60 protein-coding genes and 2 tRNA genes (1 of these 62 cut by a window edge) are annotated in these 54,313 nt (G+C 74.9%); 28 read left to right on the forward strand and 34 right to left on the reverse strand.

Going from position 1 to position 54,313, the window contains the following annotated elements; translation table 11 throughout:
- Positions 1-894 (forward strand): phospholipase D-like domain-containing protein (locus DQ241_RS07005; RefSeq protein WP_233492283.1); only part of this gene is annotated, 894 nt, incomplete at its 5' end.
- A gap of 55 nt (positions 895-949) precedes the next feature.
- On the opposite strand, the gene DQ241_RS20545 is transcribed toward DQ241_RS07005, so the two are convergent.
- From DQ241_RS20545 to DQ241_RS07025, 4 genes are all read right to left on the reverse strand, one after another.
- Positions 950-1,507 carry a TetR/AcrR family transcriptional regulator gene (locus tag DQ241_RS20545; protein WP_158545891.1) on the reverse strand — a complete coding sequence of 186 codons (558 nt, stop codon included), beginning with the start codon at positions 1,505-1,507 and terminating at the stop codon, positions 950-952.
- 80 nt (positions 1,508-1,587) lie between these two features.
- On the reverse strand, positions 1,588-3,753 hold the full coding sequence (locus DQ241_RS07015; RefSeq protein WP_113829488.1) for a 3-hydroxyacyl-CoA dehydrogenase NAD-binding domain-containing protein: 2,166 nt from the start codon (positions 3,751-3,753) through the stop codon (positions 1,588-1,590).
- Positions 3,754-3,766: 13 nt separating this feature from the next.
- A complete protein-coding gene (locus tag DQ241_RS07020) occupies positions 3,767-4,981 on the reverse strand; it encodes an acetyl-CoA C-acetyltransferase (protein ID WP_113829489.1) in 1,215 nt (404 codons plus the stop codon).
- Positions 4,982-5,029: 48 nt separating this feature from the next.
- Positions 5,030-6,172: an acyl-CoA dehydrogenase family protein gene (locus DQ241_RS07025; RefSeq protein ID WP_113829490.1), complete on the reverse strand. Its 1,143-nt coding sequence runs from the start codon at positions 6,170-6,172 to the stop codon at positions 5,030-5,032.
- Positions 6,173-6,296: 124 nt separating this feature from the next.
- Here DQ241_RS07025 and DQ241_RS07030 point away from each other — a divergent pair, with 124 nt between their 5' ends.
- From DQ241_RS07030 to DQ241_RS07045, 4 genes are all read left to right on the forward strand, one after another.
- Positions 6,297-8,087 (forward strand): long-chain fatty acid--CoA ligase, encoded by a 1,791-nt coding sequence (locus DQ241_RS07030; RefSeq protein WP_113829491.1) that lies wholly within the window; start codon positions 6,297-6,299, stop codon positions 8,085-8,087.
- A gap of 47 nt (positions 8,088-8,134) precedes the next feature.
- Positions 8,135-8,593 carry a hypothetical protein gene (locus DQ241_RS07035; RefSeq protein WP_113829492.1) on the forward strand — a complete coding sequence of 153 codons (459 nt, stop codon included), beginning with the start codon at positions 8,135-8,137 and terminating at the stop codon, positions 8,591-8,593.
- Positions 8,583-8,882, forward strand: a complete 300-nt coding sequence (locus DQ241_RS07040) for a transcriptional regulator (RefSeq protein ID WP_113829493.1) — start codon at positions 8,583-8,585, stop codon at positions 8,880-8,882. Before DQ241_RS07035 ends, DQ241_RS07040 begins: the two co-directional genes overlap by 11 nt.
- 83 nt (positions 8,883-8,965) lie before the next feature.
- Positions 8,966-9,208: a hypothetical protein gene (locus DQ241_RS07045; RefSeq protein ID WP_113829494.1), complete on the forward strand. Its 243-nt coding sequence runs from the start codon at positions 8,966-8,968 to the stop codon at positions 9,206-9,208.
- A 4-nt stretch (positions 9,209-9,212) separates the two neighbouring features.
- On the opposite strand, the gene DQ241_RS07050 is transcribed toward DQ241_RS07045, so the two are convergent.
- The 4 genes from DQ241_RS07050 to DQ241_RS07065 form a co-directional block, all read right to left on the reverse strand.
- Positions 9,213-9,494: a ubiquitin-like small modifier protein 1 gene (locus DQ241_RS07050; RefSeq protein WP_113829495.1), complete on the reverse strand. Its 282-nt coding sequence runs from the start codon at positions 9,492-9,494 to the stop codon at positions 9,213-9,215.
- Positions 9,491-10,573 carry a sialidase family protein gene (locus DQ241_RS07055; RefSeq protein WP_113829496.1) on the reverse strand — a complete coding sequence of 361 codons (1,083 nt, stop codon included), beginning with the start codon at positions 10,571-10,573 and terminating at the stop codon, positions 9,491-9,493. Before DQ241_RS07055 ends, DQ241_RS07050 begins: the two co-directional genes overlap by 4 nt.
- Before the next feature lie 57 nt (positions 10,574-10,630).
- Complete coding sequence (locus DQ241_RS07060; protein WP_113829497.1) at positions 10,631-11,104, reverse strand: hypothetical protein; 474 nt, start codon at positions 11,102-11,104, stop codon at positions 10,631-10,633.
- Between the two features lie 78 nt (positions 11,105-11,182).
- Positions 11,183-12,352 carry an Ig-like domain-containing protein gene (locus tag DQ241_RS07065; RefSeq protein ID WP_233492284.1) on the reverse strand — a complete coding sequence of 390 codons (1,170 nt, stop codon included), beginning with the start codon at positions 12,350-12,352 and terminating at the stop codon, positions 11,183-11,185.
- A gap of 188 nt (positions 12,353-12,540) precedes the next feature.
- On the opposite strand from DQ241_RS07065, the gene DQ241_RS07070 reads away from it, so the two are divergent.
- Positions 12,541-12,613, forward strand: a tRNA-Lys gene (locus DQ241_RS07070).
- Between the two features lie 827 nt (positions 12,614-13,440).
- Positions 13,441-14,166 (forward strand): hypothetical protein, encoded by a 726-nt coding sequence (locus DQ241_RS20380; RefSeq protein ID WP_147252346.1) that lies wholly within the window; start codon positions 13,441-13,443, stop codon positions 14,164-14,166.
- A gap of 140 nt (positions 14,167-14,306) precedes the next feature.
- On the opposite strand, the gene DQ241_RS07080 is transcribed toward DQ241_RS20380, so the two are convergent.
- Positions 14,307-16,121, reverse strand: coding sequence for a TrkA family potassium uptake protein (locus DQ241_RS07080; protein ID WP_199584181.1), 1,815 nt, complete (start codon positions 16,119-16,121; stop codon positions 14,307-14,309).
- Positions 16,122-16,133: 12 nt separating this feature from the next.
- A complete protein-coding gene (locus DQ241_RS07085) occupies positions 16,134-16,520 on the reverse strand; it encodes a DUF6394 family protein (protein WP_113829499.1) in 387 nt (128 codons plus the stop codon).
- Positions 16,521-16,605: 85 nt separating this feature from the next.
- Between DQ241_RS07085 and DQ241_RS07090 the strand changes: the two genes are divergently transcribed.
- Positions 16,606-17,271, forward strand: a complete 666-nt coding sequence (locus DQ241_RS07090; protein ID WP_113829500.1) for an HAD-IA family hydrolase — start codon at positions 16,606-16,608, stop codon at positions 17,269-17,271.
- Between the two features lie 61 nt (positions 17,272-17,332).
- Positions 17,333-18,418, forward strand: a complete 1,086-nt coding sequence (locus tag DQ241_RS07095) for an NAD(P)-binding domain-containing protein (protein ID WP_113829501.1) — start codon at positions 17,333-17,335, stop codon at positions 18,416-18,418.
- Between the two features lies 1 nt (position 18,419).
- Here DQ241_RS07095 and DQ241_RS07100 read toward each other — a convergent pair whose 3' ends face one another.
- Positions 18,420-19,394: a LacI family DNA-binding transcriptional regulator gene (locus tag DQ241_RS07100; protein ID WP_233492285.1), complete on the reverse strand. Its 975-nt coding sequence runs from the start codon at positions 19,392-19,394 to the stop codon at positions 18,420-18,422.
- Positions 19,391-20,746 (reverse strand): GH1 family beta-glucosidase, encoded by a 1,356-nt coding sequence (locus DQ241_RS07105; RefSeq protein ID WP_113829502.1) that lies wholly within the window; start codon positions 20,744-20,746, stop codon positions 19,391-19,393. Before DQ241_RS07105 ends, DQ241_RS07100 begins: the two co-directional genes overlap by 4 nt.
- Before the next feature lie 210 nt (positions 20,747-20,956).
- On the opposite strand from DQ241_RS07105, the gene DQ241_RS07110 reads away from it, so the two are divergent.
- From DQ241_RS07110 to DQ241_RS07120, 3 genes are all read left to right on the forward strand, one after another.
- Positions 20,957-21,874, forward strand: coding sequence for an ABC transporter ATP-binding protein (locus DQ241_RS07110; RefSeq protein ID WP_113829503.1), 918 nt, complete (start codon positions 20,957-20,959; stop codon positions 21,872-21,874).
- The gene (locus DQ241_RS07115) at positions 21,871-22,701 is read left to right on the forward strand and encodes an ABC transporter permease subunit (protein WP_113829504.1); all 831 of its coding nucleotides are present in this window, start codon (positions 21,871-21,873) and stop codon (positions 22,699-22,701) included. The genes DQ241_RS07110 and DQ241_RS07115 overlap by 4 nt, the downstream gene beginning before the upstream one ends.
- 143 nt (positions 22,702-22,844) lie before the next feature.
- Positions 22,845-23,189, forward strand: coding sequence for a hypothetical protein (locus tag DQ241_RS07120; RefSeq protein WP_113829505.1), 345 nt, complete (start codon positions 22,845-22,847; stop codon positions 23,187-23,189).
- Here the strand turns inward: DQ241_RS07120 and DQ241_RS07125 are convergent.
- The gene (locus DQ241_RS07125) at positions 23,179-24,348 is read right to left on the reverse strand and encodes an MFS transporter (protein ID WP_113829506.1); all 1,170 of its coding nucleotides are present in this window, start codon (positions 24,346-24,348) and stop codon (positions 23,179-23,181) included. The two genes, DQ241_RS07120 and DQ241_RS07125, sit on opposite strands and share 11 nt — an antisense overlap.
- A gap of 101 nt (positions 24,349-24,449) precedes the next feature.
- Here DQ241_RS07125 and DQ241_RS07130 point away from each other — a divergent pair, with 101 nt between their 5' ends.
- Positions 24,450-25,007, forward strand: a complete 558-nt coding sequence (locus DQ241_RS07130; RefSeq protein ID WP_113829507.1) for a DUF488 family protein — start codon at positions 24,450-24,452, stop codon at positions 25,005-25,007.
- Positions 25,008-25,031: 24 nt separating this feature from the next.
- Here the strand turns inward: DQ241_RS07130 and pruA are convergent, their stop codons facing one another.
- Positions 25,032-26,657, reverse strand: coding sequence for an L-glutamate gamma-semialdehyde dehydrogenase (pruA, locus tag DQ241_RS07135; RefSeq protein ID WP_113829508.1), 1,626 nt, complete (start codon positions 26,655-26,657; stop codon positions 25,032-25,034).
- A gap of 13 nt (positions 26,658-26,670) precedes the next feature.
- On the reverse strand, positions 26,671-27,600 hold the full coding sequence (locus DQ241_RS07140; protein ID WP_113829509.1) for a proline dehydrogenase family protein: 930 nt from the start codon (positions 27,598-27,600) through the stop codon (positions 26,671-26,673).
- A 131-nt stretch (positions 27,601-27,731) separates the two neighbouring features.
- Here DQ241_RS07140 and DQ241_RS07145 point away from each other — a divergent pair, with 131 nt between their 5' ends.
- The 3 genes from DQ241_RS07145 to DQ241_RS07155 are packed head-to-tail and all read left to right on the forward strand — an operon-like array spanning position 27,732 to position 31,816.
- On the forward strand, positions 27,732-28,838 hold the full coding sequence (locus DQ241_RS07145) for a CdaR family transcriptional regulator (RefSeq protein WP_113829510.1): 1,107 nt from the start codon (positions 27,732-27,734) through the stop codon (positions 28,836-28,838).
- Between the two features lie 45 nt (positions 28,839-28,883).
- A complete protein-coding gene (locus tag DQ241_RS07150) occupies positions 28,884-29,516 on the forward strand; it encodes a biliverdin-producing heme oxygenase (RefSeq protein WP_113829511.1) in 633 nt (210 codons plus the stop codon).
- Positions 29,513-31,816, forward strand: a complete 2,304-nt coding sequence (locus DQ241_RS07155) for a SpoIIE family protein phosphatase (protein WP_113829512.1) — start codon at positions 29,513-29,515, stop codon at positions 31,814-31,816. Before DQ241_RS07150 ends, DQ241_RS07155 begins: the two co-directional genes overlap by 4 nt.
- Here the strand turns inward: DQ241_RS07155 and DQ241_RS07160 are convergent.
- From DQ241_RS07160 to paaA, 9 genes are all read right to left on the reverse strand, one after another.
- On the reverse strand, positions 31,813-32,088 hold the full coding sequence (locus tag DQ241_RS07160) for a hypothetical protein (RefSeq protein ID WP_113829513.1): 276 nt from the start codon (positions 32,086-32,088) through the stop codon (positions 31,813-31,815). The genes DQ241_RS07155 and DQ241_RS07160 overlap by 4 nt on opposite strands.
- Before the next feature lie 20 nt (positions 32,089-32,108).
- Positions 32,109-32,882, reverse strand: coding sequence for an SDR family NAD(P)-dependent oxidoreductase (locus DQ241_RS07165; RefSeq protein WP_113829514.1), 774 nt, complete (start codon positions 32,880-32,882; stop codon positions 32,109-32,111).
- Between the two features lie 83 nt (positions 32,883-32,965).
- Positions 32,966-33,805 carry a polysaccharide deacetylase family protein gene (locus DQ241_RS07170; RefSeq protein ID WP_113829515.1) on the reverse strand — a complete coding sequence of 280 codons (840 nt, stop codon included), beginning with the start codon at positions 33,803-33,805 and terminating at the stop codon, positions 32,966-32,968.
- A 122-nt stretch (positions 33,806-33,927) separates the two neighbouring features.
- Entirely contained in the window at positions 33,928-34,461 is a 534-nt protein-coding gene (idi, locus tag DQ241_RS07175; RefSeq protein ID WP_233492286.1) for an isopentenyl-diphosphate Delta-isomerase, read from the reverse strand.
- Positions 34,462-34,489: 28 nt separating this feature from the next.
- The gene (paaE, locus tag DQ241_RS07180) at positions 34,490-35,575 is read right to left on the reverse strand and encodes a 1,2-phenylacetyl-CoA epoxidase subunit PaaE (protein WP_233492287.1); all 1,086 of its coding nucleotides are present in this window, start codon (positions 35,573-35,575) and stop codon (positions 34,490-34,492) included.
- Positions 35,576-36,097 (reverse strand): 1,2-phenylacetyl-CoA epoxidase subunit PaaD, encoded by a 522-nt coding sequence (gene paaD / locus DQ241_RS07185; RefSeq protein ID WP_113829517.1) that lies wholly within the window; start codon positions 36,095-36,097, stop codon positions 35,576-35,578. It abuts the gene before it with no gap.
- Positions 36,091-36,996: a 1,2-phenylacetyl-CoA epoxidase subunit PaaC gene (gene paaC / locus DQ241_RS07190; protein ID WP_113829928.1), complete on the reverse strand. Its 906-nt coding sequence runs from the start codon at positions 36,994-36,996 to the stop codon at positions 36,091-36,093. The genes paaD and paaC overlap by 7 nt, the downstream gene beginning before the upstream one ends.
- On the reverse strand, positions 36,996-37,277 hold the full coding sequence (gene paaB / locus DQ241_RS07195) for a 1,2-phenylacetyl-CoA epoxidase subunit PaaB (RefSeq protein ID WP_113829518.1): 282 nt from the start codon (positions 37,275-37,277) through the stop codon (positions 36,996-36,998). The genes paaC and paaB overlap by 1 nt, the downstream gene beginning before the upstream one ends.
- On the reverse strand, positions 37,274-38,251 hold the full coding sequence (gene paaA / locus DQ241_RS07200) for a 1,2-phenylacetyl-CoA epoxidase subunit PaaA (RefSeq protein ID WP_113829519.1): 978 nt from the start codon (positions 38,249-38,251) through the stop codon (positions 37,274-37,276). The genes paaB and paaA overlap by 4 nt, the downstream gene beginning before the upstream one ends.
- Before the next feature lie 52 nt (positions 38,252-38,303).
- Between paaA and DQ241_RS07205 the strand changes: the two genes are divergently transcribed.
- From DQ241_RS07205 to DQ241_RS07225, 5 genes are read left to right on the forward strand one after another with little or no spacing between them, the layout of a single operon-like run.
- Positions 38,304-38,909: a TetR/AcrR family transcriptional regulator gene (locus DQ241_RS07205; RefSeq protein WP_113829520.1), complete on the forward strand. Its 606-nt coding sequence runs from the start codon at positions 38,304-38,306 to the stop codon at positions 38,907-38,909.
- A gap of 39 nt (positions 38,910-38,948) precedes the next feature.
- Positions 38,949-39,782: an alpha/beta fold hydrolase gene (locus tag DQ241_RS07210; protein WP_113829521.1), complete on the forward strand. Its 834-nt coding sequence runs from the start codon at positions 38,949-38,951 to the stop codon at positions 39,780-39,782.
- On the forward strand, positions 39,763-41,109 hold the full coding sequence (locus tag DQ241_RS07215; RefSeq protein WP_113829522.1) for an MFS transporter: 1,347 nt from the start codon (positions 39,763-39,765) through the stop codon (positions 41,107-41,109). The genes DQ241_RS07210 and DQ241_RS07215 overlap by 20 nt, the downstream gene beginning before the upstream one ends.
- 51 nt (positions 41,110-41,160) lie before the next feature.
- Entirely contained in the window at positions 41,161-41,505 is a 345-nt protein-coding gene (locus tag DQ241_RS07220; protein WP_113829523.1) for a cupin domain-containing protein, read from the forward strand.
- Positions 41,506-41,541: 36 nt separating this feature from the next.
- Entirely contained in the window at positions 41,542-42,657 is a 1,116-nt protein-coding gene (locus DQ241_RS07225; protein ID WP_113829524.1) for an NAD-dependent epimerase/dehydratase family protein, read from the forward strand.
- Positions 42,658-42,661: 4 nt separating this feature from the next.
- Here DQ241_RS07225 and DQ241_RS07230 read toward each other — a convergent pair whose 3' ends face one another.
- Positions 42,662-43,318, reverse strand: a complete 657-nt coding sequence (locus DQ241_RS07230) for a PaaI family thioesterase (protein ID WP_158545892.1) — start codon at positions 43,316-43,318, stop codon at positions 42,662-42,664.
- Positions 43,311-44,465, reverse strand: a complete 1,155-nt coding sequence (locus DQ241_RS07235) for an acyl-CoA dehydrogenase family protein (RefSeq protein ID WP_113829526.1) — start codon at positions 44,463-44,465, stop codon at positions 43,311-43,313. Before DQ241_RS07235 ends, DQ241_RS07230 begins: the two co-directional genes overlap by 8 nt.
- A gap of 175 nt (positions 44,466-44,640) precedes the next feature.
- On the opposite strand from DQ241_RS07235, the gene DQ241_RS07240 reads away from it, so the two are divergent.
- The gene (locus DQ241_RS07240; RefSeq protein WP_113829527.1) at positions 44,641-45,084 is read left to right on the forward strand and encodes an STAS domain-containing protein; all 444 of its coding nucleotides are present in this window, start codon (positions 44,641-44,643) and stop codon (positions 45,082-45,084) included.
- Positions 45,085-45,087: 3 nt separating this feature from the next.
- On the opposite strand, the gene DQ241_RS07245 is transcribed toward DQ241_RS07240, so the two are convergent.
- Complete coding sequence (locus DQ241_RS07245) at positions 45,088-45,942, reverse strand: aldo/keto reductase (RefSeq protein WP_113829528.1); 855 nt, start codon at positions 45,940-45,942, stop codon at positions 45,088-45,090.
- Positions 45,943-46,002: 60 nt separating this feature from the next.
- Between DQ241_RS07245 and DQ241_RS07250 the strand changes: the two genes are divergently transcribed.
- Complete coding sequence (locus DQ241_RS07250) at positions 46,003-46,584, forward strand: histidine phosphatase family protein (protein WP_113829529.1); 582 nt, start codon at positions 46,003-46,005, stop codon at positions 46,582-46,584.
- Positions 46,585-46,614: 30 nt separating this feature from the next.
- Here DQ241_RS07250 and DQ241_RS07255 read toward each other — a convergent pair whose 3' ends face one another.
- The gene (locus tag DQ241_RS07255; protein WP_113829530.1) at positions 46,615-47,730 is read right to left on the reverse strand and encodes an EAL domain-containing protein; all 1,116 of its coding nucleotides are present in this window, start codon (positions 47,728-47,730) and stop codon (positions 46,615-46,617) included.
- 137 nt (positions 47,731-47,867) lie between these two features.
- Here DQ241_RS07255 and DQ241_RS07260 point away from each other — a divergent pair, with 137 nt between their 5' ends.
- Positions 47,868-48,488 carry a TetR/AcrR family transcriptional regulator gene (locus tag DQ241_RS07260; protein ID WP_113829531.1) on the forward strand — a complete coding sequence of 207 codons (621 nt, stop codon included), beginning with the start codon at positions 47,868-47,870 and terminating at the stop codon, positions 48,486-48,488.
- Between the two features lie 71 nt (positions 48,489-48,559).
- Here the strand turns inward: DQ241_RS07260 and DQ241_RS07265 are convergent, their stop codons facing one another.
- Entirely contained in the window at positions 48,560-48,790 is a 231-nt protein-coding gene (locus tag DQ241_RS07265; RefSeq protein WP_113829532.1) for a DUF3618 domain-containing protein, read from the reverse strand.
- 88 nt (positions 48,791-48,878) lie between these two features.
- On the opposite strand from DQ241_RS07265, the gene DQ241_RS07270 reads away from it, so the two are divergent.
- Positions 48,879-48,959 (forward strand) — tRNA-Leu (locus tag DQ241_RS07270).
- Between the two features lie 24 nt (positions 48,960-48,983).
- Here the strand turns inward: DQ241_RS07270 and DQ241_RS07275 are convergent.
- Positions 48,984-49,904 (reverse strand): hypothetical protein, encoded by a 921-nt coding sequence (locus tag DQ241_RS07275; RefSeq protein WP_113829533.1) that lies wholly within the window; start codon positions 49,902-49,904, stop codon positions 48,984-48,986.
- Positions 49,905-50,017: 113 nt separating this feature from the next.
- Here DQ241_RS07275 and DQ241_RS07280 point away from each other — a divergent pair, with 113 nt between their 5' ends.
- A complete protein-coding gene (locus DQ241_RS07280; protein WP_113829534.1) occupies positions 50,018-50,263 on the forward strand; it encodes a hypothetical protein in 246 nt (81 codons plus the stop codon).
- Here the strand turns inward: DQ241_RS07280 and rdgB are convergent.
- Both rdgB and rph read right to left on the reverse strand, forming a co-directional pair.
- A complete protein-coding gene (gene rdgB / locus DQ241_RS07285; RefSeq protein ID WP_113829535.1) occupies positions 50,257-50,892 on the reverse strand; it encodes an RdgB/HAM1 family non-canonical purine NTP pyrophosphatase in 636 nt (211 codons plus the stop codon). The two genes, DQ241_RS07280 and rdgB, sit on opposite strands and share 7 nt — an antisense overlap.
- Positions 50,889-51,611: a ribonuclease PH gene (gene rph / locus DQ241_RS07290; RefSeq protein ID WP_113829536.1), complete on the reverse strand. Its 723-nt coding sequence runs from the start codon at positions 51,609-51,611 to the stop codon at positions 50,889-50,891. Before rph ends, rdgB begins: the two co-directional genes overlap by 4 nt.
- Before the next feature lie 77 nt (positions 51,612-51,688).
- Here rph and DQ241_RS07295 point away from each other — a divergent pair, with 77 nt between their 5' ends.
- Positions 51,689-52,093, forward strand: a complete 405-nt coding sequence (locus DQ241_RS07295) for a YjbQ family protein (protein ID WP_199584184.1) — start codon at positions 51,689-51,691, stop codon at positions 52,091-52,093.
- 56 nt (positions 52,094-52,149) lie between these two features.
- Complete coding sequence (bcp, locus tag DQ241_RS07300; protein WP_113829537.1) at positions 52,150-52,644, forward strand: thioredoxin-dependent thiol peroxidase; 495 nt, start codon at positions 52,150-52,152, stop codon at positions 52,642-52,644.
- 89 nt (positions 52,645-52,733) lie between these two features.
- On the opposite strand, the gene DQ241_RS07305 is transcribed toward bcp, so the two are convergent.
- Together DQ241_RS07305 and DQ241_RS07310 are read right to left on the reverse strand one after the other, a co-directional pair.
- Positions 52,734-53,690, reverse strand: a complete 957-nt coding sequence (locus DQ241_RS07305; RefSeq protein ID WP_199584185.1) for a DNA polymerase domain-containing protein — start codon at positions 53,688-53,690, stop codon at positions 52,734-52,736.
- A 50-nt stretch (positions 53,691-53,740) separates the two neighbouring features.
- Positions 53,741-54,313, reverse strand: partial view of an MBL fold metallo-hydrolase gene (locus DQ241_RS07310; RefSeq protein ID WP_113829538.1) — the 3' portion only. 171 nt of this gene lie beyond the right edge of the window; only the last 573 of its 744 coding nucleotides appear in the window; the start codon falls outside the window, past its right edge — the gene reads right to left on this strand; the stop codon is at positions 53,741-53,743.

A 54,313-nucleotide genomic window follows, 5' to 3' on the forward strand; every position in this document is an offset into this window, starting at 1 on the left:
GGTCTGCCCCGCGCCGCCGATCCGCTCCCCGCGCCCGGCCCCGCGCCGGCACCGGTCGGCAGCCGCACCGTGCAGCTGCTGCGCACCTACCCGCGGCGGCGTCCGGCGTACCCGTTCGCGCCGCAGGGCGAGCGCAGCGTGGCCCGGGGTTACGCGAAGGCGCTGGCCCGCGCCCGCCGGCTGGTCTACGTGGAGGACCAGTACCTGTGGTCGCGCGACGTCGCGCGGATCTTCGCCGCCGCGCTGCGCCGCTCGCCGCAGCTGGAGGTGATCGCCGTGGTGCCCCGGTACGTCGACGCCCAGGGCCGCTTCGACGTCCCCGCCTCGCTGCTCGGGCAGAACGCGGCCTGGCGCACCGTCGTGGCGGCCGGCGGCGACCGGGTGCAGCTGTTCGACGTCGAGAACGCGGCCGGCTTCCCGGTGTACGTGCACGCGAAGGTCTGCGTGATCGACGACGTGTGGGCCGCGGTCGGCAGCGCCAACCTCAACCGCCGGTCGTGGACGCACGACTCCGAGCTGACCGCCGCGGTCCTCGACGAGCGCCGCGACCTGCGGGAACCGGCCGACCCCGGTGGCCTCGGCGACGGCGCGCGCGGCTTCGCCCGCGACCTGCGGCTCACCCTGATGCGCGAGCACCTGGACCGGGCCGACGGCGACGACGCCGACCTGCTCGACCCCGGCCGTGCCGTGGAGGCGGTGCGGCGGGCCGCTGCGGACCTCGACGCCTGGCACGCCGGCGGGCGGCAGGGCCCGCGGCCCCCGGGACGGCTGCGCAGCCACCCGCGGCGCCCCGGCGGGGGCCGGCTGAGCCGGTGGCTCGTCACCCCGCTCTACGACCTCGCCTACGACCCCGACGGCCGGCCCTGGCGCCAGCGCGGACGCCGGGAGTTCTGACCCGGGAGTTCGGACCCGTTCAGCTCCCGGTACCGAAAGCTGAACGGGGGCAGGGTCAGGAGCGGACGCGGGCGGTGAAGGCCTCCACGATCGCCAGCCAGTGCTTCAGGTGCTGGCCGTCGCGCGGGGCGTCGGGCTGCAGCGCGAAGGTGAGCGCCTGCCCGCGCATCGAGGTGAGCAGCACCTGGTAGACCGCCTCGGCGCTGGGGTGGGTGGCCACCTCCTCGCCGAACACCTCCATGGCGAGCGCCCGCAGCTGCACCCCCAGCCGCCGCTCGTGCGGCAGCAGCGCCGCGCGCAGCTCGGCGTCGGTGCGGGCCGCCGTCCAGAGCTCCATCGCCGCGACGAACAGCGGCCCGTGGAACCGGTGCCACACCAGCTCGACGCCGGCCCGGATGCGCGCCGTCGGCTCGGTGGGCAGCTCGGCGGCGGCCTCCCGGACGCTGGCGCTGAACTCGCCGTAGAGGTGGTCGACGGCGGCCAGGACCAGCTCGGCCTTCGAGGTGAACTGGTGGGTGAGCGCACCGCGGGAGACCCCGGCGCGCCGCTGCACCTCCTGGGTGGTGGTGTGCGCGTAGCCGAGCTCCACGAGGGACTCGACGGTGGCGCGCACCAGGGCGGCACGGGTCGCCGCCCGCCGCTCCGCCTGGGTGCGGCGCAGCGGCGGGCGGGACCCGAGCGGGGTGCTGGCGGTCAGCCGGCCACCGCCGCGCGGAGGCTCCCGGCCGGGACGGCGCGCTCGAGCAGGATCGCCGGCGGGCGGAACCGCTCGCCGTAGCGGTCGGCCAGCTCGTCGGCGCGGGCCACGAACCCGGCCACGCCGCCCGCGTACTGGTCGACGTACTGCAGCACGCCGCCGTAGAGCGGCGGGAAGCCGATGCCCATGATCGAGCCGATGTTGGCGTCCTCGACCGAGGTGAGCACCTCCTCCTCGACGCACCGGGCGGTCTCGACCGCCATGGCGAACAGCAGCCGCTCCTGGGCGTCGTGGAACGGCACCGCGTCCTGGGCGTCCGGCGCCTTCGACGGGAACAGCCCGGACAGGCCCGGCCACACCCGCTTCTCCGGCTGCCAGTCGAAGAAGCCCTGACCGGCCGCCTTCCCGGTGCGCCCCTGCTCGACCATCGCCCGGAGCACCGCGACCCCCGGGTGCTCGTCGGCGATGCCCGCCTTGGCGGCCTCGTCGCGGATCTTGAGCGGCAGCGTCAGGGTCACCTCGTCGAGGAGGGTCAGCGGACCGGCCGGGAAGCCCGCCTGCAGCGCCGCGCGCTCGACGCTCATCGGGGCCAGGCCCTCGGCCAGCAGCGCGGCGCCTTCCATCACCAGGGTCCCGAACACCCGGCTGGTGAAGAAGCCGCGGCTGTCCTGGACGACGATCGGCGTCTTGCCGATCTGCCGCACGACGTCGTAGGCCCGGGCGAGCGCCTCGTCGGAGGTGTCCCGACCGACGATCAGCTCGACCAGCGGCATCTTGTCCACCGGCGAGAAGAAGTGCATGCCGACGACGTCGGCCGGCCGCTGGACGCCCTCGGCCAGGCCGGTGATCGGCAGGGTGGAGGTGTTGGACGCCAGCAGCGCGTCCGGCGCCGCGTGGGCCTCCGCCTCCGACAGCACCCGGTGCTTGAGCGCCTGGTCCTCGAACACCGCCTCCACGACGACGTCGCAGCCGGCCAGGTCGGCGGCGTCGCCGGTCGGGGTGATGCGGGCGAGGAGGGCGTCGGCCGCCTCCTGCGCCATGCGCCCGCGGGAGACCTGCTTGCCGACGAGCCCGGCGACGTGCGCCTTGCCCTTCTCGGCCGCCTCGACGCCGACGTCCTTGAGGACGACGTCCACGCCGGCCTTGGCGAACGCGTGCGCGATCCCCGCGCCCATCATCCCGGCGCCGAGCACGCCGACCTTGCGCGCCGCGTACTTCTCCGGCCCGGACGGGCGGGAGCCGCCGCCGTTGATCCGGTTCAGGTCGAACCACAGCGCCTGGATCATGTTGGTCGAGATCTGCCCGACGACGAGGTCGAGGAAGTAGCGGCCCTCGACGACGAACGCCGTCTCCACGTCGACCTGGAGGCTCTCCACGGCCGCGGCCAGGATCGCCGCGGGCGCCGGGTAGGGCGCGCCCTTGAGCTGCTTCTCCAGGTTCGCGGGGAACGCCGGCAGGCTTGACGCCAGCGACGGCGACGACGGGGTGCCGCCAGGCACCTTGTAGCCCTTCGTGTCCCACGGCTGGGCGGCGTCGGGGTTGGCCAGCACCCAGGCGCGGGCCTTGGCGAGCAGCTCGTCGCGGTCGGCCGCGGTCTCGTGCGCCAGGCCCAGCTTCACCGCCTTCTCCGGCCGCAGCTGCTGCCCCTGGAGCAGCAGTTCCAGCAGCGCGGTCGTCAGGCCGAGCAGCCGGACCGACCGGACGACGCCGCCACCGCCGGGCAGCAGCCCGAGGGTGACCTCGGGGAAGCCGAGCTTCACCTTCGGGTCGTCGAGGACGACGCGGTGGTGGCAGGCCAGCGCGATCTCCAGGCCACCGCCCAGGGCGGCGCCGTTGATCGCCGCGGCGACGGGGAGGCCCAGGGTCTCCAGCCGGCGCAGCTGCCGCTTCACCAGCGTCACGTTCGCGAGGACGACGTCCTTGGTCTCGGGCGTCGCCTGGATCAGGCCGCCGAGGTTGCCGCCGGCGAAGAACGTCTTCTTCGCGCTGGTGAGGACGACGCCGCGGAGGGAACCCTTCTCGGCGTCCAGCCGGTCGAGGGTCTCCCCCATCGAGCGCACGTACGCGTCGTTCATCGTGTTGGCCGACGACGAGGGGTCGTCGAGGGTGAGGACGACGACGCCGTCGGCGTCCTGCTCCCAGCGGATGGTGCTGTTCGACATGCGGGGGTGCTCCTCAGACTCGCTCGACGACGGTGGCGATGCCCATCCCGCCGCCGACGCACAGGGTGGCCAGGCCGTAGCGCAGGTCGCGCCGCTCGAGCTCGTCGACGAGCGAGCCCAGGATCATGGCGCCGGTGGCGCCCAGCGGGTGGCCCATGGCGATGGCGCCGCCGTTGACGTTGACCTGCTCGTGGTCGAAGCCGGTGTCGGCCATGAACCGCAGGACGACGGCGGCGAACGCCTCGTTCATCTCGACCAGGTCGATGTCGTCGACGGTGAGCCCGGCCTTGGCCAGCGCCTTGCGGGTGGCCGGCGCCGGGCCGGTCAGCATGATCACCGGGTCGGCGCCGGACAGCGCCGTGCTGACGATGCGGGCGCGCGGGGTGAGCCCGTTGGCCCGGCCGGCCTCCTCGCTGCCGACGACGACCAGCGCGGCGCCGTCGACGATGCCGCTGGAGTTGCCGGCCGTGTGCACGTGGTCGATCCGCTCGACCCAGTGGTACTGGTCCAGCGCGACGGCGTCGAAGCCGCCCATGTCGCCGATGCCGGCGAAGGCGGAGGGCAGCGCGCCGAGCGACTCGACGGTCGTGCCGGGGCGGACCAGCTCGTCGGTGTCGGCCACCAGGGTGCCGTTGCGATCGGTGACCGGGACGACGGAGCGCTCGAAGTAGCCGTTCGACCAGGCCTTCGCGGCGCGGGCGTGCGACTCGGCGGCGTAGGCGTCGACGTCCTCGCGGCTCCAGCCGCCCAGGGTGGCGATGAGGTCGGCACCGATGCCCTGCGGGACGAAGTGGGTGCGGGCCGCGGTCTCGGGGTCCATGGCCCAGGCCCCGCCGTCGGAGCCCATCGGCACCCGGGACATGGACTCCACGCCGCCGGCGAGGACGAGGTCCTCGAACCCGGAGCGCACCTTCTGCGCGGCCAGGTTGACCGCCTCCAGGCCGCTGGCGCAGAACCGGTTGATCTGGACGCCGGCCACGGTCTCGGGCAGCCCGGCGGCCAGCGCCGCCGTCTTGGCGATCACCGCGCCCTGCTCGCCGACCGGCGAGACGACGCCGAGGACGACGTCGTCCACCAGCGCGGGGTCCAGGCCGGGGTTGCGCCGGCGCACCTCGTCGATGAGGCCGGTGGTCAGGCTGATCGGCTTGACCGAGTGCAGCGCACCGGTCTTCTTGCCCTTGCCGCGCGGGGTGCGCACGGCGTCGTAGATGAACGCCTCGGTGCTCATGCGGGTCCTCTCGTGGGAGTACGTACCTGCTTCATCGCGACAAAGCGGTCAGACGCCGAGGGAGCGGCCGATGATCTCCTTCATGATCTCGGTCGTCCCGCCGTAGATGGTCTGCACGCGGGAGTTGAGGAACGCCTTGGCGACGGGGTACTCGAGCATGTAGCCGTAGCCGCCGTGCAGCTGCACGCACTGGTCGACGACGCGCTTCTGCAGCTCCGTCGTCCACCACTTGGCCTTGGCCGCGTCCTCGACGGTGAACCGGCCGGCGTTGTGCTCGAGGATGGCCTTCTCGAGGAACACCTCGGCGATCGACACCTCGGTCTCCATCTCGGCCAGCACGAAGCGGTTGTGCTGGAAGGAGCCGATGGGCCGGCCGAAGGCGGTGCGGTCCTTGCAGTACTGGATCGTCGTGTCGAGCACGATCCGGCTGGCGGCCACGGCGACCGCCGCGATCGACAGCCGCTCCTGGGGCAGGTTGGCCATCAGGTGGAAGAAGCCGTGCCCCTCCGTGCCGATGAAGTTCGCGGCCGGGACGCGGACGTCCTCGAAGAACAGCTCGGCGGTGTCCTGGGCCTTCATGCCGACCTTGTCGAGCTTGCGGCCGCGCTCGAAGCCCGCCATCCCCCGTTCGACGGCGAGCAGCGAGAAACCGCGCGCGCCGGCCTCGGGGTCGGTGCGGGCCACCACGATCACCAGGTCGGAGAGGATGCCGTTGGTGATGAAGATCTTCGAGCCGTTGAGGATCCAGTCGTCGCCGTCGCGGCGGGCCGTCGTCTTGAGGCCCTGCAGGTCGGAGCCGGCGCCGGGCTCGCTCATGGCGATCGCGGTGATCATCTCGCCGCTGGTGAACCTCGGCAGCCAGCGCTGCTTCTGCTCCTCGGTGCACAGCTCCAGCAGGTAGGGCGCGACGACGTCGTTGTGCAGCGTGAAGCCCAGGCCGCTCGCGCCGACCCGGCTCACCTCGGCGGCGAGGATCGCGTTGTAGCGGAAGTCCTTGACCCCGCCGCCGCCGTACTCCTCGGGGACGTCCATGCCGAGCAGTCCCTGCTGCCCCGCCTTGAGCCAGACCGAGCGGTCGACCTGGCCGGCCTCCTCCCACGCCGCGTGGTGCGGGACGACCTCCTTGGCCAGGAACTCCTGCACGCTGGCGCGGAACGCCTCGTGCTCGGCCTCGTAGAGCGCTGACTGCACAGGGGTCCTCCGGAGCTAGATCATGTCGGTCGGATGACGATGCGGCAGATCGCAACATACAGACAGTGCGTTCTGTTAGTTTGCGGCCCACGTCACATCGTCGTGTCACGCGAGGAGCCCACCCGTGCAGGAGTACTCCAGCCCCGCCACGTTCCAGGTCCCGCCCACCGCCGCGCTCGCGGACGTGGTCACCGAGCACGCCCGCACCAGCCCCGACACGGTCCGCTTCAGCCGCAAGGTCGGCGGCAGCTGGACGCCGGTGACCAGCCGGGAGTTCGCCGACCAGGTCGACGCCCTGGCGCGCGGCCTCGTGGCCGCCGGCGTCCAGGCCGGCGACCGCGTCGGCATCCTCAGCAAGACCCGTTACGAGTGGACCCTCGCCGACTACGCGATCTGGACCGCCGGCGCCGTCGCCGTCCCCATCTACGAGACCTCCTCGGCCGAGCAGGCCCAGTGGATCCTCTCCGACTCCGGCGCCGTGGCCGTCGTGGTGGAGACCGCCGCGCACCGCGAGCTGGTCGAGTCGGTGCGCGACCGCGTGCCCGACCTGCGCGAAGTCTGGGTCATCGAGTCCGGCGACCTCGACGCCGTCGCCGCGCGCGAGGCCGACGTGCCCGCCGGCGAGCTCGCCGTCCGGCGCGACGGGCTGTCGGGCGACAGCCTGGCGACGGTCATCTACACCTCGGGCACCACCGGCCGCCCCAAGGGCTGCGAGCTGACGCACGGCAACTTCCTCTACGTCGCCGAGCTGGCCCAGCAGCTGCTCCCGGACATGCGCTCCGGCGACGGGAGCAACCTGCTGTTCCTGCCCCTGGCCCACGTGTTCGCGCGGATCATCGAGGTGGCCTGCGTGCAGGCCGGCGTCCGGCTCGGGCACACCGGCGACCTCGCCGAGCTGCTCGGCGACCTCGGCACGTTCCAGCCGACGTCGCTGGTCGCCGTGCCCCGCGTGTTCGAGAAGGTCTACAACGGCGCGCGGCAGAAGGCGCACGCCGGCGGCAAGGGGGCGATCTTCGACCGTGCCGAGCGGGTGGCCGTGGCCTGGTCCCGCGCGCAGGACACCGGCGGCGCCGGGATCGGTCTGAACATCCAGCACGCGGTGTTCGACAAGCTGGTCTACGGCAAGCTGCGGGCCGCCATGGGCGGCAAGGTGACGACGTCGCTGTCCGGCGGCGCGGCCCTCGGCGAGCGGCTGGGCCACTTCTTCCGCGGCATCGGGGTGACCATCCTCGAGGGCTACGGCCTCACCGAGACCACCGGCCCGGCCACGGTCAGCGGGCCGGACAGCCTGAAGATCGGCACCGTCGGCCGCCCCGCCCCCGGGTCCGCGGTGCGCATCGCCGACCTGGGCGAGATCCAGGTCAGGGGGCCGCAGGTGTTCCGCGGCTACTGGAAGAACCCCGACGCCACGGCGGAGGTCATGCGCGACGGGTGGTTCGCCACCGGCGACGTCGGCACGATCGACGACGAGGGCTACGTGACGATCACCGGCCGGATCAAGGAGCTCATCGTCACCTCCGGCGGCAAGAACGTCGCGCCGATCGTGCTCGAGGACCGGCTGCGCGCCCACCCGCTGGTCAGCCAGTGCATGGTGGTCGGCGACGGGCGCCCGTTCGTGGGCTGCCTGGTCACCCTCGACGCCGAGGCCCTCCCCGCCTGGCTGGAGAGCAAGGGCCGGCCCACCGGCACCCCGATCGCCGACCTGGTCGACGACCCGGAGATCCGCGCCGAGATCCAGGCCGGCGTCGACGCGGCCAACAAGCAGGTCTCCAAGGCGGAGTCGATCCGCTCCTTCGCGATCCTGCCGGTGGAGTGGACCGTCGAGGGCGGGCAGCTGACCCCGTCGCTGAAGATGAAGCGGTCGGTGCTCATGAAGGAGTTCGCCGGCGAGGTGGAGAAGATCTACGCCGCCTGACGCGCCGAGGGTTGCCATGCAGGAAACTCGCCACTACTGTTTCCTGCATGGCAACCAGCTCGGGTGACCGCCCGACCCCGGACGAGGCCCGCGAGACGCTGCGCCGGCTGCACCAGGACGCGGAGGCCGTGCGCTACCCGCCCATCCCGGCCTGGTTCTTCGCCGCGCAGGCCGCGGCCGTCGCGGGCCTGCACCTGGTGCGCCTGCTCCCCGGGTCCGGCGGCGGCCGGTACGCCCAGCTGATCTCCGTCCTCGCCATCGCCCTGGCCGCCGGCGGCCTCGGGCAGCGGTACTGGCTCAACCGCGACGGCGTCGCGTGGGCGTCCGCCCGCCCCCGGGACATGCTGCCGTTCCTGGCGCTGCTCCTCGGCAGCTTCGCCGCGTGCTGGGCGATCACCGAGACCACCGGCGCCCGGTGGGTCTGGATCCTCGGCGCCGCTTTCTCGGCCGCCGTCGTGCTGGTCACCGGCGCCCGCTACCGGCAGCAGTACGGCGATGGCCGCTGAGACGGCGGCCTTCGACGAGGTCATCCACGCACCGCAGCGGCTGCGGATCTGCGCCATGCTCAGCGCCGCCCAGAGCGTCGAGTTCGGCGTGCTGCTGGAGCGCCTCGAACTGTCCAAGTCGGCGCTGAGCAAGCACGTCTCGCAGCTGGCCGACGCCGGCTACGTCACCCAGGAGCGGGCCGTGCGCGACGGGCGCAGCCGCCTCTGGCTGTCGCTCACCCGCGAGGGCGCCCGCGCCTACGCCGCGCACGTCCGGGCACTGCAGCAGATCATCGCCGAGGACGGGTGACCGGCGGGGCTGGTGGGGCGGGTGCGCCGAACACGCACCCGCCGGTGCTGGCCCCCGGCGGAACGGGTCCGGACCCTGAGGGCATGACCAGCGTCTACGCGTACGGCACGGCACACGCGGTGGTGATGGTCGGCTCGTTCGGCGCCGACGGGCTCAAGCCCCGCCAGATCGGCCCGGCGCACGCCACCATCGGGCGGGTCAACGGGCAGAGCCGCAAGGCGCTGTGCGGCGCCTACGTCTCCATCGACGAGCAGCTCCCCTGGCCCCCGGAGGGCTACGACGAGCAGCAGCTCTGCCCGTCCTGCGCGGAGCTCGCCTCCCTCTGACCGCTCAGCCCCCGGCGACCGAGGGCAGCACCTGCACCTGCGCGCCGTCCCGGACCGCGGTGCCCAGTCCGCCGCAGAACCGGACGTCGTCGCCGTCGACGTAGACGTTCACGAACCGGCGCACCTGCCCGGTCTCGTCGCGGATCCGCCGGCCCAGCAGCGGGTGCGCCGCCGCCAGCGCGTCGAGCAGGTCGGCGAGGGTCTCCCCCGCCGGCTGCACGTCGAGGTGCTTGGCGCCGCCGGCCAGGTCGGCCAGGACGCCGGGCAGCACCACCTCCACGCTCACGGCAGCCGCACCGCCCGCACGGCCAGGACGTCGGGCAGGTGGTCGGCGACCAGCGTGAAGGTGTCCCCCTCGTCGGCGCTGGCGTAGACGCAGCCGTCGCGGGTGCCCACGTAGACGCCGGTCGGGTCGCCCTCGTCGACGCAGAAGGCGTCCCGCATGACCGCGGTCCAGGCGGCGTCGGGCAGGCCCTCGCCGCCCTCCTCCCAGGTGCCGCCCGCGTCCCGGGTGCGGTGCACGCGCAGCCTGCCGGCCGGCGGCACCCGCTGCATGTCGGCCACCAGGGGCACGACCCAGGCGGTACCGGGCGTGGACGGCGAGGAGGCGATCGGGAAGCCGAAGTCGGCCGGCAGCCCGCCGGCGATCGAGGACCACGACCGCCCGGCGTCGTCGGTGCGGAAGACCCCGAAGTGGTTCTGCGCGTACATCCGGTCGGGCCCGGCGGCGTCGACGGCGACCTTGTGCACGCACTGCCCGTACTCGGGCTCGGCGTCGGGCAGGAAGACGGCGCTGATCCCCTTGTTGCGCGGCTCGAAGCTGCCACCGCCGTCCTCGCTGACGTAGACCCCGCCGGTGCTCATGGCGACCGTCACCCGCTCGGACGCCGGGTCGGGGATGACGGTGTGCACCGCTCCCCCACCGCCGCCCGGCTCCCAGGTCGGCCGGTGCGGGTGGTCCCAGAGGCCGCGGACGAGGGAGAAGCTGCAGCCGCCGTCGGTGCTGCGCCACAGCGAGTGCGGCTCGGCACCGGCCCAGACGACGTCCGGGCGCTCCGCGGTGTCGGGCCGCAGCTGCCACACGCGGGCCAGCGCCGCGCCGGCGTCCTCGGGGAAGCGGATCGCCCCGTGGTCGGTCTCCTGCCAGCTGGCCCCCAGGTCGTCGGACCACATGACGGTGGGGCCCCAGTGGCCGTACTGGATGCCGGCGAGGATGCGGGGCGCCGACCGACGGGTGTCCACGCAGACCGCGGCCACCTCCTGGGCGAGCAGGTGCGGCTCGCTCACGGCCCACGTGCGCCGGTCGTCCTCGCTGCGCGCCAGGAACAGCCCCTTGCGCGTGCCGATGGCCAGCAGATCGGTCATGACGCCCCTCCGGTGTCGACGGTCCTCCGGGGATAGGACCGTCGACGGGGGCGGAACTCAGCGGCGGGTCGCGCCGCCCGTGTCCGGCTGGTCGGTGCGGGTGACCGTGTGCTCGGTGACCACCGTCTGGTCGCCGGCGGGAGCGGCGTGCTGCGGCGCGGTGTCGGCGCCGGCCCCGGTGCCGCGCGAGGCGAGGTCAGGCGCCAGCTTCTCGGCCTTGGCGCGGAGCTGGTCGGCGGCGGAGCGGTCCTCGCCGGCGCGGGCGGCGCGCTCGCGCGCCTCGTGCTCGCTGACGGCGGCGCGCTCCTGCACCTCGGCCAGCTCACGCCGGGCGCGGGCGGCCTGCTCCTCGGCGAGGGCCTGCTCCTTGTCCGCGCGGGCGGCGCGGACCTGCGCCTCCTGCAGGTGCTCGCGCGCCTGCTCCCGCTTCTTGGCGCGGCTGACCTTGGAACGCTTGCTCAGTGCCAGCGCCAGCAGTGCGAGCAGCACGACGGCGACGACGACCAGCAGGACGATGAGCCAGGTGTCCACGGGAACCCCTCCTCGGTTCGGCTCGCTGGGGGGTTCCCGCGCGGTGGGAGCAGGAAACGCGCCGGTCGGATCAGGTGATCACTTGAGCGCGCTGCCGGCCTGCCACTCGGCCCACGGGATGGTCCAGTCGTAGACGTCCGAGCGCAGGGTGCCGGCGCTCGAGCCCCGGATCTCCACGACGTCGCCGGGCTGGGAGAAGTCGAAGAACCAGGCGGCCCGCTCGGTGGAGAGGTTGATGCACCCGTGCGAGACGTTGCTGTTGCCCTGCTGGGCCACCGACCACGGCGCGGCGTGCACGAACTCGCCGCTGTCGGAGATGCGGACGGCGTACTCGACCGGCGTCCGGTAGCCCTCCGGGCTGTCCACCGGCACGCCGTAGGTGCTGGAGTCCATGATCCGGTCGCGGTTGAGCTCGGTGACCACGTGCGGGCCGTTGTAGCTCGGGTTGTCGGGGCTGCCCGCGCTCATCGGCCAGGTCTGGACGAGCTGGTCGCCGTCGTAGACCTCCATCGTGTGCGTGGAGGCGTCGGCGATCGAGACGTGCTTCTCGCCGATCCGGAAGGACACCGTGCGGTCCTTCTCGCCCCACACGCCGTCGCCGAAGTCGACCCCGTAGAGCGTGGCGTCGAGCCGGACGTCGGTCTGCGCCGGCCAGTACTGCGACGGGCGGAAGTGCACCTCGGTGTCGCTGAACCAGTTCCACACGCCGTCGGTAGGCGTGGACGAGGTGACCTTCAGGTTGCTCTCGACGGCGGCCTTGTCGGCCACCGGGTCGTCGAACCACACCCGGATCGGCATGCCGACGCCGACGGTCTGCCCGTCCAGCGGGCCGATGGACGGCGTGGACAGCGTCGCGGGCGTGACCGTGGTGAACGTGCTCGCCGCCTCGGCGGTCTCGTCGTCCTCGTTGGCCGCCGTCGCGGTCACGGTGTAGCTGGTGCCGTAGGCCAGCGGCGTCTCCGGCGTCCACACCTGGGTGCCGGAGCCGTCCTCGGCCGGGACCACCTCACCGGCGAGCTCGGCACCGGCGCCGTCGACGACGGTCACCTGCTCGAGCTCGCCGTCGGTCACCTCGATCTCCAGCGGGGTGACCGGGGAGACGTCGGTCGACCCGTCCGCCACCGAGACGCCGACCTGCGCCGGCGGCACCTCCGCGGCCTGCTCGGCCGAGCCCCCGGCGTCGTCGCCGCTGCAGCCGGTGAGGAACACCAGCGCGCTCGCGGTGATCAGTACGGCTGTCCGTCGCACCGTCGTCCCCTCTCCCCGTCGCCCGGGCGACCGGGCGTCCTCCCGAGTGTCCCAGCTCCGCCGGCGCGGGGGCGGCGGCTGCGGAGGGACACGGCCGGCGGGTGTGGCGGAGCCCGCCCCCGGGGGGTGTCACCACGGCCCCGGGGCGCTGGTATCGTTCTCCCTCGTTGCCGGCTCGCCGGCGATCCGCGCCATTAGCTCAATTGGCAGAGCAGCTGACTCTTAATCAGCGGGTTCGGGGTTCGAGTCCCTGATGGCGCACTCTGCACGATCCTGACCAGCGGCGATGTCCACGGACATCGCCGCTTCGTCGTTCCCGGGGCGCTGCTCCCCACGCGCTCCCCCAGTTCGGGCGGTCGAGGGGCCTGCCACCGCCACGGCAGAGCCGGGACCACGCGGACAGCCGAGGCGGACGGCGCTGCGGACGCCGTCGAGGCGCAAGCCGCCACCCCGCGCCGCAACCGAAGCGTCACCTCGCGCGCCCCGGCAACCACAGCCGCCACAGGCGTCACCCCGTCACGCAGAGCGCATGGTTCCCTCTTTTGAGTAACTACACCGCTGTAACCCGTTGGAGAGCTCCCATGCACCACGTCCCGTCCGTCCCGAGCCGCGAGGCGCGCGCCGCGGCGCAGTTCCGACGGGGCGACCGCTCCGGAGGCCGGCACGGCTTCCTCGCAGGGGTGGCCCTCACCCTGGCCGCCGTGGCGACGGTCGCAGCGCTCGCGGGGCCGTTCCCGGTGGCCTCGCCCGCACCCGACAGCCCGGCGCTCCTCGCCGGGGCCCGGACGACCGTCTCCGGCGCTGCCGGCTCGCACCCCGGGACCCCGGATCACGGAGCTCCGCCCGCCGGGGACGTCCCGTCGACCGCAGGGACGTCGCCCTCCGGCGCCCCGGCCGTCGCGGCCCCCGTCACCCCTGCGCCGGTAGCGCCCGCCCCGGCCACCTCCTCCGCCGACACGACCGGCGACCCCGCAGGCGACGAGCGACCCGATCCCTCGTCGAGCGATCCCACGGCGGGGGCGGTCGAGGTCGGGCCCGGAGGAGGCACCGCAGCGCGGCTGGAGCAGGCCCTGGCCACCTCGCTCCTGGTGACGATGCCCCCGGGTGAGTACGTCTTCGAGCGCGCGCCGGTCCTCCCCGACAACGCCAGGATCGTCGGCGCGGGCAAGGCCCTGACGAAGTGGTTCCGCACCTTCGACGGCGACTTCGCCGTCCTGCCCGAGAGCGCAACCCTGGAGAACCTGGCCATCCAGGGCCAGGGCGCGCAGTTCGGCGGCCGCGGTCTCGTCCTCACCGGCGACGACGGTCGCCAGGTGCTCGACAACGTGGCGGTCCTCGGCTTCGAGGGGTACTGCATCGACTTCGAGACCATCCACGCGGGGTCGCAGTTCCGCGCCGAGAAGCTCGACGTCGCCCGGTACAACGCCGACCCGACCGGCGACCGCTACGCCGTCCACATGGCCGACGGGTTCCAGAACAGCGCGGTTCCCAGGAGCTTCTTCCAGGTCGAGACGCAGGGCTCGCCCTTCGCCTACCTCGGCGGCTCGAACGACGTCTACGTCACCGCCTCGACCGTCGGCGGGATGCAGTTCACCGAGAACACCCGCGGCTTCCACCTCGGGGTGTCGCGCTGGCTCAACCAGCCGGCTGTCGAGATCCACGGCCACGGCATCACCGTGACGGGGGTCGGCATCCGGCCCGCGGTCACGATCATGCCCGGTGCTGACGACGTGCACTTCGACGGCAGCTACTTCAACGCCGGGGCCGTGGACAGGTCGGGTGCCGGCAACAACACCGGGCTGCCCGCTCGCTGACACGTTCGCCGTCCACGGCCGACGTGGTGGTAGCGGCTCGTGATCAGCGGGCTCGGGTCTCGAGTCCCTGACGGCGCACCCTCCGACGCGGCCCGGTCCTCCTGGACCGGGCCGCGTCGCCGTCCCGGGCCCACCCGCGGTCAGCCGCGCCGGGCGGGGTCCCGGCGCAGCTGCTCCTCCACTCGGCGCCAGACCCAGCCCGAGGGCACCCGCTGCCCGGAGACCACGTACTCCCGGGCCGAGTCCACCTGCAGCGTGATGGCCAGCGCGCGCCGCGCCGCCGGCCAGCCGGCCAGGAGCAGCTCGTCGCCCTCGCGGAGCGCGAAGTCCGGGCCCGGGTCCAGCGTGGCCTCGTCGCCGCGGAGCACCAGGAGCACGACGGCGTGCAGCGGCTCGTCGCGGTCCTCGGGGTTGCGCAGCAGGTCGCCGAGGCGCGCCTCGCCGGACCGCAGCCATGCCGGCAGCGACGGCGCCTCCTCCGCCGACAGCCGCACCTTCCACAGGGCCTGCAGCTGCTCGCCGCACAGCCCGGTGAGTCGCTCGACGAGCTCGGCCGCCCAGGCGTCGCCCCGGCCGGGCATGTCGCGGATGAAGCGCCACAGCAGCGGCGTGGACAGCTGCGCGTACACCTGGTGGGCCACCACCTCGGTGGGCACGAGCAGCGCGTCGATCTCCATGGCCTGGAACAGCGGTGCGTTCGCCGGGCGGTTCTGCCGGGCGGCGACGAACAGCTCGGGCGCCGCCCGACGGGCCGCGGCCACCAGCGAGAGGTTGGTCGTGTCGTTGTCCGTGCCGGCCACGAACCCCACCGCGGAGCCGATCCCCACCCGGTCCAGGACGCCGGGCTCGGAACCGTCGGCCACCACGCCGTCCTCGCCGTCGGCCCCCGGCTGCGGGTCGACCACGGTCACCTGGATGCCCTCGTCCCGCAGGTCGCGGGTCAGCTCCCGGCCGAGGCGCCCGTAGCCGAAGACCACCCAGCGGCCGGTGCGCGGCGGCGACCCCCGCGGCGGCAGCGGCCCGCCCGGCCCGTTCTCCAGCCAGGTGAGCAGCTGGTAGGACGCCGGCGCCCGCAGCGCGAGCCGCACGTGGTCGCCGAAGACGTCGAACGGGTTCACGACGCTCGGCGAGCCGAACGACCGCATCCGCTCCCCCATCGCCCGCGTCGTGGCCCGGGCGATCACCGGGACGTCGGGTCGCAGCAGGGTGGCGGTCATGACGACGGCGAGGTTGGCCTCGTCGTCGTCGGTCAGCGCCACCACCGCCTCGCACATCGGGTGGTCGAGACCCGCGACGCCGAGGTGCGCCGGGTCGCGGGCGTCGGCGGCCAGCCCCGGCACGTCGGCCCGGTACGACTCGAGCTCCAGGCCCTCGATCCGCTCGGCGGCGCGGTCGAGCACGACCACCCGCCGGCCGAGCGCGTCCATCGAGTGGCCCAGCAGCTCACCGGCGCGGCCGTAGCCCGCGATGAGGACGAACGGCTCGGCCAGCCGGGCCACCTTGCGCGAGAACCGCTGCAGCGCCAGCGCCTGGCGGAACGCGCGGTCCTGGATGAGCGACAGCAGCGAGCCGATCGCGTAGGCCCAGCCGATGACGGTGAGGTAGATCGAGACCGTCAGCCACATCCGCTGGTTGTAGGTGAACGGGTACGGGATCTCGCCGAAGCCGATCGTCGTCGCGGTGTAGCTCATGACGTAGATGGCGTCGAAGAAGCCCATCCGCCAGGGCCGCCCCTCGGCGTCCACCCCCGGGATCAGCGTCAGCCCCAGGACGCTCACCGAGAAGATGACGATGAGCACGATCAGCGGGGCGCGCATCCGCCGGAGGATCAGGAAGATCGTCGCCGACGCCTTGGCCGACGACGACGTGGCGGCCAGCGCGCGGGCGCGGCGGATGCGCCGCTGGTCGTCGTCCGGCCGGCGCCGCGACCAGAAGGTGAGCAGCGGGTTGCCCACGGCGGCCTCCGATCACCCGCGGTGGAAGGACACCGTCTCGATGACCAGCAGGACGATCGAGACCAGGTTGGCCAGCAGCGCCCCGCCGGACAGCGACACGACGCTGGCCGTCCACGCCGGCGTCATGCCGGCAGAGGAGACGTACTCGGCGTAGCCCCACATCAGCCCCGCCCCGATGAGCTGGAGGTCGGCGACCAGGCTGGTGGCCAGGTGCACCGCGCCGATCTGGGTGCGGTCCCCGAACTTGAGCACCGTGGCGATCAGGTTCACCACGATGGCGGCGAACAGCTCGAACGGGTTGTGCAGCACCGGGTCGTCGATGTCGCCGATGAAGAAGCCGAAGTTCAGCGTCGCGGCCAGCACCACGAAGAAGCCGAACACGACCTTCTCCAGGTTCACCCGGCCTCCCGCTGCTGTGGGGGCCCTGATCGAAGCGCAGGAGCGGGCCCGCGTCCACCGGAACGGTGCTCGGATACTCGGGGGCGTGATCGTCACCTTCGACCTGTTCAGCGCGCTCACCGACAGCCGGACCGGGGGCTCCGCCGTCCTCGGCGACCTGGCCGCCCGGCGCGGGTGGGAGGTGCCCGGCACCGAGCTGTACGACCGGTGGGACGGCCACAACAAGGCGCTGCAGCGCACCGCGCACCCGCCGGTCACCTTCGCCGACCTCTCCCGGGAGGCCCTGGCCCGCGCCTACACCGACCTGGGGCTGGGCCGCGGCACGGTGGACGCCGACCTGGCCGCCGTCCAGGCGTCGGTCGCGCAGTGGCCGCTGTGGGCCGACGTCGCCGAGGGGGTCGCGGCGGTGGCCGCGGAGCACCGGGTCGGGATCCTGTCCAACGTCGACGACGCCCTCGCCCGCACCACCCGAGCCGCCCGGCTGGTCGACCCCGAGCTGCTCCTGACCTCCCAGCGGCTGGGCGCCTACAAGCCGGACCCGGAGATCTACCGGCGGGCGGCGGCCGCGGTCGCACCGGCGCGGCTGGTGCACGTCGCCGCCTCGGCGCGGGACGTCCGCGGGGCGCTGGAGTCCGGCCTCGCCACCGTCCGCCTGGCGCGCACCGGGCACGCCCTGGACGCGGGGGGCCCGCGGCCCCCGCACGAGGTGCAGTCGGCCACGGACCTCCCGGAGGTGCTGCGGGCGCTGTGAGCGCCCTGCTCGTCCGAGCGACCCGGGGAAGGCTCCCCCCGGCCGCGCCGTTGCACGCCGTGTGAGCAGCGCACCGGTCCCCCGCGACGTCGACGTCGTCGTCATCGGTGCCGGCCAGGCCGGGCTCTCCACCGCCTACGGCCTGCTGCGCCAGGGCTTCGAGCGCGGCTCCGGCTTCGTCGTCCTCGACGCCGACGCCGGTCCGGGCGGCGCGTGGCAGCACCGCTGGCCCTCGCTCACCCTCGGCACCACGCACCGGGTCCACGACCTCCCCGGCCTGCCGTTCACCCCGGACGACGAGACCGCGCCGGCCGTCGAGCAGGTGCCCGCCTACTACGCGCGGTACGAGCGGCACTTCGACCTACCGGTCGTGCGGCCGGTCCGCGTCTCCGCCGTCCGCCGGACCGACGACGACCGCTTCCGCGTCGAGTCCGACGCCGGCGCCTGGACGGCGCGTGCCATCGTCAGCGCCACAGGCACCTGGACCCGGCCCTTCGTCCCGCGCTACCCCGGCCAGGACACCTTCCGCGGCCGCCAGCTGCACCCGGTCGACTACCGCTCCGCCGAGGAGTTCCGCGGGCAGCACGTCGTGGTCGTGGGCGGCGGCGCCTCGGCCACCCAGCTGCTCGCCGAGATCTCCCGCGTCACCAGCACCACGTGGGTCACCCGCCGGCCGCCGGTGTTCCGCGAGGGCCCGTTCGACGAGGCCGTCGGCCGCGAGGTCGTCGCCCAGGTCGAGGCGGCCGTCCGCGAGGGCCGGCGGCCAGGCAGCGTCGTCGGGCTCACCGGGCTGCTGGTCACCACGCCCTACGTGCGCGAGGGGCTCGAGCGCGGCGTGCTGCAGCGGCTGCCCGTGTTCGACCGGATCACGCCGGACGGCGTCGCCTGGGACGACGGCCGGTTCGTCCGCGCCGACGTCATCCTCTGGGCCACCGGGTTCCGCGCCGCCACCAACCACCTCGCACCGCTGCGGCTGCGGGCACCCGGCGAGGGGTTCCGGCTCGACGGCACCGCCGTCGTCGGCGAACCGCGGGTGCACCTCGTCGGTTACGGCCCGTCGGCCAGCACGATCGGCGCCAACCGGGCCGGGCAGGCCGCCGCCCGTGAGCTGCGCCGGCTCCTCCGCCCGCAGGCCCGGGCCGCCTGACTCAGGACGACGCGCGCACCACCAGCTCGGTGGGCAGCACCCGGGAGGCCGGTTCCTCCCCCGCGAGCAGCGCGGCCAGCAGCTCGGCCATCGCCCGGCCCAGCTCCTCGACCGGCTGGCGCACCGTCGTCAGCGGCGGGTCGGTGACCGCGGCCAGCGGTGAGTCGTCGAAGCCGACGACGGCGACGTCGCCCGGTACGGACCGCCCGGCCTCCCGCAGCGCCCGCAGCGCGCCGACGGCCATGGAGTCCCCCGCCGCGAACACGGCGTCGAGGTCCGGGCGCCGGTCGAGCAGCTCGCGCACCCCGCGGTAGCCGCTCCCCTCGGTGAAGTCGCCGGTCACCTCCAGCGCCTCGGCCCCCGCCAGCGCGTCGCGGTAACCCGCCAGCCGGTCCCGCCCGGCGCCCATGTCCGGCGGCCCGGTCACCGTGGCGATCCGCCGCCGGCCGGTCGCCAGCAGGTGCGCCACGGCCGCCCGCGCCCCGCCGGCGTTGTCGACGTCCACGTGCGGGACGTCGACGCCGTCCGGGCGCCCCCCGAGCACCACCGGGAGCCCGGTGCCCTGCAGCTGCCGGGGCAGCGGGTCGTCGGCGCGCACCGACAGCAGCAGCACGCCGTCGACGTGCTGGGGGGTCAGGTACCGCTCCAGCGGGCGGCCCTCCGACAGCGCGAGCACCAGCTGGCGGCCCGATGCCTGCACGGCCGAGGAGATGCCCCGGACGGCGCGGGCGAAGAACGGCTCCTCGAAGAGCCGCTCCTCCCCCTCGGCCACGACCAGGGCCACCGTGCCGGTGCGCCGGGTGACCAGCGCGCGGGCGGCGAGGTTGGGCACGTAGCCCAGCTCGGCGATCGCCGCCTCGACCGCCCGGCGCGTCTGCTCGGAGACCTGCGGCGAGCCGTTGACCACCCGCGAGACCGTCCCCCGGCCGACCCCCGCGTGCGCGGCGACCTGCTCGAGGGTCGGCCGCGGGGTCACCGCTGCAGGTCCCGGTGCGACCGCACGAAGTCGGCGTACCAGCGGCCGCTGTCCTTCACCGTGCGCTCCTGGGTCGCGTAGTCGACGTGCACCATGCCGAACCGCTTGGCGTAGCCGTGGGCCCACTCGAAGTTGTCCAGCAGCGACCAGAGGAAGTAGCCCTTGAGCGGCACGCCCTGCTCGATCGCGTCGGCGCAGGCCGCCACGTGCGAGGCGACGTACTCGGTGCGCTCGACGTCGTGCACCGCGCCGTCGACGACCTCGTCGTCGTAGGCCGAGCCGTTCTCGGTGACGTAGATCGGGATCTCGCGGTAGTCGTCCTTGATCCGGACGAGGATCTCGGTGAGCCCCGTCGGGTCGACCTCCCAGCCCATCGCCGTCGGGTCGCCGTGCGGCCCGGCGACGCCGCCCTGGGCCACCCCGGGCATCGCCGAGACGGTGGCCCGGTGCCGGCTGTAGTAGTTGACGCCGAGGACGTCGATCGGCGTCGCGATGGTCTCGGCGTCGCCCGGCCGCTCGAAGGCGAAGTCGGTGAGCGGGGCCAGGTCGGCGCGCACGTCCTCCGGGTAGGCGCCCTTCAGCACCGGGTCGAGGAAGAGCCGGTTCTGCAGCCCGTCGATCCGCCGCGCGACGTCGAGCACCGCCGGGTCGTCGTCGACCGGGGTGACCGGGTAGAGGTTCACGGTCAGGCCGGCCTGCTCGACGCCGTGGCCGCGCAGCGCCTGCACGGCCAGGCCGTGGCCCAGCAGCAGGTGGTGAACGGCGGCGATCGAGGCGGCCTGGTCGTGCCGGCCGGGGGCGTGCTCGCCGCTGGCGTAGCCGAGGAAGGCCGAGCACCACGGCTCGTTGAGCGTCGTCCAGAACCTGATCCGGTCGCTGAGCGCCCCGGCGGTGAGGTCGGCGTACTCGGCGAACCGCTCGGCGGTCTCGCGCGCCGGCCAGCCACCGGCCTGCTCCAGCTCGTCGGGCAGGTCCCAGTGGTACAGCGTCACCCACGGCTCGATGCCGTTGGCCAGCAGCTCGTCGACCAGCTGCTTGTAGAAGTCCAGGCCCTGCTGGTTGACCGGCCCGCGACCACCGGGCTGGATCCGCGGCCAGGCGATGGAGAAGCGGTAGCTGCGCAGGCCGAGGTCGGCCATGAGCTTCACGTCGTCGCGGAACCGGTTGTAGTGGTCGGCGGCCACCTCGCCGGTGTCGCCGTCGCGGATCTTCCCGGGGATCGCGCTGAAGGTGTCCCAGATGGACCGACCGCGGCCGCCGGCGGTGGTGGAACCCTCGATCTGGTAGGCGGCGGTGGCCGCACCGAAGAGGAAGTCGGCCGGGAACGCGGCCGGGTCGGGGCGCTGCGACATCGGGGGAGGCACCTTTCCGGGCTCCCGCCGTGGGAGCGCTCCCGGCGAGCCTCGCGGATGCCCGGCGACCGGTCAAGCGGGGGGCTACCCGGGTCCGGCGATCCGGGGCCGTTCAGGGTCGGATGGGGGCGCTCCCCGATGTACCCGGCGCCCGGGCACCGCGACTCTTCCAGGCATGACTCCTCCGACCGTCCACCCCGGGGCGCAGCCGTGATCGCCGCGACCGGGCTCTCCAAGAAGTACGGCGCCAAGGTCGCCGTCGACGGCATCTCCTTCACCGTGCAGCCCGGCCGGGTGACCGGCTTCCTCGGTCCCAACGGCGCCGGGAAGTCCACGACGATGCGCATGGTCCTCGGCCTGGACCGGCCGACCGCGGGCAGCGTGACCGTCAACGGCCGCCGCTACCAGCACTCCCCCGCGCCGCTGCGCGAGGTCGGCGCCCTGCTCGAGGCACGTGCGCTGCACCCTGGTCGCTCGGCCCGCGACCACCTGCGCTGGCTGGCCGCCAGCAACGGCATCCCGCGCTCCCGCGTCGACGAGGTGCTGGCCCTCGTCGGGCTGGAGGACGTGGCCGGCACCCGCGTCGGCAAGTTCTCCCTCGGCATGGGCCAGCGCCTGGGCATCGCGGTCGCGCTGCTCGGCGACCCGCCCGTCGTCGTCCTCGACGAGCCGGTCAACGGCCTGGACCCCGAGGGCATCCGCTGGGTGCGCACGCTGGCGCGGCAGCTGGCCGCCGAGGGGCGCACGGTGTTCCTCTCCAGCCACCTCATGTCGGAGATGGCCCTCACCGCCGACCACCTGCTGGTCATCGGCCGTGGCCGGATCCTGGCCGACTGCTCGATGCCCGACTTCATCGCCGAGCACGCGGCCTCCTACGTGCGGGTCCGCACGCCGCAGCGCGGTGAGGTGGCCGAGCTGCTGCGCACCGCCGGCGCCGAGGTCGGCACCGCGGACGACGAGCTCCGCGTGCAGGGCATGGACGCCCCGGCCGTCGGCGAGCTGGTCGGCGGCCACGGCCTCCTCCTGCACGAGCTGACCCTGGTGCGCTCCTCGCTGGAGGACGCCTTCATGACCCTGACCGCCTCGAGCGTCGAGTACTCGGCCGACCCCGTGGGAGCCCTCCGATGACCGTCACCGCCGAGAGCACCACCGTCGTGCTCGACCCGCGGCGCAACGTCCCCGGCGCCCGGCAGGGCTTCGGGCACACGCTGCGCGCCGAGTGGATCAAGTTCTGGACGGTGCGCTCGACCCCGTGGTCGTTCGCCGCCCTCTTCGCCCTCGGCGCCGGGCTCACCGTCCTGGTGTGCGCGACCAGCGCCGAGTGGCTGGCCAGCAGCGAGGCCGACGAGTCGCCGGGCTCCTTCGTGACCTGGGGGATGATGTTCGCCCAGATCACCGCCATCGTGCTGGGCACGCTCGCCGTCACCAGCGAGTACGGGACCGGGATGATCCGGGCCACCCTCGCCGCCACCCCGCGCCGGGGCGCGGTGCTGGCCGCGAAGGCCGCCGTCCTGGCCGGGACCCTGTTCGTCGCCGGTGTCGTCACCGCCGTGGTCGGCTTCCTCGGCGGCAACTGGTTCCTCGACCGCGAGGGCATCGGCCTCGCCCTGACCGACGACGGCGTGCTGCGCTCGATGCTCGGCAGCGGGCTCTACCTCGCCGGGCTGGGCCTGTTCGCCGCGGCGGTCGGCATCCTGGTGCGGCACACGGCGGCGGCGCTGTCAGTGGTGCTGGCGCTGGTCTTCGTGGTCGGCAACATGGCCTTCCTGCTGCCGGGCACCTGGGGCGAGTGGACGGCGAAGCTGCTGCCGGGCAACGCGGGCTCCGAGGTGACCACCCCGGTGTCGTTCAACCCCGAGCTGCTGGCCCCGTGGACCGGCTTCGCCGTGTTCAGCGCGGAGGTCCTGGCGCTCCTGGTGGTCGGCTGGCTGGCCTTCCAGCGGCGGGACGCCTGATCGCCGCCGGGCGCTTCGAGACGCTCACCGGAGGCCGGCCCGCGCGCCGGCCTCCGGCACGTCGGCTCCTGTCATGGCCGGCACCGTAGCCCTGTCGGGCCCCACCGCCGAGTGCGTTTGCGCATGCCGGGCACAGTGGAGGGGTGACCTCCCCTGACGCCGCCGCCGAGGGCCGCCGCCGCGCGGACGAGTTCCTGACCCTGCTCGCGCGCGAGGACGCCGCGGCCGACGCCCTCCTCGCCGACCTGGCGGACCTGCGCGACCTGGTCTTCCTCGGCGCCGGCCTGACCGCGATCGCCCGGGCCGAGGGGCGGGCGCTGCCCACCGCCCAGCGCGCCCAGGCCAGCACCCGCCAGATCAACCTGGCCCAGCTGCGCGACGCCAACCGCGGCGACCTCGACGGCCTGCGCACCTGGCTGCGCCGGTCGGGCGAGGAGGTCCTGTTCATCCGGTCGCTGCACGCGCGGGCGCAGCAGCTCAGCGGCTGACCTGCCCGGCTGCCCGCGCCAGCGGGACCAGCAGGGCGAGCCCGGCGGCCACGAGCACGAAGGTGCCGCCCAGGCCGAGCCCGCCGGCCAGGACGCCGAGTGCCAGGGCACCGACCGCGGTCCCCGCGTCGAACGCGGCGTTCCACGTCGCGCTGGCCGCCGTCTGCCCCTGCTCGCCGGCCCGCGCGAAGCTGGTCAGCAGGGTGAGGTTCTGGACGGCGCCGAACCCGGCACCGAACACCGCGGCGCCGATCAGCACCCAGACGTCGCCGGTCCCGAGACCCACCGCGACCAGCGCCAGGCCGACGGCGCCGACGGCGACTGCCAGCGGCAGCAGCAGAGCCGCCCCGAGCCGGTCGGCCAGCAGGCCGGCCCGCCAGCGGGACAGCGCCCCGGTGGCGCCCCAGAGCAGCAGCGCGATCGTGGCGAGCCGGCCGTCGGGCCGCTCGATGGGCAGGAAGGTGACCAGCCCGCCGCCGGCCATGGTGACCACGAAGAGCACCGCCGACGGGGCGAGCGCGGCCAGCGCGGCCGCCCGGTTGCTGCCGGAACCGCCGAGGTCCGGGGGCACGGTCACCGAACGCATGAGCAGCGGCACGAGCACCAGCCCGAGCAGCGGCGACGCCGAGAGCCAGGACAGCCACCCGACGTGCCCGGCCAGCACGAGCGCCACCCCGGCCGGGACGGCGACCATGTTCGGGATCGCGATGGCCAGGCCGTAGAGGCCGATCGACTCGCCGCGCCGGCCCGGCGGTGCCACCCACGCCGAGAGGGTCGCGCCCAGGACCGTGAGGATCGCGAACCCCGCGCCGCGGACGGCCGACAGCGCGGAGATCCACGCGACGCCGTCGTCGAGCAGGTACAGCGGCGAGGGCAGCCCCATCGCGACGAGCCCGGCGGCCAGCACCGGGCCGGTGCCGAAGCGGGCGGTCAGCGCCGGCACCACCGACTGCACCGCGATGGTGACGACCAGGAAGACGGCCGTCACGACGCCGGCGGTGCTCTCCGCCGCGCCGCCCTCGACGGCGTAGGTGGGCAGCGAGGCCAGCGTCAGGCAGTAGCTGGCGAAGCCGAGGAACGTGACGCCGATGAGCGCGCGCATCCCGGTCGAGCGCCACAGCGACGCCCCCGCCCCGACCCCCGGCACGGCGTCGAGCATGCCTCCTCCTCGTCGATCACCGTCATCCGGTCGGCCGGCACGCCGACGAGCGCCGCCGATCGACGATGATCGACTGCGGGGTGGGCGGGTAACGAGCCCGGGTGCCGCTGCTGACCGTGGGCCACGGGCCCGAGGACCGCGCCGCGCTCGGCGCCCGCCTGGCCGGCGCCGGGGTGCGGCTCGTCGTCGACGTCCGGCGGTTCCCCGGCAGCCGGAACAACCCCGACGTCCGCCGCGAGGCGCTCGAGGAGTGGCTGCCCGCGGCCGGGACCGGTTACCGGTGGGAGCCCCGGCTGGGTGGGCGGCGCAGCCTGCCGAAGGGCGAGCCGGTCGAGGACGGCTGGTGGACCGTCGCGCAGTTCGCCGCCTACGCCGCGCACACCAGGACGGCGGAGTTCGGCGCGGCGCTGGACGAGGTGCTCGCCGAGGAGGCCGGCGGGACGGTGGCGGTGATGTGCAGCGAGAGCGTGTGGTGGCGCTGCCACCGGCGGCTGATCGCCGACGTCGCCGTCCTCGCCCGCGGCGTGCCGGTGCACCACCTCATGCCCGACGGCCGGCTGGCACCGCACCGCCCGTCCGAGGGCGCCGTCCTCACCGACGAGGGCTCGCACCTCCGCTGGCCCGCGAGATCTGCGCACTCGGGCCTCTCGGACGCGTGAGAGCCCCAGGTGTGCAGATCTCGCTCAGCCCTGGTGGGGGTAGCGGTGGTCGGTGGCGGGGACGAAGGTCTCCTTGATCGACCGGGTCGAGGTCCAGCGCAGCAGGTTCTGCGCCGCGCCCGCCTTGTCGTTGGTGCCCGACGCCCGCCCGCCGCCGAAGGGCTGCTGCCCCACGACCGCCCCGGTCGGCTTGTCGTTGACGTAGAAGTTGCCGGCCGCGTTGCGCAGGAACCGCTGCGCGTGCGCGATGGCGGCCCGGTCCTGGGCGATCACCGAGCCGGTCAGCGCGTACGGCGCCACCGACTCCATCTGCGCGAGCACCGCGTCGTAGTCGGCGTCGTCGTACACGTGCACGGCGAGCACCGGACCGAAGTACTCGGTGGTGAAGACGTCGTGGCCCGGGTCGGTGCCCTCGATGATCGTGGGCCGCACGAAGAAGCCCTCGGAGTCGTCGGCCGTGCCGCCGGCGATCACGGTGAGGGCCGCGTCGTCCTGCGCCCGCTCCAGCACGCCGGAGAGCTTCGAGAACGACTTCCGGTCGATGACCGCGCCCAGGAAGTTCGAGAAGTCGGTGACGTCGCCCATCGGCAGCGCCTCGGTCTGCCCGACCAGGTCGTCGCGCAGCCGCGCCCACACCGACCGCGGCACGTACGCCCGCGAGGCGGCCGAGCACTTCTGCCCCTGGAACTCGAAGGCGCCGCGGATCAGCGCCGTCCGCAGCACGTCCGGGTCGGCCGAGGGGTGGGCGACGACGAAGTCCTTGCCGCCGGTCTCGCCCACGATCCGGGGGTAGCCGCGGTAGGAGGCGATGTTCTCGCCCACCGTGCGCCACAGGTGCTGGAACACCGCCGTCGACCCGGTGAAGTGGATGCCGGCCAGGTCGCGGTCGGCCAGCGCCACCTCCGACACCGCGACGCCGTCGCCGGGCAGCAGGTTGATGACGCCCGGCGGCAGCCCGGCCTCCTCCAGCAGCCGCATGAGCAGGTGCGCGGCGAACTGCTGGGTCGGGGCCGGCTTCCACAGCACGGTGTTGCCCATCAGCGCCGGGGCGGTGGGCAGGTTGCCCGCGATGGCGGTGAAGTTGAACGGGGTGATCGCGTAGACGAAGCCCTCCAGCGGGCGGTGGTCGACGCGGTTCCAGACGCCGGGCGAGGACTCCGGCTGCTCGGCGAGGATCTGCCGGGCGAAGTGCACGTTGAAGCGCCAGAAGTCGATGAGCTCGCAGGCGGCGTCGATCTCGGCCTGGTAGGCGGTCTTCGACTGGCCGAGCATCGTGGCCGCGTTGAGCGTCTGCCGCCACGGCCCGGCCAGCAGATCCGCGGCCTTGAGGAACACCGCGGCACGGTCGTCGAACGACAGCGCCTGCCACCCCGGCGCGGCCTCCTTCGCGCAGCGGATCGCCTCCTGCGCGTCGGCGTGGGTGGCGTGCGCCGAGGTGCCGAGGACGGCGGCGTGCCGGTGCGGCTGGACGACGTCGAACCGCTCGCCGCCGGCCATGCGCTGCCGGCCGCCGATGGTCGCGGTCAGCTCGAGCGGCGCGGTGGCCAGCTCGGCCAGCCGCGTCTCCAGCGCTGCCCGCTCCGGCGATCCGGGGGCGTAGGTGAGGACCGGCTCGTTGCGCGGGGCCGGCACCCGGGTGATGGCGTCCATGGGGGTCCTCGATTCAGGAGCGGGTGAGCAGCGAGCGCAGGAAGAAGCCGACGTTGGCCGGGCGCTCGGCCAGCCGGCGCATGAAGTAGCCGTACCAGTCGGAGCCGTAGGGCACGTAGGCGCGGACGCGGGTGCCGGCGGTGGCCAGCCGGCGCTGCTCGTCGGGGCGGATGCCGTAGAGCATCTGCACCTCCCACGAGTCCGCGGCCCGGGAGTGCTGGGCGGCCAGCTCGTGGGCCAGCGCGACCACCGCCGGGTCGTGCGAGCCGACCATGGGGTAGCCGGGGCCGGCCATGAGGACCTGCAGGCAGCGGGCGTAGGCGGCGTCGACGTCGGCCTTGCGCTGGTGCGCCACCGTCGCCGGCTCGTCGTAGGCGCCCTTGACCAGCCGCACGCGGGAGCCGCTGACGGCCAGCGCCTGCGCGTCGTCCTCCGTGCGGTGCAGCATCGCCTGCAGCACGGCACCGGTGCCCGGGTGCTCCTTGCGCAGCGCGGCCAGGGCCCCGAGCGTGTCGTCGACGGTGCGCGAGTCCTCCATGTCGAGGGTGACCGTGGTGCCCATCGCCGTCGCCGCCTCGACCACCGGCCGCACCAGGTCCAGCGCGATGTCGGGGCCGCCGCCGGGCAGGCCCTGGCCGAAGGCGGTGAGCTTCACCGACACCTCCGCGGCCGGGCCGAGCCGCAGCGGCGCCAGCGCCTCCAGCGCGCGCAGGTAGGCGTCGCGGGTGCGGGTGGCCTCGGCGCGGTCGGTGACGTCCTCCCCCAGGTGGTCGAGGGTGACGGCGATGCCGTCGGCGGTGAGCGCCCGGACCGCGGCCAGCGCGTCGTCCAGGGACTCCCCGGCGACGAACCGGTCGACCACGCGCCGGGTCGCCGGGTTGCCCACGACGGCGCGGCGCAGGCCGGGACGGCGGGACGCGGCCAGCAGGGTCCTCTGCAGCATCGCCGGCCTCCTCGGGGACGGTGGAGCGACACCGCCGACGCTAGGCACCGCACCCCTTCCGGGCCAGGGACAGGTGTCGCAAGACGACGGCTCTGCTCTCATACAGCTGTACGAGACGGAGCGGAGGCCGCGTGCGGGACGACCTGCAGGACCTGGTGGACGACGTGTCGCGGGTGCTCGCCGCCCCGGCCACCCTCGAGGACGCCGGCTTCACGCTGCTCGCCTTCTGCGCCCACGACGACGACGCGGACACGATGGACGCCGTCCGGACCCGTTCGATCCTGACCCGGGGCTCGCCGCCGGCCACCCGCCGCTGGTTCGAGGAGTTCGGCATCGCCTCGGCCGAGGGGCCGCTGCGCACCCCGGCCGACCCGACGGCCGGGATCCTCACCCGGCTGGTGCTGCCGGTGCGGCACGAGGGCCGGACCCGCGGGTACCTGTGGCTGCTCGACGGCGGCCGGATCGACCCGGCCGACCGCAGCGACCCCGCGCTCGCCCGGGCGGTGGAGCTCGCCGCCGCGGCGGGCCGGCTGCTGGCCGAGCGGGAGGGGGAGGACGACCTCGGGCGCGCGCTGGTGGACGCCGTCACCGGCGCGCCCGGCGCACGGGCAGATGCGGGCGCCGGTCGCCTGGCGGCGCGGTTCGGTGAGCGCACCCCGCAGGTGCTCGTCGCGCTGGTCCCCGCGCCACCGCCGGGCTGGGCCCTGCCGGCTGCCGGCGCGGTGGCCGCGGTGGTGGGCGACGCCGTCGCCGTCCTGCTGCCGCTGCCGTCGGCCGGTGACCTCCGCCCGGCGGGGGCGGTGGCCGCCTCCTCGCTCGCCCGGCTGCCCGCGGGCAGCGCCGCCGGGGTCTCCGACGCCCGGCGCGGCACCGGCGACCTGCCCGGGCAGTGGGCGCAGGCCCGCACCGCCGCCCGCGTGGCCACCGCCGTGCCGCACCTCTCCCCCGTCGCGCACTGGGCCGAGCTGGGTGCCTGGCGGCTCGCGGCCGCGCTGCCCGGCCCGGACCCGGTGGTCGAGCCCCTGCTCGCCGACCCGGTGCTGCGCGAGACCGCGGAGGTGTGGCTGGACTGCGCGGGCAGCGCGGCCCGTGCCGCGGCCGAGCTGCGCATCCACCGCCAGACGCTGTACTACCGGCTCGGCCGGATCCCGGTGCTGACCGGTCTCGACCCCGCCGACGGCGACGCCCGCCTGCTGCTGCACGCCTCCCTGCGCGCGGCCCGCCTGCGCGGTCGTTGACGACCGCAACCAAGATCGCGATGCCGGTCGCCTACCCTCGACCGGATGGCTGCGGGAGAGAACGCGACCGGGCAGCGCGCCCGCAGCGGTGAGGACGACGTCCTGCGGCTGCTGCGCAGCGGGACGGCCGACGAGCACGAGGACGTCGAGCGCACCCTGGACCTGCTCGATCCCGGGTTGACGCCCGCCCGGCTGGTCGCCGTCCTGGAGCGGATGCACGGCTTCTGGCGGTCCGCGGAGGCCGGGCTCGACGCGTGGGCGCAGCAGCACCCCGCCGACGCCGACCGCCTCTCCTGGGCCCGCCGCCGACGGGCCGACCTGTTCGCGGCCGACCTGGCGGCGCTCGGCGCCCCCGCCGCGGCGGCCACGCCCGACCTCCCGCCGGTGACCGGCACCGACGAGGCCCTCGGCCGGCTGTACGTGCTGGAGGGCTCGACCCTGGGCGGCACGTTCATCGACCGGCACCTCGCCGCGCTGCCCGCGCTGGCCGGCGTCCGCATCGGCGCCTTCTCCCCCTACGGCGAGCGGACCGGCGCCATGTGGGCCGATTTCCGGCGCGCGACGCGTGAACGGGTCGCCGCCGGGGGAAGTCCCCAGGCGATGCTCGCCGCCGCCCGCACCACCTTCGCCGCGCTCGCCGGGTGGTGCCGCCCGGCGACCACCGAGGTCCCCGCGTGACCGACACGGCGCAGGACGTCGAGTTCCTGCCGCCCGGCACGCCGGTCGACCTCACCAACTGCGAGCGCGAGCCGATCCACGTCCCCGGGAGCATCCAGCCCCGCGGCGTGCTCATCGCGGTCAGCGACCCGGACCACGTCGTCCAGCAGGTCTCGGCCAACCTGGCCGAGCTCACGGGCGTGCCGTGGGAGCAGGCCCTGGGCCGGCCGCTCGCCGACGTCCTCGGCGTCGCCCCGTCCGAGGCGGTCATCCGCTCGGCCAGCGCGTTCGGCGACCTCCGGGAGCGCAACCCCGTCGAGATCACCCTGGACGTCGACGGCGATGACGTGCCCGTGGACGCGATCCTGCACCGCACGACCATCCCCGGCGACCTGCCCTCCTCGAGCCTGGTCGTGGAGCTGGAGCCGGCCCGCGGGCCGCGGCCGTTCTCCTTCCCGAACACCTACCAGGCGGTGCGCGGGACCGTCGGCGAGCTGAACCGGGCCTCGTCGCTGCAGGAGCTCTTCGACATCACCGCAGAGGCGGTCCGCACGCTCACCGGCTTCGACCGGGTGATGGTCTACCGCTACGACGCCGACTACAACGGCGAGGTCGTCGCCGAGGCGCAGCGCGGTGACCTCAACTCGTTCCTCGGGCTGCACTACCCGGCCTCCGACATCCCGGCCCAGGCGCGGGCGCTGTACGAGAAGAACTGGATCCGGCTGATCGCCGACGTCGGCTACGAGCCGGCTCCCCTGCTCCCGGAGGCCCACCCGGTGAGCGGCCGCCCGATGGACCTCACCTACTCGACGCTGCGCAGCGTCTCCCCGATCCACGTCGAGTACCTGAAGAACATGGGCGTGCGCGCCTCGATGTCGATCTCGCTGCTGCGCGACGACAAGCTGTGGGGGCTCATCGCCTGCCACCACTACAGCGGCCCGCACGCCCCGCCGTACGCCACCCGCGCCGCCGCCGAGTTCCTCGGCTCGGCCCTGTCCCTGCGGCTGGTCGCCCGTGCCGAGCAGGACGAGGTCGACCGCGCCCTGCGCGTGCGCTCGACCCTCGCCTGGCTCACCGCCGCGACCCTCGACGAGGACCGCCCCCTGGCCGACACGCTGCTGGGCTCGCCGAGCCTGCTGGACCTGCTGCCCGCCGACGGCGTCGCCGTCCGCCTGTCCGGGCACACCGCGAGCCAGGGCAGCCCGCCGCCGCCGGAGGTGGTCGAGGCGATCGCCGCCTGGGCGGCGAGCAGGCACGAGGACGTCGTGGCCACCGAATCCCTGCAGCGGGACGCGCCGGACCTGGCCGCGCCGGTCGAGGTGGCGTGCGGGGTGCTGGTGCTGCCGCTGCCCGAGGGGCAGTTCGTGCTGTGGTCGCGCGGCGAGGCGGTGCGGCACATCGACTGGGGCGGCGATCCGCACAACAAGGCGATCGCCGCGCGGGAGGGCGACGAGGTCCGGCTGTCGCCGCGGAAGTCCTTCGACCGGTGGCGGGAGACCGTGCGCGGCAGGTCCGAGGCGTGGACCGAGCAGCAGGTCGCGGAGATCACCCAGCTGCGCACCCACCTGCTCGAGGCGCTGTACGCCCGCTCGCGCAGCATCGTGCGGGCCGCCGAGACCCTGCAGCGCAGCCTGCTGTCCGAGCCGCCGCAGAGCGGCCGGCTGGAGGTGGCGGTGCGCTACGTGCCGGCCACCCGCGAGGCCCAGGTGGGCGGCGACTGGTACGACGTCTTCGCCCAGCCCGACGGCTCCACGGTGCTGGTGATCGGCGACGTCGTCGGCCACGACATCTCCGCCGCCGCCGACATGGCGCAGCTGCGCGGCCTCCTGCGGGGCATCGCCTTCGACAGCGGGGTCGGGCCGGCCGGCGTGCTCTCCCGGCTGGACGCCGCCATCGAGGGGCTCGGCCTGGGTGCCATGGCGACCGTGCTGGTCGGCCGTCTCGCGCACCGCGACGGGGTCACCCGGCTGCGCTGGGCCAGCGCCGGTCACCTCCCCCCGGTGCTGCTCGGACCGGACGGACCCGCGGAGCTGCTGACCGCCGAGCGGGCGGGGCTGCTCCTCGGGGTCGACCCCGCCGCCCGCCGCGCCGAGCAGGAACGGGTGGTCGAGCCCGGCTCGGTCCTGCTGCTCTGCACCGACGGCCTCGTCGAGCGCCGCGACCAGGTCTTCGACGACGGCGTCGCCGTGCTGGCCGACGCCCTGGCCGAGCTGCGCGACGAGCCGGTCGAGCAGCTCTGCGACGAGCTGCTCGACCGGCTGGTGCCCGAGGGCGCCGAGGACGACGTCGCGCTGCTCGCCGTCCGGCTGCGCCGGGGCTAGGACTCCCCGGGCGCCTCGAAGCGCGGGACCAGGCCGTCGTCCGGCACGCCCCCGCGGCCGGGCAGCGGCGCCTCGTCCTCCGCCGCCCGCACCTCGGCGGCCGTCTCCTCGACCGTGGGGCGCTCCTGCCGGGCGTCGCGCTCGAGCGCGGCCAGGAGGCGCTCCTCGTCCGGCGCCAGGTCGCCGGGGCCGAGGTGGCCGCCGGCTTCGCCGGCGTCGGACCCCGAGGCCATCGCGCTGTCGGGCACCGGGTCCTCCGGACCTGCGACCATGTTCCGCCTCCTCGAGGGCATCAGCGGGGGAAGTTGGGCTCGAGCCGCGGGACGATCTGCATCTCCGGCACGAACGCGGCGGGGTGCAGGAGAAGCAGGGTGCGGACGGCCTCCGCGACGGCCGACGGCGGCATCATCAGGTGGGACGGGATGCCCCACTGCTCCATCATCGGGGTGTCCATGGCCGCCGGGATCACCGACTGCACCCGGCACGGGAAGGGCCGCTCGGTGCCGTCGTCCTGGCGGACCGCCTTCTCGCGCAGCTCGCGCTGGATGCAGCGGGTCGCGTTGAGGAAGCCGGCCTTCGAGCCGTTGTAGGCGATCGCGCCGCTGCCCGAGGTGATCGCCGAGAGCGAGACGATGTGCACCACGTCGGCGGTGCGCTCGGCCGGCAGGTGCTGCACCCGCTTCATGAACTCGCTGGTGAGGAAGACCGGCCCCTCGAAGTTGACCGCCTGCACCCGGCGGAAGTCCTCGAGGTCGATGTCGGTCACGTAGCCGGGGCGGTCGATGCCGGCGACGTTCACCAGGACGTCGAAGGCGTCGCCGTGCCGGTCGAAGAGGTCGGCGACCACCGTGCGGCGGCTCTCGTCGTCGGTGACGTCCAGCGCCACCACCTCGGCCGAGCCGCCGGCGTCGGCCACCGCCGTCCGGGTCTCCTCGCTGCCGGCGGCGTTGATGTCCCCGATCGCCACGTGCGCCCCGGCCTCCGCCAGGGCGATCGCCGTCGCCCGGCCCAGCCCGCTCGCCCCACCGGTGACGAGCGCGACGCGCCCCTTCAGCGACTCCTGCATCGGTCCTCCACTCGCATGATCCGTTCCGTCGCCGACAGCCTCTCCGAGAACCCGGGGGCGCGCAGGTCGGGCGGCGCGCAGGATCAGGCGGGGAGGGACGTGGCAGCCGAGACGCCGCGGAAGCGCTGGCCGGGGGTGGCCCAGACGTCGGCGAGGGTGACCGTGCGCAGCCCCCTGTCCTGGATCAGTTCGAGGAGCTCGCCGTAGACGGTGGTGACCGTCGGGTGGTTGGCGTGGCCGACGACGATCGTCTGCGCGGTGAACCACTCGCGGGCGTGGCCGAGCAGCTCGGCGGCCGAGAGCACCCGGGCGTCGCCGAGCGTGCCGTTCCACATCGCGATGGTCGGGTGGCCGAGGTCGGCGGCGATCGCGTCGGTGCGCCCGTCGTGCGCGCCGAACGGGGGCCGGAGGAACGGGGTGTCCCCCGCGCCGAAGGTGTCCTGCAGGAAGTCGCGGTTGCGGCGGATCTCCTCGGCCACCGCGGCGTCGTCCAGGGTCGTCAGGTCGGGGTGGGAGAACGTGTGGTTGCCGAAGGAGATCTGCCCGGCGTCGGCCAGCCGGCGCAGCGCGGGCGCGTGGTCGGTCCACGAGCGGTAGCGGCCGTTGGGGAAGAACGTCAGCCGCACGCCTGAGTCGGCGGCCAGCGCGGCGAAGGCGCCGACGACGTCGCTGCTGGTGCCGTCGTCGATGGTCAGCGCCAGCGACGTCCCCTCCCCGGGCAGCCCGGTGACCACGCCGGTCGGCGGGTCCACCGGGCCCGAGGGGTGGACGGCGTCGTCGGGCGCCGGGCGGGGGGCCGGTGCGGGGCGCGGCCCGGCGAGCGGCACCGCCTCGCCCGCGCGCGTGCCGGTGGCCATGCCGTGCCCCGTGGCGACCGTGGCCAGCCCGGCGGCCAACGCCAGCAGGAACCGTCGTCGGTCCATGGCGGCGACGCTAGGCAGCCGCCCGGGCGCGCCCCGGGAACGCCGCGGACGACGCGCCGGACCCGTCCGGACGGTCGTGTGTCGGCTCCGCTGCGTGACCGGCCGGGTGCTCGGGTCGCAGGTCAGCCGACGGGGGCCAGCCCCGCCTGCTCGATCAGCCGGGCCTGCTCGCGGCACCACGGCGACCACGCGTCGTCGCCCTCGGCGTCCTGCCGGGCCCGGAACTGCGCCCAGTCGAGCAGCTCCCACTCGCCGACCTCGGTCGGGTCGGGCGCCGGCGTGCCGGTGAAGCGGCCGATGTAGACCGGGCAGATCTCGTTCTCCACCACGCCGCGGAACTCCGCGCGGTAGCGGTAGCCGGGCACGGCCGGGCGGACGTCCTCGACGCCCAGCCCCAGCTCGAAGCGGGCCCGCCGGGCGATGGCGTCGCCGTCGGTCTCGTCGGGGCCGGGGTGGCCGCAGACGGTGTTGGTCCACATGCCGGGGAAGGTCGCCTTGTCCTCGGCGCGACGGGTGACCAGCAGGCGGCCGGCGTCGTCGAACAGGTACGCCGAGAACGCCCGGTGCAGCGGGGTCTCCCCGTGGTGCACCAGCGGCTTGGGCATCGTGCCGATGGCCCGGCCGTCGTCGTCGACCAGCACGATCAGCTCCGTCACGCCGCCCATCATCCCCGACGGCGCGAGCTCACGCGTCGTAGTCGACGGTGACCTCGTCGGACACCGGAAGCGACTGGCAGGTGAGCACGTAGCCGGCGGCGACCTCGTCCTCCTCCAGCGCCCAGTTGCGTCGCATGCGCACCTCCCCGGTGACCACCCGGGCCCGGCAGGTGCCGCAGACCCCGCCCTTGCACGCGAACGGCAGGTCGCCGCGCACCTTCTGGGCGGCGTCGAGCACCGGCACGTCGCGCGGGAGGGTGAGCGGCGTCGCCCGGCCGTCGAGGACGACGGTGACCGCGCTGGCCGGCCCGGTGACCGTGGCCGCGTCGCCGCGCACCGGCTGCGGTGGGGCGTCGTCGGCGAAGAACAGCTCGCGGTGCACGCGCGCCGGGTCGACGCCGAGCTCGGCGAGCACCGCGCGCGCGGCCTCGACCAGGCCGAGGGGCCCGCACAGCCACCAGTGCCCCACGGTGGTGGGGTCGACGAGCGCGCCGACCAGCCGGGCGATCCGCGGGCCGTCGAGCCGGCCGCTGGTGACCTCGGCGTCGCGCGGCTCGCGGGACAGCACGTGGACCAGGGCCAGCCGCTCGGCGTAGCGGTCCTTCAGGTCGGCCAGCTCGTCGGCGAACATCACCGTGTCCGCGCGCCGGTTGCCGTAGAGCAGGGTCACCGTCGAGCGCCCGTCGCGCAGCGCCGACGCGGCCAGCGACAGGGCCGGGGTGATCCCGGACCCGGCGACGACGAAGACGTGCTGCGCGGGCGCGGTGAGGTCGGCGGTGAACCGGCCCGTGGGCGGCAGCACCTCGATCTCGTCGCCGGGGCTGACCTCGTGCACCAGCCAGGAGGAGAACAGCCCGCCGGGGATCTCCCGCACGCCGATCCGCAGCGGCCCGCCCTCGGGTGCGCAGATCGAGTAGTCGCGGCGCTCGTCGCGCCCCTCGTGCAGCCGGCGCAGGGTGAGCGACTGCCCGGGCCGGAACGCGTAGTCGGCGGCCAGGTCCGCGGGCACCTCGAAGGTCAGCGCCGCGGCGTCGTCGGTGAGCCGGTCGACCCGGGCCACCCGCAGCTTCGTGAACACCGGTCGCCGGCGCACCGGCGCCTCGAGCACGCTCACTCAGATCTCCTTCACGTGCTCGAAGGGCTCGCGGCAGCGCCGGCAGCGCCGCAACGCGGTGCAGGCGGTGGCGCCGAACTCGCTGAGCTCCTCGGTGTCCGGGGAGCCGCACAGCGGGCAGTCGGCCCGGCGGGGTGACGGGCCCAGCTGCAGCGGCACGGGACCGGCCGGTCGCACCGGCGCGGTGCCGGGCGGCGCGATGCCGGCCTCCGCGAGCTTCCGCCTGCCCTCGGGGGTGATCCGGTCGGTGCTCCAGGGCGGCGACAGCACGGTGCGCACGTCGACCCGCTCGTGCCCGGCCGCGTGCAACGCGTGCACCAGGTCGGCGCGCATGACGCCCATCGCCGGGCACCCGGTGTAGGTCGGCGTGATCTCGACGACGACGGTCCCGCCCTCCCGCCGGACGTCCCGCAGCACCCCGAGGTCGGCCAGCGTCAGCATCGGCAGCTCGGGGTCGACGACGCCGGCCGCGACGGTCCGGGGATCGGTGGGCCGGGAGGTCCGCACGCCGCTGTTCACCACGTCGCCTCCGGGTGCGCCCGGGCCAGCCCCTGGAGGCCGGCGAGCAGCTCGGCCACCTCCGGGCCGTGGTCGCCCAGCCGTCCACGCGGCGGCGCCCCGGCCGGCCAGGACGGCGGCTCCAGCGTGGCGTGGGCCAGCACCGCGTCGAGCACGCCGAGCACCTCCGCCCGCAGCGCCGCCGGGTCGACGGCGGCACCGCCGGCGGCCAGCCGCAGCTCGACGTCGGTCGGGGTGAAGACGTCGGCGAGCAGCGGAGCGACCGCCTCGACGGCGGCCCGGATGCGCCGGTGCGACTCCGCCGTGCCGTCGCCGAGCCGCACCACCCAGCGGGCGGCGTGCTCGCGGGCGTAGGAGAGCTCGGCGACCCCCTTGGCGGCGACCGCGGCGAGCACCGGGTCGCGGGAGGAGCGCAGCCGGTCGAAGGCGGCCAGCCGCAGCGTGGCCGCGGCCAGCAGCCGCACGACCAGGTGCGCGAAGTCGCCGTTCGGGGCGGCGGCCAGCGCGGTGCAGCGGAACTCGCCGGGGTCGCGGAAGTAGGCCAGCGCGTCCTCGTCGGGGACGCTCGCGCCGGCCCGTTCCCGGCAGGGGCCCAGGACGCCCGCGGCGGCCGTGCGGGCCAGCAGGAGGCGGGCCTGGCCGAGCAGGTCCAGCGCGATGTTGGCGACCGCCACCTCCTCCTCCAGCTCCGGGGCGCGGGTGATCCACTCGGTGAGCCGCTGGGCGAGGACCAGCGCGTCGTCGCCCAGCATCAGGCAGTAGGCCCCGAGGTCGGCCGGGGCGACGCCCTCGGGCACGGTGGTGTCGACGCCGGCCAGCGGGTCGTCGAAGCCGGTGCCGAACGCCCACCGGGCGTCGTCGGGAGCCCCGGTCAGGGCGTCGTAGACGGTCTCCTCGTGCATCACAGGTGCGGGACGTCGTCGGGGATCGGGTAGAAGGTCGGGTGCCGGTAGACCTTGTCGCCGGCGGGCGCGAACAGCGGGTCCTTCTCGTCCGGGCTGGACGCGGTGATGTCGGCCGAGCGCACCACCCAGACGCTCACCCCCTCGTTGCGCCGGGTGTAGAGGTCGCGGGCGGCGTGCACCGCCATCTCCGCGTCGGGCGCGTGCACCGACCCGACGTGCACGTGGTTGAGCCCGCGCTTGCCCCGGACGAACACCTCGTACAGCGGCCAGCCGTTCACGCCGTCCTCCCGGTCTGCTTCGCGGCGTGCGCCGCTCCGTGCTTCGCGGCGTGCGCCGCGGCGGCCTCGCGCACCCACGCGCCGTCGTCGCGCGCCGCCCTGCGGCGGGTGATCCGCTCGGCGTTGCACGGCCCCCCGCCGGCCAGCACGCGGCGGAACTCGTCCCAGTCGATCGCGCCGAACCGGTGGTGGCCGGTGGCCGGGTCGAGCGAGAGCTCCGGGTCGGGCAGCGTGACGCCGAGGAACTCCGCCTGGGGCACGGTCATGTCGACGAACCGCTGCCGCAGCTCGTCGTTGGTGTGCCGCTTGATCCCCCACGCCATCGAGCGCGCGGTGTTGGGGCTGTCGGTGTCGGGCGGGCCGAACATCATCAGCGACGGCCACCACCAGCGGTCGACGGCGTCCTGCACCATCGCCCGCTGCTCGTCGGTGCCGCGCATCATCGTCAGCAGCAGCTCGTAACCCTGCCGCTGGTGGAAGGACTCCTCCTTGCAGATGCGCACCATCGCCCGCGCGTACGGCCCGTAGGACGACCGGCACAGCGGCACCTGGTTGCAGATCGCGGCGCCGTCGACCAGCCAGCCGATGACGCCGACGTCGGCGTAGGTCAGCGTCGGGTAGTTGAAGATCGAGCTGTACTTCTGCCGGCCCTCGACCAGCCGGTCGGTGAGGTCGTCGCGGTCCACGCCGAGGGTCTCCGCCGCGGCGTACAGGTACATGCCGTGCCCGGCCTCGTCCTGCACCTTGGCCAGCAGCACCGCCTTGCGGCGCAGGCTGGGCGCGGCGAGCAGCCAGTCGCCCTCGGGCTGCATCCCGATGATCTCCGAGTGCGCGTGCTGGGCGATCTGGCGGACCAGCGTCGCGCGGTAGCCCTCGGGCATCCAGTCGCGCGGCTCGATCCGGCGCTGCGCGGCCAGCGTGGCCTCGAAGCCCCGTTCGAGCTCGTCGGCCGCGACGTCGACCGGTGCGGACATCGTCGTCCTCCCGTGGATTACTGACCGTTCGGTCGGTAAAGTCTAGCGCGTCATGAGAGCTGAGTCACAGGCCCCGCCGCGCCGCGGCCGTCCCGGGCACTCACGGGAATCGCTGCTGGCCGGCGCGGTGGCCGTCTTCGAGGAGCGCGGCTTCGAGGCGACGAGCATGGACGACGTCGCCGCGCGGCTGGGCGTCACGAAGTCGGCGCTCTACCACCACGTGCGCGGCAAGAACGAGCTCCTGCGGCTGGCGCTGGACCGGGCGCTCGACGGCCTGTTCGCCGTCACCGGCGAACCGGGGGTTCGCCAGGGCCGCGCGATCGACCGGCTGGAGCACCTGGTCCGCGGCTCGGTCCGGGTGCTCGCCGCCGAGCTGCCGTTCGTCACGCTGTTGCTGCGGCTGCGCGGCAACTCCGACGTCGAGCGGGCCGCGCTGCAGCGGCGTCGCGAGTTCGACCGGTTCACCGGCGACCTGGTGCGCGCCGCCGTGGCGGAGGGCGACGTGCGCGCCGACGTCGACCCCGCGCTGCTCGGCCGGCTGCTCTTCGGCACGGTCAACTCGCTCACCGAGTGGTACCGCCCCGACGGTCCGCTGTCCGCCGACGCCCTGGCCGACGCCGTCGTCGCCGCCACCTTCACGGGGCTGCGCACCGGCTGACCGGTGTGCGGACGCCCCGCACGGGGCAGAGCAGCCCCCGTGGACAGCTTCCGCCGCGACGGCCTGACCTTCGACGTCCGCGACGCCGGCCCCGAGGACGGCGAAGCCGTCGTCCTGCTGCACGGCTTCCCGCAGGACTCCCGCGCCTGGGACCGGTTCGCTCCGGCCCTGCACCAGCACGGGCTGCGCACCCTGGCGCCCGACCAGCGCGGCTACTCCCCCATGGCACGGCCCCGCGGCCGGCAGCACTACCGGCTGCGCGAGACGGTCGGCGACGTGCTGGCACTCCTGGACGCGGCAGGGCTGCAGGACGCGCACGTCGTCGGGCACGACTGGGGCGGCATCGTCGGGTGGGCCCTCGGCGCCTGGCACCCCGACCGGGTGCGCACGCTCACCGCGCTGTCGGTCCCGCACCCGGCGGCGATCGCCACGGCGCTGGTGACCAGCGACCAGGGGCTGCGCTCCACCTACGTCGGCGTGTTCCAGCTGCCCCTGCTCCCCGAGCGGCTGCTCCTGGCCGGCAACGGCGCGACCCTGCGGCGGGCGCTGCGGCACGGCGGTCTCCCGGACGACGTCGTCGACCACTACGTGGCGCGGATGCAGGAGCCGGGGGCGCTCTCCTCCGCCCTGGGGTGGTACCGGGCGCTGCCACTGGGGGTTCGCGACCCCGTGGGCACCGTGCGGGTGCCGACGCTGCACGTGTGGAGCACCGGCGACGCGTTCCTCGGCCGGACCGCCACCGAGGCGACCGCCCAGCACGTCGACGCCCCGTACCGGCTGGAGATACTCGACGGCGTGCCGCACTGGATCCCCGAGCTCGCCGCGGACGACGTGGCCGACCTCGTCACCGCCCATGTCCGCACAGCCGGCTGAGCGGGCGCCGGCCGCGCTCGCCCGCTCGGAGCGGCTGGACCGGCTGCCGTTCACCCGCGAGCACGGCCGGCTGGTGTTCGGCTCCGGCCTCGGCTGGGCCCTGGACGCGATGGACGTCGGGCTCATCTCCTTCGTGATGACGGCGCTGGCGGCGCAGTGGGCGCTGACGTCGACGGAGCTGTCCTGGATCGGCTCGATCGGGTTCGCCGGGATGGCGCTGGGCGCGACCCTCGGCGGGCTGCTGGCCGACCGGTTCGGGCGCCGCCAGGTCTTCGCGCTCACCCTGCTGGTCTTCGGCCTGGCCACCGGCGCGGCCGCCCTCTCCTGGTCGATCGGCGCGCTGCTGGTCTTCCGCTTCCTCATCGGGCTGGGGCTCGGCGCCGAGCTGCCGGTCGCCTCGACGCTGGTCAGCGAGTTCGCCCCGGCCCGCGTGCGCGGTCGGGTCGTCGTCCTGCTCGAGGCGTTCTGGGCGGTGGGCTGGACGCTCGCGGCCCTGATCGGCTACTTCGTCGTCCCCTCGTCCGACGACGGCTGGCGCTGGGCACTGGCGCTCGGGGCGGTGCCGGCCGTCTACGCCGTCGTCGTGCGGCGCGGCCTGCCGGAGTCCGTCCGGTTCCTCGAGCTGCGCGGCCGGGTCGACGAGGCCGAGCGGACGGTGCGCCGGTTCGAGCGGGCGGCCGGCGTCGACGCCGTCCCCTCGCCGCCCCCGGCCCCGCCGGTGACCCCACCCGGCCCGCGGGCCCTGTGGGCGGCCGGCACGCGCGGGCGCACCGCCGCGCTGTGGGTGGTCTGGTTCGGCATCAACTTCTCGTACTACGGCGCCTTCATCTGGCTGCCGACGCTGCTGTTCAACGACGGGTTCTCCCTGGTCAAGTCGTTCGGCTTCACCCTGGTGATCACGCTGGCGCAGCTGCCGGGCTACGGCGTCGCCGCGGTGCTGATCGAGCGGTGGGGGCGCCGGCCGACGCTGGCCACCTTCCTCGTCGGCTCGGCGGGGAGCGCCGGGCTCTTCGCGGGGGCCGACGGCGAGACCGCGATCCTCGTCAGCGGCATGCTGCTGTCGTTCTTCAACCTCGGCGCGTGGGGCGCGCTCTACGCGGTGACGCCGGAGGTCTACCCCACGGCACTGCGCGCGACCGGGGCCGGAGCCGCGGCCGGCTTCGGCCGGCTGGCCTCCATCGCCGCCCCGCTGTGCGTGCCGCCGCTGCTCGACGGCGGCGGCAACGGGCTGGTCTTCGGCACCTTCGCCGCCTTCTTCGCCGTGGCCGCCCTGGCGGCGTGGGGGCTGCCCGAGCGCCGCGGCCAGACCCTCGACGTCGTCGGCTGACCACGCGCGAGCCCCTTCTCGCGGGCCTGCCCGCGGAGGACGGTTCCTGGCATGGACCTGGACCCCGTGACGACGAACCCCCAGCACTACCGGGTGGTGTTCGAGAACGCGCGCGTGCGGGTGCTCGAGTACACCGACGAGCCGGGCGAGCGGACGACGCCGCACGAGCACCCCGACAGCGTGATGGTGACGCTGAGCTCCTTCCGCCGTCGCCTGCACGCCGGCGGGGCCTCCCGCGACGTCACACTGACGGCGGGCACCGCGGGGTGGCTGCCCGCGCAGCAGCACGCCGGGGAGAACACCGGCGACACCCCCACCCACGTGGTGTTCGTCGAGCTCAAGGAGCCGGCTGCCCAGGTTTCCGGCGAGGTGGCGCTCGGCCTCGGTCCCGACTGACCGGTTGCTGCCGGGCAACCCGGGTAGCGGCAGGTCATGGCTGAGTTCTCCCCTGGCTCCCTGCGGGGCGCCACCGTCGCGGTCACCGGCGCGAGCGGCAACGTCGGGACGGCGCTGCTGCGGCGGCTCACCCGCCCCGGGAGCGGGGGCGCCGAGGTGCGCGGCCTGGCCCGGCGCACTCCTCCCGGCGTGGCCCCCTACGACGGGGTGCGCTGGTTCTCCGCGGACATCGGCGACGCGCGCAGCGAGGCCGAGCTGACCCGGTTCCTCGACGGCGTGGACGCCGTCGTGCACCTGGCGTGGGCGCTGCAGCCGGGCCGGCAGCCCGACCGGCTGCACCAGGTCAACGTCGAGGGCACCCGGCGGGTCGCCCAGGCCGCCGCCTCCGCAGGTGTCGGCCAGTTCCTGCACATGTCCTCGATCGGCGCCTACGCCGCCGGGGCCGTCGGGCAGAAGGTCACCGAGGACTGGCCCACCACCGGCATCCCCAGCGCCCAGTACAGCCGCGACAAGGTGGAGGCCGAACGGGCGGTGCGCGCGGTCTTCGCCGGCTCGGCGACGGTGCTGTCGATCACCCGCCCCACGCTGGTGCTGCAGCCGCAGGCGGCCAGCGAGATCGGGCGCTACTTCCTCGGCCCGCTGCTGTTCGGGGCGGCCCGGGTGCTCCCCGGCGCGGTCGCGCGGCTGCTCCCCCTGCCGCTGCCGAACGTGGCGCTCTCCTTCATCCACGCCGACGACGTCGCCGACGCCCTCGAGCGGATCCTCGACCGGCGCGCCCCCGGCCCGTTCAACCTGGCCGCCGAGCCGGTCCTCGACGCGAAGGCCATCGCGGCGGCGCTGGGCACCCGGCGGATCCCGGTGCCCGCGGCGCTGATCCGGCCGGCGCTGCACGCGGCCTTCGCCGCGCACGTGGTGCCCACCGAGCCGGGCTGGCTGGACCTCGGGGTCTCGCTGCCCGCGCTGGACACCACCCGCGCCCGCAAGCAGCTGGACTGGGCCCCCTTCCACCGCAGCGACGAGGTGCTGCCCCAGTTCGTGGCCGCGCTGGGCAGCGGTCAGGGCGGGCCCGGGGCACTCCTCATGCCGGCGGCGGGCCCGGAGCTCGACCCGGCCGGCGACCCGGCCAACGCGCCCGGCCCGCGCGCGAACTGAGGGCTCAGCTCCGGGTGGTCCACGCCGCGACGTCGCGGCCGGTGGGGGCGAAGACGTCCGCCGCCCGCTCCGGGCGCAGCGCGACGAACAGCCCCTCGGCCTCGGCGAGCGTGGTCCCCGGGTCGTCCTCGGCGACCAGCCGGGCGGTGGCCGTGGTCCGCCGTCCCTCCGTCGTCCCCGTCTCGGCGGTGGCGAGCAGGGCCACGCCGAGCCGGACCGGGCGCCGGTAGGTGACGGTGAGGGTGGCGGTGAGCCCGCCCTTGCCGGCGGCGCGCACGGCGCGCGCCAGGACGTGGTCGAGCACGGTGGCGACGACGCCGCCGTGCACCAGCCCCGGCGGGCCCTCGTGCGCCTTGCCCAGGGTCACCCGCCCCGTCGCCCGGCCGTCGGGCGAGTCCGTGGCGACCACCGGCGGGGCCACCGGGTTCCCGGGGCCGTAGACCGGGCTGTACCAGCGCTCGCCGGTGGCGGGATCGTCGACCGAGGCGACGTCGAAGAGCCCGCGGCCCTCGGCCCGCAGCCGGGCAGCCAGGTCGCGCACGGCTGCGGCGACGCCGGTCAGCTCCCCCACCGGCACCTCGGTGCGCACCGCGGCGTCGACCAGGTCGCGCAGCGCCGTCCCCAGCTCGCCGACGGCCTGCCGGCGACCGGGGTCAGGCACGGGGCATGCCGGCCTCGCGGAGCAGGCCACCTCCGACGATCACCCGCTGCACCTCGCTGGTGCCCTCGTAGAGCCGGAACAGCCGGGCGTCGCGGTAGAAGCGCTCGACCGGGGTGGTCCGCAGGTAGCCCATGCCGCCGTGCACCTGGACGGCGCGGTCGACGGCCCGGCCCACCATCTCGGTGCAGAAGAGCTTGGCCGACGAGGGGCCGATCGAGGTGTCCTCGCCGGTGTCGTAGCGGGCCGCCACGTCGAGCACCATGCTGCGGCCGGCCAGCAGCTCGGCGTGCATGTCGGCGAGCATCCCCTGCACGAGCTGGAACCGGCCGATGGGGGCCCCGCCCTGCTTGGCGGTGGCGGCGTAGGCGACCGACTCGTCGAGGACGCGCTGGGCCATGCCCACGCAGAGCGCGGCGATGTGCAGCCGGCCGCGGGAGAGCACGGTGAGCGCCTTCGAGTAGCCGCGGCCCTCCTCGCCGATGAGCGCGTCGGCGGGCACCCGCACGTCGTCGAAGAAGACCTCGGAGGTCCACGCGCCGGCCTGGCCCATCTTCTTGTCCTTGGGGCCGACCGTGACGCCCGGCGCCGTGGTGTCGACGACGAAGCTGGAGATGCCCCGGCCGCCCTTCTCCGCCGGATCGGTGCGGGCGAAGACGACGAAGAGGTCGGCGATCGGTGCGTTGGTGATGTAGCGCTTGCTGCCGTTGATCAGCCAGCCGTCGCCGTCGCGGCGGGCGCTGGTGCGCAGGGCCGAGGGGTCCGATCCCGCCTCGGCCTCGGTGAGGGCGAACGAGCCGATCAGCTCGCCGGACGCCAGCCGGGGCAGGTACGCCTTCTTCTGCTCCTCGGTGCCGAACCGCGCGATCACCTGGCCGGCGATGCCGTTGTTGGTGCCGAACAGGGAGCGGAACGCCGGGGTCGTGTAGCCGAACTCGAAGGCGAGCTGGACGTCCTCGGTCATGGTGACGCCGAGCCCGCCGTGCTCCTCGGGGAGGGCGTACCCGAACAGCCCCATCTCGGCGGCCTGGGTGCGCAGCTCGTCGGGGATGCGGTCCTCGTCCTCGATGCGCTCCTCGAGCGGCAGCACCTGCTCGCGGACGAGCTGGCGCACGGCGTCCCTGATCTGGCGGAAGTCCTCGGCGTCCACGCCGCCATGGTGGACCCTGGCCTGCCGGCGCGCTCCGCGGGGTCCCGGATCGCCATGACTTAAAGCACTCAAATCATCGCTCTCCGTTGCCAAGCGGCGGCGGAACGCCCTAGGTTCGGAAGCACGGCGCTCGAGCCCCGAGGCGACCGCGAGCCGCTCTTAGGCGGGAGGCACGATGCCCCAGCTCCACGCCGTCCTCGTCCCCGCGCACGGCCAGGTGGTCGTCCGCCTCACCGGGGACGCCGACCTGTCCACCGCGCCCCTCGTGGAGGACGCCCTGGTGCAGGCGGCGGCGCTGGGGACACCCCAGCTCGTCGTCGACGTGGCCGCGGCCCGCTTCTGGGACTCGTCGTGCCTGCGCACGCTCGCCGCCGTCACGGCCGAGCTCGCCGCGGCGGGGCGGGCGTGCCGGGTCGTCGGCGCCGGGGCGACCACACGGCGCCTGGTGCGCGCCGCGATGCTGACCGACGCGCTGGTCCTCGACGGCGCCGTCGCCGATCTGCCCGGGGCGCCGGCGCCCAACGTCGTCGCCGAGATCCCGGAGCGCCGCCGGCCGGCACCGCTCCCCTCGCGGGGGCAGTCCGGCCAGCGGCTGGTGGGCGCACCGTCGGTGCGCTGAGGATCAGGCCAGCGCGTCGAGCCGCGCCATGTCCTCGTCGGACAGCGTGAGCCGGGCCGCACCGAGGTTCTCGGTGAGGTGCTCGACCGACTTGGTCCCCGGGATCGGCAGGATCACCGGCGACTTCTGCAGCAGCCAGGCCAGCGCCACCTGCGACGGCGTCGCGTCGAGCTCGCGGGCGATGTCGGCGACCGGGCTGTCCGGAGCGGCCAGGTTGCCGGTGGCGATCGGGAACCACGGGATGAAGGCGATGCCCTCGGCCGTGGCGTAGTCGAGCACGTCCTGGCTCTTGCGGGTGGTCAGGTTGTAGAGGTTCTGCACGCTGACGATCTCGGTGATCGCGCGCGCGGCCTTCAGCTCCTCGACCGAGACCTCGGAGACGCCGATGTGCCGGACCTTGCCCTGCTCCTTGAGCTCGGCGAAGGCCCCGAGCTGGTCGGCCAGCGGGACCTCGGGGTCGATGCGGTGCAGCTGGATGAGGTCGATCCGCTCCACCTCCAGGTGCCGCAGCGAGAGCTCGACCTGCTGCTTGAGGTACGCCGGCCGGCCCACGGGCGTCCAGACGTCGGGGCCCTGGCGGGTCAGCCCCGCCTTGGTCGCGATGACCAGGTTCTCCGGGTACGGGTGCAGCGCCTCGGCGATGATCTGCTCGCTGACCTCGGGACCGTAGGAGTCGGCGGTGTCGATGAAGTCGACGCCCTGCTCGACGGCGGCCTGCACGACGCGAACGGCGGCGGCGCGGTCGGCCGGCTCGCCCCACACGCCGGGGCCGGGGAGCTGCATCGCGCCGTAGCCCAGGCGGTGGACGGGCAGGTCCCCGCCGATGGAGAAGGTGTCGCTCAGCTGTGCAGTGGTCATGCCAGGAGCCAGCACGGCTCCGCCCGCGCGTGTTCCCCGGTCGGCGTGTTCGATGGAGCCGTGGGTGACATCGTGGTGCTGCGGCACGGGCAGACCGAGTGGAGCCGCAGCGGCCAGCACACCGGGGTCACCGACCTGCCGCTGCTGCCGGAGGGCGAGGAACGGGCGCGGGCACTGCGCTCCTCGCTGGGCGAGCGGACGTTCGTGGAGGTGCGGGTCAGCCCCCTGGAGCGGGCCCGCCGGACGGCGGAGCTCGCCGGGCTGGCGGCGACGGCGGTCGACCCGGACCTCGTCGAGCTCGACTACGGCGGCTACGAGGGCCGGACGACGGCGGAGATCAGCGCCGAGCTCGGCCGGAGCTGGTCGATCTGGGTGGACGGCACCGTGCCCGGCGACACCCCCGGCGAGAAGCTGGACGACGTCGCCGCGCGCGTGGACCGGGTCCTCGACCGCGTCCGGCCGCGGCTGGAGGACGGTGACGTGGCGCTGGTGGCGCACGGGCACGTGCTGCGCATCCTGGCCGCGCGCTGGCTGGGGCTCGGCCCCGAGGCCGGCGCCCTGTTCGCGCTGCCCGCCGGGGCCTACGGGGTGCTCGGGCACGAGCACGAGCGCCCGGTGCTCACCGGGTGGGGGCTCTCCTGATCCTCGCGCCCGGCGCCACCCCGGGGCTCCTCAGCGGGAGCGGCTGACCCCCACCGGCTGCCAGCGGCCCTCCTTCTCCTCCACCGGCGGCTCCGGGCGGACCGGCCGGCCGAACAGCCAGCCCTGGCCCATGTCCGCGCCCAGCGCGGCGACCTGCTCGGCCAGCTGCTCGGTCTCGATGCCCTCGGCCACCACGACCGCGCCGAGCTGGTGGGCGAGGTCGATGACCGCCTTGATGACCGTGCGCGCGCCGTCGTCGGGCAGCTCCTGCACCAGCCCCTTGTCGAGCTTGACCACCTCCGGCCGGACGGCGGCCAGCAGCGACAGGCTCGACCAGCCGGCGCCGACGTCGTCGAGGGCCACCCGCCAGCCCAGCGAGCGGTAGTGCTCGAGCACCGAGACCAGGTGCCCGCGGTCGGCGACGGCGTGCGACTCCACGACCTCGAAGACCAGCTGCTGCGGCGGGATGCCGGTGCTGTGGGCCACCCGCTCCGTGCTGGCCAGGCAGACCTGCGGCCGGAAGATCGAGGTGGGGTTGAAGTTGATGAACAGGTCGTCGTCGCCGAGCCACGGGACGGCGCCGGCGATGGCTGACTCCCGGCCGATCCGGTCCAGGCGGTGCAGCCAGCCGGCCTGCTCGGCGACGAAGAAGAGGTCTCCCCCACCGACCTCCCGGCCGTCCACGATGCCGCGCAGCAGGCCCTCGTGGGCGACGACGGAGCGGTCGGCCAGCGCGACGATCGGCTGGTAGACCGACCAGAACTCGGCCTCGGCGAGCACCCCGACCTCGACGGTCACCCCGCGCCGGGCGAGCTCCACCGCCAGGCTGGGCGCGGTCAGCAGCCGGGAGGTGAGCGCGGCGCCGTCGGCCGGCGGGTCGGTGGCGATCCGCACCGCCTCCATCTCCGCCGCGGTGAGGTCGCGCGCCAGCTTCTGCAGGAGGCGGTCCAGCCCCCGCCCGCCCCGGTCGTCGACGACGTCGACGAGCTGCGGAGCGGTGTAGACGGTCAGCCCCAGCGCCTTCGCGGTGCGCGAGACGGTGGGGAGCACGTGCCCGATCGAGGTGGCGAACAGCGCGCGCGTGGCGCTGCCCGGCACCTCCCAGTTCTGGCGGCAGCCGCAGACCCCGCCGCAGATGGTTCCCACCCCCGCAGGATGACCGACGCGGCGCGGCCGCCGGGGCAGGCGCGCGGCGACCGACCGGGCGCCTAACGGGTGACTCTCAGCGAACTCTCAGGAGAAGTTCTCGATCTCTCCAGACTTAAGTGTCTAAGGTTTCGGCCATGGCCGTTCTCAGTCCGACCGACGTCCGTCCCAGCCGCGGTGGGCGTCCGCGTGACCCCAGCCGTGACGGTGTCATCCGCGCGGCCATCCTGCGGCTGCTGGCCGAGGTCGGGTACGGCGCGCTGACCATGGACGCGGTCGCGTCCGAGGCAGGCGTCGGCAAGGCCACGATCTACCGCCGCTGGCGCACCAAGGAGGACCTGGTCGTCGACACGGTCTCCGACCTCAACGCGGTCGAGGCCACGCCGGCCGACACCGGCTCGCTCGAGGGCGACCTCCGGCAGATGCTGCACTCCATGGTCGGCTCCATCACCGGCCCGGCGGGTGCGGCGGTGCTGTCCCTGCTGTCGACCGTCCCCCACCAGCCGGCGCTGGCCGAGGCGTTCCGCGCCGGCCCCCTCGAGGTGTGGCGGCGCTCGTTCCAGCAGGTGTGGGAGCGCGCCGAGCAGCGGGGCGAGGTGACCGCCGGGATCTCGGCGACGCCGGTCGGCGAGACGGTGAGCGCGCTCCTGGTCCAGCGCTGGCTGCTGACCGGCGAGCCGGTCACCGAGGCCTACGCCGACGAGGTGCTCGACACCGTCATCCTGCCGCTGCTGCGCGCCGGTGGCGCCACCGCCTGAGACCCAACGCGACGACGACCGCCGCGTCGCCCCTGCCCGGGGCGGCGCGGCGGTCGTCGTCGTGCGGCGGTTCAGTCGTTGCGGTGGCGGATCTTCTGGACGACGACGAACGTGACGAGCAGCCCGACGGCGCCGACGGTCGCCTGCCCTGCCGGGGTCTGCAGGAAGCGCACGACGGCGTCCTTGCCCTTGGCGCGCAGCCGCGTCGGGCTGGTCCGGTACGTCAGCTGGTCCAGGGTGGCGGCCAGCGACTCGCGGGCGGCGTCGATCTCCAGCTGGATCTGTCGAGGGTCGCGAGGCACGGCGACAGCCTGCCAGACGACGCCGCGACCGGCCTGTCCACGGTCCTCGCGGGCACCCGCGCGGGGGACTCCTAGACTCCTGGACCACGCGGGAGTGGTGTAACGGCAGCCACGCCAGACTTAGGATCTGGTGCCTTCGGGCGTGCGGGTTCGACTCCCGCCTCCCGCACCTGGTTCCCGCTGCGCGGCCGCCTCAGGGGAGGAGCAGACGCAGGTCCATCTCGGCCGACGCGACGTCGGGGTCGTCGTCGTCCACCACGGCCAGCAGGTGCACCTCACCGCCCGCCACCCGCCGCAGCGCCAGCCCCTCCACCTTGTGCACGCGACCACCCGGCTCGGGGATCGGCGCCACGGCCAGCACGCTGTCCCCGTCGGCCAGCGCCAGCGCGGTCGCCACCACGGGCCCGTCGTCCACCGCGTTCGGGGTGTCCTCCGCTGCCAGGCTCAGGACCACCCGGCCGTCGGGCAGCGCCACCGCATCGGTCACCGCCAGCCCGACGCCGTCCACCGTGCCGAACTCGTAGCTGCGCGGCCGGTGCACGGGCACCGACCCGGCATCGCCCCGGTCGAGCACGGCGGCGAGCACCCACGCCAGCGGCACGTCGACGCTCGCCGTGGCGATCCCCGCCGCCGGGATGCCGCGGTGGAACCACCGGACGTGGTCGCCGTGCCGGCTGCCCCCCTCGAGGTTCAGGTCGCCGGGAGGGAGGCCGAGCCGCCCGGCGACGCGCTCGTACAGCGGCGTCAGGTCGGCCGCGGTCACGACCGGCTCCCCCGCCACGAGCCGCACGGCGGCGCCGCGCATCCGGTGCGGGGAGGAGCCCGACCCGAGCAGCAGGACGGCCGGGTCGCCGTCCACCTCGGCCGGGCAGGCCACCTCGAGATCGGGCTTGAGCGCCTTGGTGCCCTCGGCCGGCGTGAACCGGTCGAGCCCCTCGACCGACGGCAGGACGCGCACCGCGGTGACCGACCCGGGCCGGCGCCACGCGGCCCAGGTGGAGTCGTCCTGGACGACCAGCCAGCCGTCGCCCAGCGGCGCCACCCCGGAGGCCGCGGTGACCGGCGTCCCGTCGTCGAACCGCAGCGCCCGCACGTCCTCGATCTCCACCCGCACGGCGTTGCTGTGCCCGGCCGGGCGGGTCCGCTACCGCGGCTCCCTCACCCGGTGGGGGTGCGCTCCCCCGGGCGGTGCTCGGGTCGCGGCCCCCGGACGCCGTTCTGAGGAGCATGACCTCGAGTGCCTCCTCCGCCGCCTGGCTGCCCGCCGCCATCGCCCGGGCGGCCGTTGTCCACCCGGCCTCGCGGACCGTGCCCGGCGGCCGGCACCGCGCCCCCGAGGTGACCGGTGCCCCGTTCCGCATCGCGATGCCCGACGACCTCAAGCGCCCGGGCCGGCACGCCGCGCCGGAGGACGCCGTCGTCGAGCGCGAGGAGGACTTCCTCGACCGGCTGGGCTTCCGCCCCGCCTACTGAGCGCTGCGCTGTCCGGCGGCAGGGCCGCCGAGCACCTCGGCGATGACCGGCACGAGCGCGGCGAAGGCCTGGCCGCGGTGGCTGCGCGCGTCCTTCTCCCCCGGCGACAGCTGCGCGGACGTCACCTCGAGCCCCTCGGGCACGAACACCGGGTCGTAGCCGAAGCCGTTGGTGCCGCGCTTCTCCCCGATCACCCGGCCCCGCCACTCGCGCTCCAGCACCCGCTCCACACCCTCGGGCGTGACGAGCGCGGCGGCGCAGACGAACGCGGCACCCCGGCGGTCCTCCGGCACGTCGGCGAGCTGGCCGAGCAGCAGCGCCGTGTTGGCGTCGTCGTCCCCGTGCCGGCCGGACCACCGGGCCGACAGGATGCCGGGCATCCCGTTGAGCGCGTCGACGCTCAGCCCCGAGTCGTCGGCGACGGCGGGCAGCCCCGTGTACCGCACCGCCTCGCGCGCCTTGAGCAGCGCGTTCTCCGCGAAGGTGGCGCCGGTCTCGGGCGCCTCGGGGTACTCCTCCACGTCACCGAGCCCGAGCACCTCGACCCCCGGGACGGCGGACTCGAGCAGCCGGCGCAGCTCGGCGAGCTTGCCGGCGTTGCGCGTGGCCAGCAGGAGGCGGGCGCTCATCGGGCCAGGGCCTCCGCCTGCAGCCGGGTGAGCTCGGCGCAGCCGGCGACGGCGAGGTCGAGCAGGCGGTCCAGGGTCGGCCGGTCGAAGACCGCGCCCTCGGCGGTCCCCTGCACCTCGACGAACCCGCCGTCGCCGGTGCAGACGACGTTCATGTCGGTCCCGGCGCGCACGTCCTCCTCGTAGGCGAGGTCCAGCCGCGGCTCGCCGTCGATCACGCCGACGCTCACCGCGGCGACCGACTGCACGACGGCCTCCGGCTTGGCCAGCTTCTTGCGCTCCCCCAGCCAGGAGACGGCGTCGGCGAGGGCGACGTAGGCGCCGGTGATGGCGGCGGTGCGGGTGCCCCCGTCGGCCTGCAGGACGTCGCAGTCGATCGCGATGCTGTTCTCCCCGAGGGCGCCGAGGTCGATCGAGGCGCGCAGCGAGCGGCCGATGAGCCGGCTGATCTCGTGGGTGCGGCCGCCGATCCTGCCCTTGACCGACTCGCGGTCGCTGCGGGTGTGGGTGGCCCGTGGCAGCATCGAGTACTCGGCCGTCACCCAGCCCAGGCCCGAGCCCTTGCGCCAGCGCGGCACGCCCTCGGTCACGCTCGCCGCGCAGAGCACGCGGGTGCGGCCGAACTCGACGAGCACCGAGCCCTCGGCGTGGTCGAGCCAGTTGCGGGTGATGGTCACCGGACGGAGCTGGTCGGCCGTGCGGCCGTCGGGGCGGGTCACGGGAGGCCAGCGTAGTGCGCCGCCCGGCACGGCCCGCCGCCGTGCGCCCGCGCGACTTCCCCGACACGATGCCTCCCATGCGTTCCGAACTGCGTGCCGTGCGGACCGGCGGCGTCCCGGTGGTGGTCGATCTGACCGACGAGTGCGCGGAGTTCGTGCGGCAGGAGGGCGACGGCCTGCTGCACGTCTTCGTGCCGCACGCCACCGCGGGGATCGCCCTCATCGAGACCGGGTCCGGCAGCGACGACGACCTGCTGGCCCAGCTCGACGAGCTGCTACCGCGCGACGACCGGTGGCGGCACCGGCACGGCAGCCCGGGCCACGGCCGCGACCACGTGCTGCCCGCGTTCGTGCCGCCGCACGCCAGCGTGCCGGTCCTGGAGGGGCGCATGCAGCTCGGGACCTGGCAGCGGATCTGCCTGGTCGACACCAACACAGACAACCACCAGCGGCACGTGCGGTTCTCGTTCCTCGCCGGCTGAGCGATCCGGCGATCCCCGCTGCACTCCGGTCGGTCGGACACGGCAGGATGCCGGGCATGACCGACAGCGCGACCGACACGGCCCCCGTCCGCCTCTCCCCCGGCGACCCGGCTCCGGAGTTCACGCTGCCCGACGCGGACGGCAACCCGGTGTCGCTCTCCTCGTACCGGGGGCGCCGGGTGATCGTCTACTGCTACCCGGCGGCGCTCACCCCCGGGTGCACGACCCAGGCGGTCGACTTCACCGCCGCCGCCGGCGAGCTGGCCGAGGCGGGGCTGGACATCGTCGGCGTCTCCCCCGACCCGGTGGAGAAGCTGCAGCGGTTCCGGGAGAAGGAGGGCCTGCGGATCACCCTGGTCTCCGACCCCGACAAGGCCGTGCTGTCGGCGTACGGCGCCTACGGGCCGAAGAAGCTGTACGGCAAGGAGGTCGTCGGCGTGATCCGCTCGACGTTCGTCATCGACGCCGAGGGCCGGGTCGAGAAGGCCGCGTACAACGTCAAGGCCACCGGGCACGTCGCCAAGCTGCGCCGCGACCTCGGCATCGGCTGACGCTCACGCCCGCCACTGCCCGGGCGCGCGGCGGGGCAGGCCTGCCCCGCAGAGGTGGCCGCCGTCCCGGGCAGCGGCCGCCGCCGATGTCAGTCCCCTGTGCCCTCGGCCTCCCGGGCACGCTTGCGGCGCTTGCCCTCGTGCATCGCCTGCACCCGCGCCACGGGGATGGTGTGGCCCTCGGCCACGAGCGCCCCCGGCAGCCGTTGCGGCAGCGGCAGCGCCTCCGCCCACGGATCGCGGTCCCCGAGCAGCCCGGCCGCCGTCGCCACGGTGAAGTCGCCGGGCCGGACGGCGTCCAGGTCGTCCCACGCCACCGGGAAGGACACGGGCAGTCCGGGCCGGATCCGCGGGCTGTACGCGGCCACGATCGTGCCCTGGCCCGAGCGGGTCGAGTCGATGAACACCCGCCCGCCCCTGTCCTCCAGGAGGTAGGCGGTGGTCGCCAGCTCGGGGTCGAGGGCGGCGGTGCGGGCGGCGAGCGCGCGGGTCGCGGCGGCGACGTCCTCCACCGGTGAGCCCTGCACCGGGACGACGACGTGCAGCCCCTTGGACCCGCTGGTCTTGACCGCGCCGCCGAGGCCGGCGTCCTCCAGGGCGCGCCGCACGAGCCGGGCCGCTGCCACCACCACGGGGAAGTCCGCCCCCTCCGGCGGGTCCAGGTCGAGCACCAGGCCGGTCGGCTCTGGGGAGCCGGCGCGCAGGAAGGGCACGTGCAGCTCGACGGCGCGCTGGTTGCCCAGCCACAGCAGCGTCCGGCGGTCGTCGCAGAGCACCTGGTGGATCTCCCGGTGCGAGCCCTCCGACCACACCGGCACGGTGCGCACCCACTCCGGGGCGCCCTTGCTGACGTTGCGCTGCATGAACGGCGGCTGGCCCGGGCGCACCCGCTTGACCGACAGCGGCCGCCCCGCCAGGAGCGGCACCAGCCGGTCGGCGGCGGCGTCGAAGTGGTCGACCAGGTCCCGCTTGGTCACCTCGAGCCCGTCGCCCAGCGGCGAGTCCAGGCTGCTCAGCGCGACGCCGTCCCGTTCCTCGTCTGCCACGGCGATCACGCTGCCGGGCCGCGCGGCCGCGCACAACAGCAGCGCGCCGGCTACACCTGGTAGGTGGCCCCGCAGCTCACCAGCTCGGTCTCCGCGAAGGCCTCGCTGGCCGCGGCGAGCTGGCCGATGCGGTCGACCCACGGCGGCACGTGGGTGAGCAGCAGCCGGCCGACCGCGGCCGCGGCGGCGTGCTCGCCCGCCTGCCGGCCGGTCAGGTGCAGGCCCGGCGGCTGGTCCGGGTCGGAGTCGGGGTGGGCGGCCTCGGCCAGGAAGAGGTCGGCGCCGCGGGCCAGCTCCACGACGCGGTCGCAGGGGCCGGTGTCGCCGGTGTAGACCAGCGAGCGCCCGCCGGCGGTGAGCCGGATCGCGTAGGTCTCGATCGGGTGGGCGGTGCGGGCCAGCTCCACCTCGAACGGCCCGATGGTGAGCGCGCCGGGCCCGACCGGCACGAAGTCGAAGACGTCGGTGAGCGCGTCGCCGTCGACGTCGTAGGCGACCGCCAGCCGCCGCTCGGCACCCACCGGCGCGTACAGCGGCACCACCGTGCCGGTCGAGCGGCCCGAGTACCGGTGCCACACGACGAACGGCGCGACGTCGAGGCAGTGGTCGGCGTGCAGGTGGGA

The sequence above is a fragment of the Blastococcus sp. TF02A-30 genome, assembly GCF_003319185.1.
GTDB lineage: Bacteria > Actinomycetota > Actinomycetes > Mycobacteriales > Geodermatophilaceae > Blastococcus.

Bases quoted from the DNA above. Each gene is read 5' to 3' on its own strand.
- DQ241_RS07165 (WP_113829514.1), bottom strand. From the start codon at position 32,882: ATGCAGGAGTCGCTGAAGGGGCGCGTCGCGCTCGTCACCGGTGGGGCG.
- DQ241_RS07125 (WP_113829506.1), bottom strand. From the start codon at position 24,348: ATGCTCGACGCCGTGCCGGGGGTCGGGGCGGGGGCGTCGCTGTGGCGC.
- DQ241_RS07115 (WP_113829504.1), top strand. From the start codon at position 21,871: ATGACCGTCACCGCCGAGAGCACCACCGTCGTGCTCGACCCGCGGCGC.
- DQ241_RS07225 (WP_113829524.1), top strand. From the start codon at position 41,542: ATGGCTGAGTTCTCCCCTGGCTCCCTGCGGGGCGCCACCGTCGCGGTC.
- DQ241_RS07220 (WP_113829523.1), top strand. From the start codon at position 41,161: ATGGACCTGGACCCCGTGACGACGAACCCCCAGCACTACCGGGTGGTG.
- DQ241_RS07215 (WP_113829522.1), top strand. From the start codon at position 39,763: ATGTCCGCACAGCCGGCTGAGCGGGCGCCGGCCGCGCTCGCCCGCTCG.
- DQ241_RS07245 (WP_113829528.1), bottom strand. From the start codon at position 45,942: ATGACCACTGCACAGCTGAGCGACACCTTCTCCATCGGCGGGGACCTG.
- DQ241_RS07015 (WP_113829488.1), bottom strand. From the start codon at position 3,753: ATGTCGAACAGCACCATCCGCTGGGAGCAGGACGCCGACGGCGTCGTC.
- pruA (WP_113829508.1), bottom strand. From the start codon at position 26,657: ATGGACGCCATCACCCGGGTGCCGGCCCCGCGCAACGAGCCGGTCCTC.
- DQ241_RS07045 (WP_113829494.1), top strand. From the start codon at position 8,966: ATGACCAGCGTCTACGCGTACGGCACGGCACACGCGGTGGTGATGGTC.
- paaA (WP_113829519.1), bottom strand. From the start codon at position 38,251: ATGTCCGCACCGGTCGACGTCGCGGCCGACGAGCTCGAACGGGGCTTC.
- DQ241_RS07020 (WP_113829489.1), bottom strand. From the start codon at position 4,981: ATGAGCACCGAGGCGTTCATCTACGACGCCGTGCGCACCCCGCGCGGC.
- DQ241_RS07055 (WP_113829496.1), bottom strand. From the start codon at position 10,573: ATGACCGATCTGCTGGCCATCGGCACGCGCAAGGGGCTGTTCCTGGCG.
- DQ241_RS07150 (WP_113829511.1), top strand. From the start codon at position 28,884: ATGGCTGCGGGAGAGAACGCGACCGGGCAGCGCGCCCGCAGCGGTGAG.
- DQ241_RS07205 (WP_113829520.1), top strand. From the start codon at position 38,304: ATGAGAGCTGAGTCACAGGCCCCGCCGCGCCGCGGCCGTCCCGGGCAC.
- DQ241_RS07105 (WP_113829502.1), bottom strand. From the start codon at position 20,746: ATGTCGCAGCGCCCCGACCCGGCCGCGTTCCCGGCCGACTTCCTCTTC.
- rdgB (WP_113829535.1), bottom strand. From the start codon at position 50,892: ATGAGCGCCCGCCTCCTGCTGGCCACGCGCAACGCCGGCAAGCTCGCC.
- bcp (WP_113829537.1), top strand. From the start codon at position 52,150: ATGACCGACAGCGCGACCGACACGGCCCCCGTCCGCCTCTCCCCCGGC.
- DQ241_RS07295 (WP_199584184.1), top strand. From the start codon at position 51,689: ATGCGTTCCGAACTGCGTGCCGTGCGGACCGGCGGCGTCCCGGTGGTG.
- DQ241_RS07170 (WP_113829515.1), bottom strand. From the start codon at position 33,805: ATGGACCGACGACGGTTCCTGCTGGCGTTGGCCGCCGGGCTGGCCACG.
- paaC (WP_113829928.1), bottom strand. From the start codon at position 36,996: ATGCACGAGGAGACCGTCTACGACGCCCTGACCGGGGCTCCCGACGAC.
- DQ241_RS07240 (WP_113829527.1), top strand. From the start codon at position 44,641: ATGCCCCAGCTCCACGCCGTCCTCGTCCCCGCGCACGGCCAGGTGGTC.
- DQ241_RS07040 (WP_113829493.1), top strand. From the start codon at position 8,583: ATGGCCGCTGAGACGGCGGCCTTCGACGAGGTCATCCACGCACCGCAG.
- DQ241_RS07260 (WP_113829531.1), top strand. From the start codon at position 47,868: ATGGCCGTTCTCAGTCCGACCGACGTCCGTCCCAGCCGCGGTGGGCGT.
- DQ241_RS07140 (WP_113829509.1), bottom strand. From the start codon at position 27,600: ATGCTGCAGAGGACCCTGCTGGCCGCGTCCCGCCGTCCCGGCCTGCGC.
- DQ241_RS07280 (WP_113829534.1), top strand. From the start codon at position 50,018: ATGACCTCGAGTGCCTCCTCCGCCGCCTGGCTGCCCGCCGCCATCGCC.
- DQ241_RS07160 (WP_113829513.1), bottom strand. From the start codon at position 32,088: ATGGTCGCAGGTCCGGAGGACCCGGTGCCCGACAGCGCGATGGCCTCG.
- DQ241_RS07035 (WP_113829492.1), top strand. From the start codon at position 8,135: ATGGCAACCAGCTCGGGTGACCGCCCGACCCCGGACGAGGCCCGCGAG.